This is a genomic window from Helicobacter ibis (assembly GCF_027859255.1).
GTDB lineage: Bacteria > Campylobacterota > Campylobacteria > Campylobacterales > Helicobacteraceae > Helicobacter_D > Helicobacter_D ibis.
Genome location: NZ_JAQHXR010000004.1, coordinates 12,858 through 70,528 on the forward strand (window position 1 = coordinate 12,858; position 57,671 = coordinate 70,528).

The 57,671-nt window shown below is 32.3% G+C and carries 57 protein-coding genes, 2 tRNA genes, 1 other RNA gene and 1 pseudogene (1 of these 61 only partly in view); 37 read left to right on the plus strand and 24 right to left on the minus strand.

Features of this window, described 5'->3' with window-relative positions; genetic code table 11:
* Window positions 1-139: 139 nt before the first annotated feature.
* The 11 genes from PF021_RS06725 (at window position 140) to PF021_RS06775 (ending at window position 10,002) form a co-directional block, all read left to right on the plus strand.
* Entirely contained in the window at window positions 140-1,945 is a 1,806-nt protein-coding gene (locus PF021_RS06725) for a DNA translocase FtsK (RefSeq protein ID WP_271021715.1), read from the plus strand.
* Window positions 1,946-2,011: 66 nt separating this feature from the next.
* On the plus strand, window positions 2,012-3,313 hold the full coding sequence (gene tig / locus PF021_RS06730; protein ID WP_271021716.1) for a trigger factor: 1,302 nt from the start codon (window positions 2,012-2,014) through the stop codon (window positions 3,311-3,313).
* Between the two features lies 1 nt (window position 3,314).
* The gene (gene clpP, locus PF021_RS06735; RefSeq protein WP_271021717.1) at window positions 3,315-3,905 is read left to right on the plus strand and encodes an ATP-dependent Clp endopeptidase proteolytic subunit ClpP; all 591 of its coding nucleotides are present in this window, start codon (window positions 3,315-3,317) and stop codon (window positions 3,903-3,905) included.
* Window positions 3,906-3,915: 10 nt separating this feature from the next.
* Window positions 3,916-4,998, plus strand: coding sequence for a GGDEF domain-containing protein (locus tag PF021_RS06740; RefSeq protein ID WP_271021718.1), 1,083 nt, complete (start codon window positions 3,916-3,918; stop codon window positions 4,996-4,998).
* Complete coding sequence (def, locus tag PF021_RS06745) at window positions 4,998-5,504, plus strand: peptide deformylase (RefSeq protein WP_271021720.1); 507 nt, start codon at window positions 4,998-5,000, stop codon at window positions 5,502-5,504. Before PF021_RS06740 ends, def begins: the two co-directional genes overlap by 1 nt.
* Window positions 5,505-5,512: 8 nt before the next feature.
* Window positions 5,513-7,036, plus strand: coding sequence for a YifB family Mg chelatase-like AAA ATPase (locus PF021_RS06750; protein ID WP_271021721.1), 1,524 nt, complete (start codon window positions 5,513-5,515; stop codon window positions 7,034-7,036).
* A 57-nt stretch (window positions 7,037-7,093) separates the two neighbouring features.
* Entirely contained in the window at window positions 7,094-7,351 is a 258-nt protein-coding gene (locus PF021_RS06755) for a ComEA family DNA-binding protein (protein ID WP_271021722.1), read from the plus strand.
* Between the two features lies 1 nt (window position 7,352).
* Window positions 7,353-8,378 carry a ketol-acid reductoisomerase gene (ilvC, locus tag PF021_RS06760; protein WP_271021724.1) on the plus strand — a complete coding sequence of 342 codons (1,026 nt, stop codon included), beginning with the start codon at window positions 7,353-7,355 and terminating at the stop codon, window positions 8,376-8,378.
* A gap of 79 nt (window positions 8,379-8,457) precedes the next feature.
* The gene (locus tag PF021_RS06765) at window positions 8,458-9,210 is read left to right on the plus strand and encodes a class I SAM-dependent methyltransferase (protein ID WP_271021725.1); all 753 of its coding nucleotides are present in this window, start codon (window positions 8,458-8,460) and stop codon (window positions 9,208-9,210) included.
* Window positions 9,211-9,346: 136 nt separating this feature from the next.
* Window positions 9,347-9,676: a hypothetical protein gene (locus tag PF021_RS06770; protein ID WP_271021726.1), complete on the plus strand. Its 330-nt coding sequence runs from the start codon at window positions 9,347-9,349 to the stop codon at window positions 9,674-9,676.
* Between the two features lie 71 nt (window positions 9,677-9,747).
* Entirely contained in the window at window positions 9,748-10,002 is a 255-nt protein-coding gene (locus PF021_RS06775) for a hypothetical protein (RefSeq protein ID WP_271021727.1), read from the plus strand.
* Here PF021_RS06775 and PF021_RS06780 read toward each other — a convergent pair.
* The 3 genes from PF021_RS06780 to ssrA form a co-directional block, all read right to left on the minus strand.
* Window positions 9,947-10,144, minus strand: a complete 198-nt coding sequence (locus PF021_RS06780) for a hypothetical protein (RefSeq protein ID WP_271021729.1) — start codon at window positions 10,142-10,144, stop codon at window positions 9,947-9,949. The genes PF021_RS06775 and PF021_RS06780 overlap by 56 nt on opposite strands.
* Window positions 10,145-11,398 (minus strand): Vi polysaccharide biosynthesis UDP-N-acetylglucosamine C-6 dehydrogenase TviB, encoded by a 1,254-nt coding sequence (tviB, locus tag PF021_RS06785; RefSeq protein ID WP_271021731.1) that lies wholly within the window; start codon window positions 11,396-11,398, stop codon window positions 10,145-10,147.
* An 85-nt stretch (window positions 11,399-11,483) separates the two neighbouring features.
* Window positions 11,484-11,853: a transfer-messenger RNA gene (ssrA, locus tag PF021_RS06790) on the minus strand.
* 64 nt (window positions 11,854-11,917) lie between these two features.
* Here ssrA and panB point away from each other — a divergent pair.
* Entirely contained in the window at window positions 11,918-12,724 is an 807-nt protein-coding gene (gene panB, locus PF021_RS06795; protein ID WP_407081420.1) for a 3-methyl-2-oxobutanoate hydroxymethyltransferase, read from the plus strand.
* Window positions 12,724-13,731 (plus strand): Holliday junction branch migration DNA helicase RuvB, encoded by a 1,008-nt coding sequence (ruvB, locus tag PF021_RS06800; RefSeq protein WP_271021734.1) that lies wholly within the window; start codon window positions 12,724-12,726, stop codon window positions 13,729-13,731. The genes panB and ruvB overlap by 1 nt, the downstream gene beginning before the upstream one ends.
* 1 nt (window position 13,732) lies before the next feature.
* On the opposite strand, the pseudogene PF021_RS06805 reads toward ruvB, so the two are convergent.
* The 5 genes and pseudogenes from PF021_RS06805 to flgL form a co-directional block, all read right to left on the minus strand.
* Window positions 13,733-14,071, minus strand: a pseudogene (locus PF021_RS06805) (DUF2972 domain-containing protein); the annotation flags it as partial.
* Between the two features lie 378 nt (window positions 14,072-14,449).
* Window positions 14,450-14,526: transfer RNA gene (locus PF021_RS06810), tRNA-Arg, on the minus strand.
* A gap of 18 nt (window positions 14,527-14,544) precedes the next feature.
* Window positions 14,545-14,622: transfer RNA gene (locus PF021_RS06815), tRNA-Met, on the minus strand.
* 51 nt (window positions 14,623-14,673) lie between these two features.
* Window positions 14,674-15,261 carry a hypothetical protein gene (locus tag PF021_RS06820; RefSeq protein WP_271021735.1) on the minus strand — a complete coding sequence of 196 codons (588 nt, stop codon included), beginning with the start codon at window positions 15,259-15,261 and terminating at the stop codon, window positions 14,674-14,676.
* 117 nt (window positions 15,262-15,378) lie between these two features.
* Window positions 15,379-18,003, minus strand: a complete 2,625-nt coding sequence (gene flgL / locus PF021_RS06825) for a flagellar hook-associated protein FlgL (protein WP_271021736.1) — start codon at window positions 18,001-18,003, stop codon at window positions 15,379-15,381.
* A 154-nt stretch (window positions 18,004-18,157) separates the two neighbouring features.
* Between flgL and aspS the strand changes: the two genes are divergently transcribed.
* The 17 genes from aspS to hemW all read left to right on the plus strand — a co-directional run bounded on the left by aspS (window position 18,158) and on the right by hemW (window position 37,114).
* The gene (aspS, locus tag PF021_RS06830) at window positions 18,158-19,909 is read left to right on the plus strand and encodes an aspartate--tRNA ligase (RefSeq protein ID WP_271021738.1); all 1,752 of its coding nucleotides are present in this window, start codon (window positions 18,158-18,160) and stop codon (window positions 19,907-19,909) included.
* 9 nt (window positions 19,910-19,918) lie between these two features.
* Window positions 19,919-20,491: an adenylate kinase gene (locus tag PF021_RS06835; protein ID WP_271021740.1), complete on the plus strand. Its 573-nt coding sequence runs from the start codon at window positions 19,919-19,921 to the stop codon at window positions 20,489-20,491.
* Window positions 20,492-20,500: 9 nt separating this feature from the next.
* Window positions 20,501-21,019, plus strand: coding sequence for an inorganic diphosphatase (gene ppa, locus PF021_RS06840; RefSeq protein ID WP_271021741.1), 519 nt, complete (start codon window positions 20,501-20,503; stop codon window positions 21,017-21,019).
* Window positions 21,020-21,131: 112 nt separating this feature from the next.
* Window positions 21,132-22,154 (plus strand): DctP family TRAP transporter solute-binding subunit, encoded by a 1,023-nt coding sequence (locus PF021_RS06845; protein WP_271021742.1) that lies wholly within the window; start codon window positions 21,132-21,134, stop codon window positions 22,152-22,154.
* A 14-nt stretch (window positions 22,155-22,168) separates the two neighbouring features.
* Entirely contained in the window at window positions 22,169-22,780 is a 612-nt protein-coding gene (locus tag PF021_RS06850; RefSeq protein WP_271021876.1) for a TRAP transporter small permease, read from the plus strand.
* 10 nt (window positions 22,781-22,790) lie between these two features.
* Window positions 22,791-24,065 carry a TRAP transporter large permease gene (locus tag PF021_RS06855; protein ID WP_271021743.1) on the plus strand — a complete coding sequence of 425 codons (1,275 nt, stop codon included), beginning with the start codon at window positions 22,791-22,793 and terminating at the stop codon, window positions 24,063-24,065.
* A gap of 2 nt (window positions 24,066-24,067) precedes the next feature.
* Entirely contained in the window at window positions 24,068-24,820 is a 753-nt protein-coding gene (locus PF021_RS06860; RefSeq protein WP_271021744.1) for a cytochrome c biogenesis CcdA family protein, read from the plus strand.
* Window positions 24,817-25,347 (plus strand): UDP-4-amino-4,6-dideoxy-N-acetyl-beta-L-altrosamine N-acetyltransferase, encoded by a 531-nt coding sequence (gene pseH, locus PF021_RS06865; RefSeq protein WP_271021745.1) that lies wholly within the window; start codon window positions 24,817-24,819, stop codon window positions 25,345-25,347. Before PF021_RS06860 ends, pseH (PF021_RS06865) begins: the two co-directional genes overlap by 4 nt.
* Window positions 25,347-26,036 carry a formyltransferase family protein gene (locus tag PF021_RS06870; protein WP_271021746.1) on the plus strand — a complete coding sequence of 230 codons (690 nt, stop codon included), beginning with the start codon at window positions 25,347-25,349 and terminating at the stop codon, window positions 26,034-26,036. The genes pseH (PF021_RS06865) and PF021_RS06870 overlap by 1 nt, the downstream gene beginning before the upstream one ends.
* Window positions 26,026-27,228 carry a UDP-4-amino-4,6-dideoxy-N-acetyl-beta-L-altrosamine N-acetyltransferase gene (pseH, locus tag PF021_RS06875; protein ID WP_271021747.1) on the plus strand — a complete coding sequence of 401 codons (1,203 nt, stop codon included), beginning with the start codon at window positions 26,026-26,028 and terminating at the stop codon, window positions 27,226-27,228. Before PF021_RS06870 ends, pseH (PF021_RS06875) begins: the two co-directional genes overlap by 11 nt.
* On the plus strand, window positions 27,225-27,857 hold the full coding sequence (locus tag PF021_RS06880; protein ID WP_271021748.1) for a formyltransferase family protein: 633 nt from the start codon (window positions 27,225-27,227) through the stop codon (window positions 27,855-27,857). Before pseH (PF021_RS06875) ends, PF021_RS06880 begins: the two co-directional genes overlap by 4 nt.
* 404 nt (window positions 27,858-28,261) lie before the next feature.
* On the plus strand, window positions 28,262-29,500 hold the full coding sequence (locus PF021_RS06885; RefSeq protein WP_271021749.1) for a TolC family protein: 1,239 nt from the start codon (window positions 28,262-28,264) through the stop codon (window positions 29,498-29,500).
* Complete coding sequence (locus tag PF021_RS06890) at window positions 29,497-30,219, plus strand: efflux RND transporter periplasmic adaptor subunit (protein WP_271021750.1); 723 nt, start codon at window positions 29,497-29,499, stop codon at window positions 30,217-30,219. Before PF021_RS06885 ends, PF021_RS06890 begins: the two co-directional genes overlap by 4 nt.
* Complete coding sequence (locus tag PF021_RS06895) at window positions 30,216-33,266, plus strand: efflux RND transporter permease subunit (RefSeq protein WP_271021751.1); 3,051 nt, start codon at window positions 30,216-30,218, stop codon at window positions 33,264-33,266. Before PF021_RS06890 ends, PF021_RS06895 begins: the two co-directional genes overlap by 4 nt.
* Window positions 33,267-33,352: 86 nt before the next feature.
* The gene (locus tag PF021_RS06900) at window positions 33,353-35,434 is read left to right on the plus strand and encodes a TonB-dependent receptor domain-containing protein (protein WP_271021752.1); all 2,082 of its coding nucleotides are present in this window, start codon (window positions 33,353-33,355) and stop codon (window positions 35,432-35,434) included.
* A gap of 11 nt (window positions 35,435-35,445) precedes the next feature.
* Window positions 35,446-36,003 carry a hypothetical protein gene (locus PF021_RS06905; protein WP_271021753.1) on the plus strand — a complete coding sequence of 186 codons (558 nt, stop codon included), beginning with the start codon at window positions 35,446-35,448 and terminating at the stop codon, window positions 36,001-36,003.
* Between the two features lie 40 nt (window positions 36,004-36,043).
* Window positions 36,044-37,114, plus strand: a complete 1,071-nt coding sequence (hemW, locus tag PF021_RS06910; protein WP_271021754.1) for a radical SAM family heme chaperone HemW — start codon at window positions 36,044-36,046, stop codon at window positions 37,112-37,114.
* Here hemW and ribD read toward each other — a convergent pair.
* Genes ribD through PF021_RS06960 form a run of 10 tightly spaced genes read right to left on the minus strand, consistent with a single transcriptional unit; the run spans window position 37,100 to window position 45,097 of the window.
* Window positions 37,100-38,128 carry a bifunctional diaminohydroxyphosphoribosylaminopyrimidine deaminase/5-amino-6-(5-phosphoribosylamino)uracil reductase RibD gene (gene ribD, locus PF021_RS06915; protein ID WP_271021755.1) on the minus strand — a complete coding sequence of 343 codons (1,029 nt, stop codon included), beginning with the start codon at window positions 38,126-38,128 and terminating at the stop codon, window positions 37,100-37,102. The genes hemW and ribD overlap by 15 nt on opposite strands.
* On the minus strand, window positions 38,122-38,553 hold the full coding sequence (locus tag PF021_RS06920) for a ribosome maturation factor RimP (RefSeq protein WP_271021756.1): 432 nt from the start codon (window positions 38,551-38,553) through the stop codon (window positions 38,122-38,124). Before PF021_RS06920 ends, ribD begins: the two co-directional genes overlap by 7 nt.
* Window positions 38,537-38,893, minus strand: coding sequence for a 30S ribosome-binding factor RbfA (gene rbfA, locus PF021_RS06925; RefSeq protein ID WP_271021757.1), 357 nt, complete (start codon window positions 38,891-38,893; stop codon window positions 38,537-38,539). Before rbfA ends, PF021_RS06920 begins: the two co-directional genes overlap by 17 nt.
* Window positions 38,890-41,466 (minus strand): translation initiation factor IF-2, encoded by a 2,577-nt coding sequence (gene infB / locus PF021_RS06930; protein ID WP_271021758.1) that lies wholly within the window; start codon window positions 41,464-41,466, stop codon window positions 38,890-38,892. Before infB ends, rbfA begins: the two co-directional genes overlap by 4 nt.
* Entirely contained in the window at window positions 41,459-41,704 is a 246-nt protein-coding gene (locus PF021_RS06935) for a DUF448 domain-containing protein (protein WP_271021759.1), read from the minus strand. The genes infB and PF021_RS06935 overlap by 8 nt, the downstream gene beginning before the upstream one ends.
* 27 nt (window positions 41,705-41,731) lie before the next feature.
* Complete coding sequence (gene thrB / locus PF021_RS06940; protein WP_271021760.1) at window positions 41,732-42,616, minus strand: homoserine kinase; 885 nt, start codon at window positions 42,614-42,616, stop codon at window positions 41,732-41,734.
* A gap of 9 nt (window positions 42,617-42,625) precedes the next feature.
* On the minus strand, window positions 42,626-43,168 hold the full coding sequence (locus tag PF021_RS06945; RefSeq protein WP_271021761.1) for a hypothetical protein: 543 nt from the start codon (window positions 43,166-43,168) through the stop codon (window positions 42,626-42,628).
* A complete protein-coding gene (locus PF021_RS06950; RefSeq protein WP_271021763.1) occupies window positions 43,165-43,698 on the minus strand; it encodes a hypothetical protein in 534 nt (177 codons plus the stop codon). The genes PF021_RS06945 and PF021_RS06950 overlap by 4 nt, the downstream gene beginning before the upstream one ends.
* A gap of 8 nt (window positions 43,699-43,706) precedes the next feature.
* On the minus strand, window positions 43,707-44,555 hold the full coding sequence (gene mqnP / locus PF021_RS06955; RefSeq protein ID WP_271021877.1) for a menaquinone biosynthesis prenyltransferase MqnP: 849 nt from the start codon (window positions 44,553-44,555) through the stop codon (window positions 43,707-43,709).
* Window positions 44,555-45,097, minus strand: coding sequence for a DUF502 domain-containing protein (locus tag PF021_RS06960; RefSeq protein ID WP_271021764.1), 543 nt, complete (start codon window positions 45,095-45,097; stop codon window positions 44,555-44,557). Before PF021_RS06960 ends, mqnP begins: the two co-directional genes overlap by 1 nt.
* A 108-nt stretch (window positions 45,098-45,205) precedes the next feature.
* Here PF021_RS06960 and PF021_RS06965 point away from each other — a divergent pair, with 108 nt between their 5' ends.
* From PF021_RS06965 to PF021_RS06985, 5 genes are all read left to right on the plus strand, one after another.
* On the plus strand, window positions 45,206-45,331 hold the full coding sequence (locus PF021_RS06965; protein WP_271021765.1) for a hypothetical protein: 126 nt from the start codon (window positions 45,206-45,208) through the stop codon (window positions 45,329-45,331).
* A 101-nt stretch (window positions 45,332-45,432) separates the two neighbouring features.
* Window positions 45,433-45,705, plus strand: a complete 273-nt coding sequence (locus PF021_RS06970) for a hypothetical protein (RefSeq protein WP_271021766.1) — start codon at window positions 45,433-45,435, stop codon at window positions 45,703-45,705.
* Entirely contained in the window at window positions 45,702-46,805 is a 1,104-nt protein-coding gene (locus PF021_RS06975; protein WP_271021767.1) for a CDP-glycerol glycerophosphotransferase family protein, read from the plus strand. Before PF021_RS06970 ends, PF021_RS06975 begins: the two co-directional genes overlap by 4 nt.
* 2 nt (window positions 46,806-46,807) lie before the next feature.
* The gene (locus PF021_RS06980; RefSeq protein ID WP_271021768.1) at window positions 46,808-48,268 is read left to right on the plus strand and encodes a sugar phosphate nucleotidyltransferase; all 1,461 of its coding nucleotides are present in this window, start codon (window positions 46,808-46,810) and stop codon (window positions 48,266-48,268) included.
* A complete protein-coding gene (locus PF021_RS06985; protein ID WP_271021769.1) occupies window positions 48,261-49,139 on the plus strand; it encodes a DMT family transporter in 879 nt (292 codons plus the stop codon). Before PF021_RS06980 ends, PF021_RS06985 begins: the two co-directional genes overlap by 8 nt.
* Here the strand turns inward: PF021_RS06985 and PF021_RS06990 are convergent.
* The 6 genes from PF021_RS06990 to PF021_RS07015 are packed head-to-tail and all read right to left on the minus strand — an operon-like array spanning window position 49,078 to window position 54,788.
* Window positions 49,078-50,355: a ComEC/Rec2 family competence protein gene (locus PF021_RS06990; protein ID WP_271021771.1), complete on the minus strand. Its 1,278-nt coding sequence runs from the start codon at window positions 50,353-50,355 to the stop codon at window positions 49,078-49,080. The genes PF021_RS06985 and PF021_RS06990 overlap by 62 nt on opposite strands.
* A 10-nt stretch (window positions 50,356-50,365) precedes the next feature.
* Window positions 50,366-51,184 carry a universal stress protein gene (locus tag PF021_RS06995; protein ID WP_271021772.1) on the minus strand — a complete coding sequence of 273 codons (819 nt, stop codon included), beginning with the start codon at window positions 51,182-51,184 and terminating at the stop codon, window positions 50,366-50,368.
* Between the two features lie 56 nt (window positions 51,185-51,240).
* Window positions 51,241-52,401, minus strand: a complete 1,161-nt coding sequence (locus PF021_RS07000) for an aspartate aminotransferase family protein (protein ID WP_271021774.1) — start codon at window positions 52,399-52,401, stop codon at window positions 51,241-51,243.
* A gap of 20 nt (window positions 52,402-52,421) precedes the next feature.
* Entirely contained in the window at window positions 52,422-53,051 is a 630-nt protein-coding gene (locus tag PF021_RS07005; RefSeq protein ID WP_271021775.1) for a protein-L-isoaspartate(D-aspartate) O-methyltransferase, read from the minus strand.
* Window positions 53,051-53,773, minus strand: a complete 723-nt coding sequence (locus PF021_RS07010) for a carbon-nitrogen hydrolase family protein (protein WP_271021776.1) — start codon at window positions 53,771-53,773, stop codon at window positions 53,051-53,053. The genes PF021_RS07005 and PF021_RS07010 overlap by 1 nt, the downstream gene beginning before the upstream one ends.
* Entirely contained in the window at window positions 53,763-54,788 is a 1,026-nt protein-coding gene (locus PF021_RS07015) for a ribonucleotide-diphosphate reductase subunit beta (RefSeq protein WP_271021777.1), read from the minus strand. The genes PF021_RS07010 and PF021_RS07015 overlap by 11 nt, the downstream gene beginning before the upstream one ends.
* Before the next feature lie 80 nt (window positions 54,789-54,868).
* On the opposite strand from PF021_RS07015, the gene PF021_RS07020 reads away from it, so the two are divergent.
* Window positions 54,869-56,989: a heavy metal translocating P-type ATPase gene (locus PF021_RS07020; protein ID WP_271021778.1), complete on the plus strand. Its 2,121-nt coding sequence runs from the start codon at window positions 54,869-54,871 to the stop codon at window positions 56,987-56,989.
* Window positions 56,986-57,671, plus strand: the 5' portion of a protein-coding gene (gene flgA, locus PF021_RS07025; protein ID WP_271021779.1) for a flagellar basal body P-ring formation chaperone FlgA. It continues 202 nt past the right edge of the window; the window shows 686 of its 888 coding nt (coding positions 1-686); its start codon is at window positions 56,986-56,988; the stop codon falls past the right edge of the window. Before PF021_RS07020 ends, flgA begins: the two co-directional genes overlap by 4 nt.

Here is a 57,671-nt window from a genome sequence, read left to right on the forward strand (position 1 = left end):
ATCTGTGGAATCTGTGGAATCTGTGGAATCTGTGGAATCTGTGGAATCTGTGGAATCTGTGGAATCTGTGGAATCTGTGGAATCTGTCCCAGTTTTCAATACTATACCAATGCCAGTGTATGGATATGTGCAACACAATATGGAAGAATTTCACAACACAAATAATATCTTAGCAGATAAGATTCAAAATATTGCCATACAAAAGACAATGCCAAATATCGCACAATCACAAGAAGCAATGGTGCAAAATATAGCACCACATATACAACAAAATATAGAACCCAAAGAACAAATGCATAATATAAACGCCCCTAGTGATACTAATGTGCAACTACCGCGAAGTGAGCAATTAGAATCCCAAATAACTAAAGAGCAAAATATTCAACAAGAAATTAGCCAAGATCTAAAAAGTGAAAATACACTTCAACTAATACAAGATTCTAGTGTGGAAAATATGCAAAATTATGAAACTAGACAAGAGAATATAGTTGAAAATTTTGTACCTCAAGTCTTGGAAGATTCTAGCAGTATAGAACAGCTTCCAAGAGAAAATCTGGAGTTTGTATTGCCTAAGTTAGGATTTTTACAAAAGGGCAATGATAGTGTAGAAGAGATAGATGAAAATGAGATTGATAGAAAAATCAATGAATTGCTTGTTAAATTAAAGATGTTTAAAATTGATGGAGATATTGTAAGAACATTTTCAGGTCCGATAGTAACGACATTTGAGTTTCGTCCTAGCCCAAATGTAAAGGTATCAAGAATCTTGAATTTACAAGATGACTTAGCTATGGCACTAAGGGCTAAGACAATAAGGATTCAAGCTCCAATACCAGGCAAAGATGTAGTTGGTATAGAAATACCAAATAGCACCATAGAGACTATATATCTGCGAGATGTATTAGAGAGTGAAGAATTTAGAGAATCTGAATCTCCATTAACCCTAGCACTCGGGAAAGATATAGTTGGAAAACCTTTTATAACAGATCTAAAAAAGCTACCACATTTACTAATTGCAGGGACTACAGGGAGTGGCAAGAGTGTAGGAATAAATGCGATGATATTATCTTTGCTATATAGAAATACACCAGATGAATTAAAGCTTATAATGATAGATCCTAAAATGCTAGAATTTAGCATATACAATGATATACCTCATTTGCTAACTCCAGTAATAACGCAGGCAAAAAAGGCAATCATGGCATTAGATAGCTCTGTAAAAGAAATGGAGAGGCGATATACCTTAATGAGTGAAGCAAGAACGAAAAATATAGAAGGTTATAATCAAAAAGCGCAAGTAGAAGGATTTGAGCCTTTTCCTTATATTGTAATTATTATTGATGAATTAGCAGATTTGATGATGACAGGTGGTAAGGACGCAGAAGTATCCATATCTCGTCTAGCACAAATGGCAAGAGCAAGTGGAATCCACCTAATAGTAGCTACACAGCGTCCTAGCGTAGATGTTGTAACAGGACTAATTAAGGCAAACTTGCCTTCAAGAATTAGCTATAAGGTTGGACAAAGAATAGATTCTAAAGTGATACTAGATACTTTTGGTGCTGAATCTTTACTTGGTAGAGGAGATATGCTTTTTACTCCTCCGGGTGGTGGATTAGTTCGTGTACATGCACCTTGGAGCTCTGAAGTAGAGATTGAAAAAATAGTTGAATTTATAAAGTCTCAAAGAGCACCACAATATGATGAAAGCTTCATGCCAAGTGAAGATGATAATATAAGCGTTAGTTTAGATGGTGAGACTGATGAGCTATATAATGAAGCAAAAAGAATAATACTAACAGATAGAAAAACATCTATAAGTTATCTGCAAAGAAGGCTTGGTATAGGATACAATAAAGCAGCAAACATAATAGAACAAATGGAAGCAAAGGGATTTTTAGGTCCTAGAAACTCAAAAGGCGATAGGGATATAATAGGTGATTAAGAGAATTTAAGTAAATTTTCATTATAATTAAAAATTTGATAAATTAATTTTGGAGCAGAGTGTAAAATGAATTCAAATCTAAAGGTAAATAAAATAAATAGTGCAAATGCCACAGCTACAGCTACAATACCCACTTCTGAACTTAATAGTAAAATGGATAAAGTTATAAAAGATGCTGGTAAAAATATGAATATTGCTGGTTTTAGAAAAGGAAAAGTTCCTGCTTCTGTAATTAAAGCTAGATATGGTAAGCAGTTAGAGAGTGAAGCACAAAGAGAGTGTGTGCAGGGTTTGATGAGAGATATTTTAAAGGAACTTGGCGTTGATGGCACTTCACTTATTGGCGATCCAAAGATTACAAAATTTGAAGAAAAAAATTCTGGTATTGATGTTGAGATAGAGTTAAGCTTGACACCTGAAATTAAACTTGGTGATTTAAATGAATATGTGCCTGAAGTAAAGATTCCTGAAGTTAGCAGTAAAGATGTGGAGAACAGACTGCAAGAGATTGCTGATGCAAGAGCACCACTAGTAAGTGTAGAAGATGGCAGAAGAAAACTAAAAGAAGGTGAATATGCTAAGATAAATTTTGAAGGCTTTGTTGATGATAAGCCATTTGATGGTGGTAAGGCTGAAAATTATTTATTAAAAATTGGTAGTGGCACATTTATAGCTGGGTTTGAAGATCAGCTAATAGGCATGAAAAAGGGAGAGGAGAAAGATGTGAATGTAACTTTCCCTAAAGATTATAAAGCAGATAACTTAGCTGGTAAAGATGCAGTATTTAAAGTTAAGCTTGTAGAGATTCAAACAAGGGGAAAGATAGAAATAGACGATAATTTTGCAAAAACAATGCTACCTGATGACAAAGAGGCAAGCGTAGAGAAGCTAAAAGAAAAAATCAAAGAACAACTAAAGATTGAAAAAAAGCAAGAGTTGTATAATGAGAGCTTAAAAGCTGAATTGATTGATAACTTAAATAGCAAAATCGAGTTTGATTTACCTAAGCTTGTTGTTGAGCAAGAAATGGATTTGATGATGAAAAATGTATTTATGACTATGCCTAAAGAAGAACAAGAAAAGTTGCTAAAAGATGTAGAGGCAATTAAGAAAAAAAGAGAAGAACAAAGAGCAGAAGCAGAGCAAAGTGTAAAGATCACATTTATAGTTGATGCAATTGCAAAGCAAAATAATATGACAATATCTGATAATGAAGCAATTAATACAATATATTATGAGGCAATGGCAATAGGTCAGGATCCAAGAGCTATGTTAGAGCATTACAAGAGAAATAATTTAATTCCTGCTGTAAAAATGGCTATGCTAGAAGACAGAATCCTTACTAGTCTATTAGATAGGAAAGCATAATATGAGCTATTATGTCCCTATAGTCATAGAAAAAACAGGTCGTGGAGAGCGTAGCTATGATATATATTCTAGGCTATTAAAGGATAGAATTATAATGCTAAGTGGCGAGATTAATGATGGCATTGCTTCATCTATTGTATCTCAACTACTATTTTTAGAAGCAGAAGATCCAGAAAAGGATATATATTTATATATTAACTCTCCCGGTGGAGTTATTACTAGTGGGTTTAGCATATATGATACTATGAATTATATAAAGCCAGATATATGCACTATATGCATAGGTCAGGCAGCAAGTATGGGTGCATTCTTGCTTAGTTGTGGTGCTAAGGGCAAGAGATACTCTTTGCCTCACTCTAGAATCATGATACATCAGCCACTTGGTGGGGCGAGAGGACAAGCGACTGATATAGAGATTCAAGCAAAAGAAATATTGCGATTGAAAGGTATTTTAAACGATATTTTAGCTAGTAACACAAAGCAACCACTCAAAAAAATAGAAAAAGATACTGAAAGAGATTTTTTTATGAGTGCTAATGAAGCTAAGGAATATGGAATAATAGATAGTGTATTGACAAAAAGTTTAAAGTAGGAGAGAGTTAGTGAAAGATGATTTTGGATCATTTGCAAATCTGCAAAGTTTTGAGACGCATGGAATTAAGGAAAATGCCGATTATTCATCGTTTGGCATGGAATCTGATATAGCTCCACAGCCTACAACTCTAAGCAGTGGTGATTCAGATTCACTAGAAGCTTATGGAATGAGTGTAATAAAATCAATGGTAGCAAATGGTGTCTCTCCTACTCCGTATAACTACAAAATATATTTTGAAAAAATGCTAGAAGATAAATCACAAGACTTTAGGGATAATGCAGCACAATTTATAGATATGGAGACTATTCCTACAGAAAAGCAAATAATACTAGAAGGGCGAATCTTAAAAACTCAAAACTTAATGGTAAATACGCTAAAGTTAATGGGTGCAGTTTATGAGAATATGAATCTTTTGCAAAAGCTATTAGAAAAGCATAAAAAAGAAGCAACAGATACAAATAATCCAAATGCTTTGCAAAATATAATGACCGTTTTATCAAAGGAATTAGAAAAGTTAGATGAGGTAACAAGAAAGCAACTCCAAGAAGTTAATACCTCATACAATCGTTCTTTAAGAGAGGTTGAGAGTATTAGTAGTGATATTATAAGTGATGCAAAGTATGGAGTGTATAATAAAAGCTATTTGGATTCGAGGGTTGCAGCTGAAGTTCAAGCAATCGCACTTGGAAATTATAAATCATCTTTATTAATGGTCAAAATTACAAAAAGCTTAGAGAAAAAAATCACAACAGAAAAAAATGTATTGTTGGTTAATAAGACTATAGCAAAGATTCTTCAAAAAATTTCCAACAAAAGCGATATCTTAGCGTATTATGGCACTGGTATATTTGGAATCTTGCTAAGTCATAATGATAAAGAATCTGCCAAAAGATACGCAAATAGATTACTAGAAAAAGTAATAACAACAAATATGTATTTTGGAGATGAGGAGATTTCGCTTAGTATTTGTAGTGGTATTGTTGAGATTAACTCTGGAGATGATCCAAAAGACATAATGAAAAATGCTGTCGAATCCTTAAAGAAAGCCGCAAACCATAATATATCATTTGTTGTGTTTGGGGAAAAATAATGCTTGAAGTAATAACCTATCCAAATACAATGTTAAGACAAATCTCAAAAAAAGTAGAAGTTTTCGATGAGGCATTGCATGAGTTATTGGATGGCATGTATGAGGTAATGCTCAAAAAAAATGGAGTTGGAATCTCTGCTATACAGGTTGCAAGACCAATTAGAGCGTTGCTAATTTGTATCCCAGATGAAGAGGGGATGCAGCATAAAGAAGACTTACTAGAGATAATAAACCCAGAGATAATACAAAATGAAGGTGAGATTTGCTTTAATGAAGGTTGCCTTAGTGTGCCGGAGTTTTATGAAGATGTCAAGCGTTCTAAAAATATAAAAGTATCATACCAAGACAGATATGGCAATCATAAAGAAATTGAAGCAAGTGATTATCTAGCAGTTGCCTTTCAACATGAGATCGATCATTTAAATGGAGTTTTGTTTATAGATAAATTACCTATACTAAAAAGAAAGAAGTTCGAAAAAGAGCTAAAAAGAAAGAAAAAACTCTAAGGGCTTAAATGAGCTTTCAATCTCTATATTGTGCTGCTTTTGATGGACTTAGTGCTAAAGAAGTCGAAGTAGAAGTTAGCTTTACAAAGGCATTGCCATCATTTCAGGTTACAGGATTAGCAGGAAATGCAATCCAAGAATCCAAACAAAGAGTGCAATCTGCACTGATGGCAAATGACTTTAAATTCCCACCACTAAAAATCACAATAAACCTTTCGCCTTCTGATTTACCAAAACAGGGTAGTTTTTATGATTTGCCCATTGCACTTTTAGTTGCAATGTATGGGAGAAATAATATAAAAGATTCCATAAATAATGAAAAGCCTAAAAAATACTTTGCATTTGGTGAGTTAGGATTAGATGGTAGAATTAAAGATACAAAAGCGATTTATCCTTTGATTTTTTCACTACTTAGTGATGAGAAAAATTTAGATTCCATCTTTTTCTTGCCTATGGAATCTAAGGATTTTTATTGTCAGATACCAAATTTAAAAGCATATTTTGTAGATACTCTAAGTGAGGCAATAGAGATTCTTCAAACTTCGCCTACAATAGTCAATATCATACAAGAGTTACCATTTTCATACATGGATATTTGTAGTGAGCGATATTATTATAGTGATAATTTTGAACTTGATTTTATAGATATAGTAGGACAGATACGAGCAAAAAGGGCTGCTTTAATTGCTGCATGTGGATTTCATAATATATTATTTGAGGGTAGTGCAGGTAGTGGTAAGAGTATGATAGCTACAAGAATGCCATATATATTGCCACCTCTTAGGAGAAATGAGATATTGCACAATGCTTCACATAATTTAATAATAACTCCAAATCGTCCATTTAGAAATCCCCACAATAGTGCTACTAAAGCTGCCATACTTGGCAGTGCTGTTGGACATTCTGTAAAGTTTGGTGAAATATCTCTAGCACATAATGGGGTTTTATTTTTTGATGAGTTACCACATTTTCCAAAGTCTATCTTAGAATCCCTAAGAGAACCGCTAGAAAATCACTACTTTGTAATTTCTCGTCTTTGCACAAAGGTTAAAACTCCTAGTGATTTTATGTTTATAGGAGCTATGAATCCTTGTCCATGTGGTAATTTGTTAAGTATTAGCAAAGAATGCAGATGTAGCAAAAGAGAGATAGATTCATATAGAGGCAAAATTTCAGAGCCTATTTGGGATAGGATTGATTTGTGTGTGCAAATGCAAGAAGGGGATAGCAATAAAGATAGAATCTCTTCAAAAGAGATTCAAAAGCAAATCTTAGATGCTTTCAAATTTCAGAAAAATAGAGGACAGAAGTGCTATAACTCTCGTCTAATTGGAGAATCTTTAGAGGAGTTTTGTAAATTAGATGATGAATGTATTTCTGTGCTAGATAAGGCAATAGCTCGTTTTGGAATCTCACTAAGGCAGAAAAATAAGATTCTAAAAGTCGCAAGGACGATAGCAGATTTAGCAGGTAGCGATAATATACATAAAGAACATTTAGCAGAATCTATCTCATATCGCAAAATCTCTTAAAATTTTTTGCTTTATGCTACAATATGCCCATATACTAAGTTATACAAAGGAGATTTTATGAAGTTTTTAGTTACTTTATTTTTGATGATTGGACTTGCCTTTGCATCTGTTAATCTAAATACAGCTTCTAAAGAAGAGTTAATGAAAATCGACGGAATAGGTGCTACAAAAGCTCAAGCTATAATTGATTATAGAGAGAAGACGCCTTTTAAGACAATAGAAGACTTAAAGAAAGTAAAAGGTTTTGGGGATAAGACATTTGAAAAAGTGAAAGATAAAATCAGTGTTGAGACATCACAAGAAGTAGGACAATAAAATGGCATTGAAGGTTTATTACGATAAGGATTGCGATTTATCATACATAAAAAGTAAGAAAGTTGCTGTAATTGGGTTTGGTTCTCAAGGACATGCACATGCGGAGAATCTTAGAGATTCTGGAGTAGAGGTTGTAATAGGATTATATAAAGGTGGTAGTAGTTGGAGTAAGGCAGAGGCTAAGAACTTTAAAGTCTTAGAAGTTAGCGAGGCTACAAAATATGCTGATGTAATTATGATACTAATCCCAGATGAACTTCAAGGAGATGTGTTTAAAAAAGATATAGAACCAAATTTATCTAAAGGCAAAGTTATTGCGTTTGGGCATGGGTTTAATATCCACTTTGGACAGATTAAAGCACCAAAGGGTGTTGGTGTAATTATGATAGCTCCAAAAGCACCGGGACACACGGTAAGAAGCGAGTTTGTAAAAGGTGGCGGAATCCCTGATTTAATAGCAGTTGAGCAAGATACTGATAAAAATGATGCAAAGATTCTTGCACTAAGTTATGCTTGTGCTATTGGTGGCGGTAGAAGCGGTATCATTGAGACTACTTTTAAAGATGAGACAGAGACAGATTTATTTGGAGAACAAGCTGTTCTATGTGGTGGCGTTAGCTCCCTAATTAAAGCTGGATTTGAGACTTTAGTAGAGGCTGGTTATCCAGAAGAGATGGCTTATTTTGAATGTTTGCATGAGTTAAAGCTTATTGTTGATTTGATTTATCAAGGTGGATTATCTGATATGAGATATTCTATATCAAATACAGCAGAATATGGCGATATGGTAAGTGGTCCTAGGGTAATAAATGAAGAATCCAAAAAAGCTATGAAAGAGATTCTAAAAGACATACAGGAGGGGAGGTTTGCAAAAGATTTTATTTTAGAGCGACAAGCTAACTATGCAAGAATGAATGCAGAGAGGAAGAATTTAGCAAACCATAGAATTGAAAAAGTTGGAAATGAACTTAGATCAATGATGCCTTGGATATCTCAATCTAAACTAATCAATAAAGAAAAAAACTAATATTTTAAATTGATTTTCACAAATTGCACTAACCTTTATGTTAGTGCATACAAATAACAAGTGGGTCTTGGGGGTTATTTTGATTGAAAACAAAGTCAATCATTATGGTAATTTATGTGTAGAAATGTATGAGATTTTACATGAAAATGCAATGGAAGACGAGCTTAAATTTTATCTCTCCTATGCGAAAAAAGATAGCAAAATTTTAGAGCCATTATGTGGTAGTGGTAGATTTCTTATTCCATTTATGCAGCTTGGATTTGATATTTGTGGAGTAGATGCTTCTAAAGAGATGCTACATAAATTATATCTTAAAGCTCCAAATGCAAAAGTAATAGAATCTGATATTTACGAGTTTAATTCTAAACAAAAGTTTGATTATATCTTTATTCCTTCTGGTTCAATTTCTTTATTTACAGATATTGTTTATTGCAAAAAGATATTAAATAAATTAAAACAAATGCTATCTTTGGGTGGTAAGTTGGTTTTTGCAGTTGATACTATATTGACTAAAAATTTAAATAACAATGAGTATAAAATAAGTGCTTCTGTCAAAACAAAAGAAGGATTTGATCTCATATTAAAAAATAAAAGTTTTTATGATGAAAGAAGTCATGTGCAATTTTATCCATCAATTTATGAGCTATATGATGGAGATGTATTGCTAAAGAGTGAATATATGGATTTTCGAATATATCTTTATGAGTATGGTGAGATGGATTTGTATTTACAGGATATTGGTTTTAGTGAGATTAATGCCTATTCATCATTTGACAAAAAAATAGCAATAAATAATAATAGTGAAATTTTTTTATATGAATGTTGTATTTAATGATTTTTATATGTGTTTAGAGCTGAGAATTTCATGAAATGTGATGTATTAATATATTGGGTTTGGTTATACTGGCAAGAAGGCTTTTAAGTTATGCGAAACTTTAAATTTAAAAACATTAATAGTAGATGATGGTTTGAATATTTTAGTGGATGATAGGTTTGTCAAACTACAATCTATCAAACAATGCAAATTAGCATTAATTTGTGTTTGCGACAAAGCAGATGTGCAAGAGAAAATAAAACAAAAATTATTAGATAATAATATAGATATTAATAAAATTAAAATAGCCAATTTCATTGGTATAAGAGATGGTGTTTTTAGTTTATTAAAAAAGCATTATTTAAATAGAGATTTTTTAGAAGAAATAAAGTCAGATGATTTTTATATGACACAATTTTTAAATATATTAAAAAAATTAAGCCTAAAATACATAAATACAAAAAAGAAAGAAAAAATAAGCTAATTAAGCTTAGAAATGATATAGATTCTTCTTTAAATACACAAAATGTGTTTTCCAAAATCAATGATACTGCGATGTTTAATTTTTATAATGATATCTTGCCATACCCATATTTTCACACCTTTATAAATCGTAACTTAGAAGATAAAAATTTCTATTTTAGAGAAAAGATAGATTTTCAAGCTCTAAAAAATAGAGATAAAAACACAAAGCTAGTTTTATGTTTTGGTGCTAGCACTATGTTGTCTCAAAATGTAGAGTTAGAATCTACAATTAGTGGTGTATTGTCAAATAAATTAAAATTATCTGCGGGGGGGGGGGCGTTTTAGCAGAATCTTTAAAAGATTCTGTTTGTTTTAAAATAGATGAGTTTAGCTTTATATGCAGTGGAAAATACTCCATAATCTCAAATGGTTGCATCGATGGTGAAGTATATTTATATTCTTTTGTTGTGTCTATTTGTATTTGCAATTATAACCTTCCATCTACTTGTTCTTTTGGCAAGATACCTTTTAGGTCATAAATTATAGTCTTGCCTTTATTGCTAAAGTCATATTTTTTAAACTCATCATGAGATACCGCTACGATCACTGCTTTATAATCTTCTAGTTTAAATTTATCCATATCTTTTAAAGTTAGATTATATTCATGTTTTACTTCTTTACTATCTGCCCATGGATCAAAAATATCTACACAACAATCAAACTCTTGTAATTCTTTTATAATATCAACTACTCTTGAATTTCTAATGTCTGGGCAATTTTCTTTAAATGTGATTCCTAAGATTGCAACTTTAGAACCTACAATTTGATGAGAGTTTTTAATCATTAGCTTTATGACTTTATTTGCAACCACAATCCCCATATTATCATTAATATGTCTTCCTGCTAGGATTACTTGTGAGTGATAGCCTAAAGATTCAGCCTTATGCGTTAGGTAGTATGGATCGACACTTATACAATGCCCCCCTACAAGTCCCGGGCGGAATGGCAAGAAGTTCCACTTTGTCCCTGCTGCTTCTAATACATCTAGTGTATCTATGCCCATTTTATCAAAGATTAGCGATAGTTCATTTACAAAGGCGATATTAATATCTCTTTGCGAGTTTTCTATAACTTTGGCTGCTTCGGCTACCTTTATGCTTGAGGCTTTATGTGTCCCTGCTGTAATTATGCTTGCATAAAGATTATTCACTTCTTCTGCAATTTCTGGTGTAGAACCGCTCGTTACTTTTTTGATGCTTGGTAGCCTATGTTCTTTATCTCCAGGATTAATCCTCTCTGGTGAATATCCACAGAAGAAATCCACATTAAACTTTAACCCACTCATTTCCTCTAAAATAGGCACACAATCTTCTTCTGTGCAACCTGGATAAACAGTGCTTTCATAAATTACTATATCACCTTTTTTGAGTACTTTTCCGACACTTGTTGATGCCTTCTTTAGTGGGGTTAAATCAGGTTTATTGTAGTTATCAATAGGAGTTGGAACGGTTACTATAAAAATTTGTGCCTTTTTTAAGTCCTCCAGATTTGTTGTATAGCTTAGTTTTTGGGCGCTTAATAGTTCTTCTTTATCTACTTCTAGAGTTCTATCATAGCCTTCTTTTAGCTCATTTATTCTAGCTTCATAAATATCAAATCCAATTACTTCATATTTCTTGCCAAATTCTACTGCTAGTGGTAATCCAACATATCCAAGTCCAATTACAGCTAAAGTTTTCATTAGTATTCCTTTTTGAGTTATTTATAGTTATTTTACTTTGTTTGGGATAAATAAATTATAAACGGAATTTTTATTTGAGAGAATCTGGTGGAGCTGTGGGGGATCGAACCCCAGTCCAAAAATCAAATCATCAATGATTGAATTACATGCTTTTCGTTGGTTTGTTATGCTTCTTTTTTATAAAACACCAAGAAATTTATAAAAAATGCAGTCCTAAAAACTTAGATTCTATATCGGACATATAAAATTGCATCTAGCAAACATGATATCTTTAGTAAATAGCTAGAATCTCTACTAAAAACAGCTCCTAAAGTCGATAAACTTACGCAACTTTAGCGTAAGCTGGAGCGTAATTTGTATTATTTGCGTTTATATTTAGCGGTCGATTTTACGACTTAACCATGTCGGCATGCAATCAGAGCAATTCAACTCCTGTCGATATCCAAGTCAGCCCCCAATTTATAGAGGGCTAAATTCTATTGCTATTTGTTAATTTTGTCAAGTTTTAGTAAAATCCAAATTAAAATAGAACAAGGATTCTTAGTGATAACTACAACACATATATTAAAGAAAAAAAGAAACGAAAAAATAACTATGATAACAGCATATGATGCACTTTTTGCCAAGATTTTTGATGGTGAAGTTGATATGATTTTGGTTGGTGATAGTTTGCATATGAGCTTCTTTGGTGAGAGCGATACTTTAGGGGTTAGTTTAGATTCTATGATATATCATACAAAAGCAGTGTGTAATGGTGCTAAAGAAAGCCTTGTAGTGTGTGATTTACCATTTGGAATCACACAAGATGAGAGTGAGGCAGTAAAAAGTGCAATTAGGGTTTATAAAGAAACAAAAGCACAAGCAGTAAAGCTAGAAGGTGGTGTTGAGGTAGCAAATATAGTAAAGGGCATCACTAATTTAGGAATCGCAGTTGTTGGGCATATAGGGCTAAAACCGCAGTTTGTTCGTGCTGATGGTGGATATAAAATTAAGGGAAAAAGTGATAAAGAAATAGAAAAGCTATTTTTAGATGCGAAGGCTTTGCAGGATTCTGGAGCATTTTGTATAGTGCTAGAGGGAGTTAAAAGTGAAGTAGCAAAGGAAATAACAAATTTGCTAGAAATTCCAACTATAGGTATAGGAAGCGGTGTAGATACTGATGGACAAGTGCTTGTATGGAGTGATGCATTTGGATTTTTTAATGAGTTTAAACCAAAATTTGTCCGAGAATATTTAAATGGTGCTAGTCTTGTTAAAGATGCATTAAAAAAATATGTAAGCGATGTAAAGAGTAAAAACTTTCCAAATGAAAGTGAAAGCTACTAATGGAAAGAATAGTAGAAATTGAAAAACTATCAATCCAAGGCGACGAAGATGTAAAGCTTCGTCCAACTAGTTGGGATAATTATATAGGACAAGAAAAGCTAAAGAAAAATCTTCAAGTATTCATAAATGCTGCTAAAAAAAGGGGAGAGTGCTTAGATCATATATTGCTCTTTGGTCCCCCTGGATTAGGGAAGACAACTTTAGCTCATATAATAAGCAATGAACTTAATGCACCAATTAAAGTTACAGCTGCACCAATGATAGAAAAAGCTGGAGATTTAGCAGCTATTTTGACAAATCTAAGTGAAGGAGAGATACTATTTATAGATGAGATTCATAGGCTTTCTCCTGCTATTGAAGAGATATTGTATCCAGCTATGGAGGATTTTAGGCTTGATATTATAATAGGCAGTGGTCCTGCTGCACAAACTGTTAAGATAGATTTGCCAAATTTTACCCTAATAGGGGCTACAACAAGAGCTGGAATGATAAGTAATCCTCTAAGAGATAGGTTTGGAATGCAATTTAGAATGCAGTTTTACGAACATAATGAATTATCAAAAATTGTGCAACTTGCATCACAAAAACTACAAAAAGAATGTGAAAATTCTGCTGCATTAGAAATAGCTAAGCGTTCAAGAGGGACACCTAGAATCGCACTTAGACTACTAAAGAGAGTGAGAGATTTTGCTGATGTTGCAAACGAGGAAGTTATAAATCAATCTCGCACAAAATATGCACTAGATGAACTTGGTGTAAATGAACATGGTTTTGATGAACTTGATTTAAGATTCTTAAAAATATTATGTGAGGCTAGAGGCAGGGCAATAGGGCTTAGCACCATTGCTGCTGCTATGAGTGAAGATGAAGGAACAATCGAAGATGTAATTGAGCCTTATTTGCTAACTCTAGGATACTTGGAGAGGACCGCTAGAGGTAGGATTGCGACAAATAAGACTTATGAGTTATTTTCATTTTCAAAAGAGAGAAGTATTTTTGATATATAGCTTATAGTTTTAGAAATTCATTATAGTATTTCCATGAATCCATTATATCGCTTCTATTTCTCTTTAGTAGAGATAGGTGATTATCTAGCACTTTTTTAAGTTTTTCTTTTGAATATTGATTTTCTTTAAAATACTCCAAGACTTCAGATACTTTTAGTTTTTTATTTATTACTTTTTGTTTTTCTTGTTGTGGTATTTTTATGCATTCTAATATGTAAGCTCGAGTGTGTTTAGATAAGTCTTTGCAGTTATTTTTAAAATACTCTATATCATAGCTTTTGTCGCATATTATTATTAGATTATCTGGGGAAGAGTTAGAGAAGCAATTTATTATATCTTGTGTGTTGTTCTCTAGGAAGCAAACTTGTGGTTATCGTTAGTAATACCCCCCCCCTCTTTGTTTGAATCTATACTATTTTCTATTCCCATTTTATTTCTTTCTAAATCGTTTGGGTGGATATGTATTTGTATTTGTTTTTAAGAGATGCTTTATTGATTCTATTGAATCTATTCTTAAGCATATAGATTTTGTGTTTTGGATTAGATTGAAAAATTTTTCTGCATTTTGATATTTGGGATATTTAATAGCTAACAAATTGATATAAAATCATCTAGTAGGTTATCATATATTTATTTTTATTTTATATTGGATTAATAATTTAAGTTTATCAAAGTTTGCTAGTTATTGTATTTTAGCTTGGATTATATTTATATGAAGTGGTACGCCCAAGAGGATTCGAACCTCTGACCTACGGCTTAGAAGGCCGTTGCTCTATCCAGCTGAGCTATGAGCGCATATTTGTAACATAGAAGTGGTACCAAAGGGGGGACTCGAACCCCCGACCTCCGGCTTATGAGACCAGCGCTCTAAACCACCTGAGCTACCTTGGCACTTCAAAAGGTGAGATTATATAGAATTTGTATTTAAAATAAAATTAAATTCTAGCCTATTGTGTCAATTTGTATATTGCCAACATGTATTGCATGGCTGAATTCTCTTAGGATTCTATGTGTTTTGGCCTCTTGGTTTTGATTCATTATATCATTATAGTTGCTAGATAATTGCTTGAAGTGTGGCTTTTTATAATTTCCTTCCAAATTATTTAGATTTTCTTGGAATTCCTTTGCTACTACTTCCCAGCCATTTTTGCTAATACCTAAGAATCCTATTGGATTTGTTTTTTCGTCTATTTTGTCTTTTTGTTCTTTTTCTTGTTGTTCTACTCTCTCAACGCTCCCACTTAGATTCCCTGCTCTTGTAAGAGTTTGTGCTACTGATATTTTTTCGTTATGAGACATACCTGCAGTTACCCTTTCAAATGCCAAATATTGCTCATCACTCATTATCTCTAAACTAACTAACCCATAAGTTACGCGTGGTTTTAATGCTAGGCTATCGTCATTTTCATTTATAGATTCTATCTTTTGTGTTTTGTTTGTTTGACTTATATTTTTGCCATCACTTAGTAGCTTGTTTGCTTCATTGATTACGCTACCAATTTGTGAGCTAAGCGACTGATTGACAACCATAAATAACCCTTTATATAAGTTTGTATTATTAGAAGCAAAAAGGATTCCAAAAGTGTGAATTTAGGTAGCTATTTTGTGTAGGATTAAAGTTACTTAGAATCTAAAATGGATTCTAAGTTAAATGTAATTTACTAAAGATAGTTGAGAGATTTTACCAATAGATGATAGCAATGATTGATAGTTCATGCTTAGGGTTGAAAATTGTAGATAGTTTTCTGCTAAGTCAGTGTCAATAGTATCTGATCTAAGTGTCATTGTTTGAGTTATTAGCACTTCTGTTCGTTCAATGGAGTATTTAAATGAGTTCCCTTGAGAACCATTTTTTGTATGTGCTTTATTTACATGATCTGCTAGATGATCAAATATTAATAGTGCATTTTGAATCCCAGGATTTCTCATTGAATCATTATATGAAGCATTGCCACCAGGTCTATAGATTCCTTCTTCTACTGCTTTTATTATCTCATCTATTTGCTCGAAGAAATTTACATGCGGATCATCTGCTACTAGAGCATTGTTTGCATTAAATGTTAAGGCTGGTTTCCCTGCATTTTGCACCCTTCCGTTTGCATCAAGAGAAAAATCACTACTTGTATTATCATACATTGTAAATTCCATTCTTGTAGCTGATCTTTGTAGGTCTTTTATTTGTAGTTGTCCATTTTGATCCAAACTTACGCTTAAATTTGCTTTAGAGTTATTAATCATATTCTCATAAGCTCTTTTGACTGCTGGATCGTTGAAGTTAGCCCCACCTGCACCATTATTTGTAATAGCATTTAGATCATTGGTTGATGTGTTTGATAGATTCATAACCATTCCAATAGTATTTGCTAATTGCTGATATGTTACTTCATCTGCTGGTGTTGCTTGTCCATTTACTTGTGGTGGATTACCATTAGGACCTAAGATTGGAATCTCTAGTCCACCAACTTGAACTCCATTCATTGTTTGTGGAGAATCTATAATTAGCACACTTCCGCTATCTCTAAATTCGATTCTTGCGTTAATTGGGATTCCGTTAATATCTTTTACTTCTAGGTTATATGTATGCCCATTTAGGCTACCACCTGCTACTTCTGATAGTTTTGTATCTAGTGTTGCATATTCATTTGAATCTCTTATTATTTGTGATACATTTGAGCTTAGAGTTGATCCTTCTTTTTCAAATGCTGCTCTATCATACTCCACACTATAATCATGTCTAAAACCATTTACCGGTTGACCAGCGGCATTATTTGCTGTGATTGTTAGGCTTAGACTACTCTCGCCAATATATGGTAGATCATCTTTGTCTGCTGGTTCTTTTTGTTTTACATTATTATCCTTAATAACTATCTTGCCTTCTGAAAATTCAACCTCCACATTTGCACCTGGTTGTGCATTATACATCTGTCCTATTGCGTCCATTAGATCTTGCACTGTGGTATCAGGTCCGATTGGAAAGTTTGTATTTAAGTTGGTGTTTGTTGGATTTTTATCAGCATCATTTGCACTAATACCGCTTAGATCAAGGCTTGTTACTCCTGCTGGGAAAATATCTGTTAGTTTTGTGTCTTTTTTGGCTATTTCGTTATTATGCGTTCTAAATGTAGTTGGAATTGTATGTAATCTATGATCATTGTAGTCTTCTACTGAAGCAATAGAATCATTAGAAAAACTTCCTAGATATGGGCTTTGAACATATGTATTAACCTTAGCACCACTGCTAAGCAATGCATCCATATCAGCTACACCAATGCCATCTGGATTATTTGGATCTCGATAGTTGCTTGAAACCATGTGGAATTCTATATTTGATCTACCGCCTGTTAGATCTTTAATCTCAATTTGACCCCATTCATTAAGCCTTACATCTACAACTTTATTTGTTGTTGTATTTCCAAATTCTTTTCCGATTCTATCTAGCAAATCTTGTACTTTTACAGCACTATCTTTATCTGTGTATGCTACATCCATTTGGAATTTTGATTTAAAAGGTGTGCCATCTGGTCTCCTGCCTGTTATGTAAAATACTTCTGGAGCGTCATTGCTTGGATCTCCATCATTATCTCCTACTAGATCTCTTAGAGTATCATCAGCTTTTATATATACTTCCTCTCCTTGACCTGTTGGATGGTTTGGATCCATTATTTCTGGATTTAGTTTGCTTTGATTATACTTTGGGACATTTGTTGTTATTACCCTATTTGTATCTCTATCAGAACCAAAGAATAGTTCATATCCTGTTATATTGTACGGAAGTGAATTGTTTGAGCCAAGAAGAGCGTTTAAAGAACCATTGTTGCCATTGTATGTGCCGTCTTTATTAAATGGTATGTTTGTTGTATTTGTTCCTCCAAATAGATACTCTCCACCTATCGATGTGTTTGCTATTGATAGGAAGTGATCTCTAATTGCTTTTAAGTCTTTTGCTATCGCAAGGCGTGATGTCTCACTATGAATGTCGTTTGCACCTTGTACTAGTTTGCTCTTAAAGTTATCCATAGACTTTGTTAGTTCTTGTAGTGCTGTGTCTGTATGGTTTGTAAAAGTTAATGCATTGTTTGCTATGTCTTTTGTTTGTCTTAGTGTTGTTAGATTGTAATCCAAATTAAGAGTTTTACTAAAAATAGATGAGCCTTGATAACCCATTTGAATCTTTAATCCACTCATTCTTTGCATTGTTAGATCAAGTTGCGACATTAGCCTATCTTGCTGATATTGAAGCTTTGAATATATGGAGTTTGTCCCTACTCTCATAGCTACCCCTTTAGAGTTAAATTTATAAATTTTAAGTGGGATTCAAGCAAAAAATATTCCATAAGTTTGTGGATATATGATTTATTGTTTATTTTATTTTTTTGAGTTAGAATCCTAGATTTTTATTAGTTTTAGAAACTTGTAGGAGCAGAATTTGAGAACACATTATTGTGCTAGTCTAAACGAGGCAAATATCGGAGAAGAAGTAAGCTTATGTGGGTGGTGTAATACTTATAGAGATCATGGTGGAATTATCTTTATAGATTTGCGTGATAGAAGCGGGTTAGTTCAGCTTGTATTTGATCCAAAAGACTTTGAAGATTCACATAAAATCGCTTCAGAAGTTAGGGATGAATATGTGTTAATAGCCAAAGGAAAAGTAAGAAGAAGAGGTGAGGGATTGGAAAATCCTAAACTAAAAACTGGAAAAATAGAAGTTCTAGTAAGCAAATTGATTATAGAAAATAAAAGTTTAACTCCTCCTATTGCAGTTGGTGATGAAAGTGTTGGTGAAGATGTGAGATTAAAATATCGTTATTTAGATTTAAGAAATCCAAGACTACAAGAGATTTTTATCACGCGTTCAAAAGTGGCACAAGCTACAAGAAATACTCTAAGTAATTTAGGATTCTTAGAAGTAGAAACTCCTATTTTAACTAAAGCCACACCTGAGGGAGCTAGAGATTATCTAGTGCCAAGTAGGGTTCATCATGGTGAGTTTTACGCACTTCCTCAAAGTCCGCAACTTTTTAAACAACTCTTAATGGTAAGTGGATTTGATAGATATTTTCAGATTGCAAAATGCTTCAGAGATGAAGATTTGAGGCTCGATAGACAGCCTGAATTTACTCAAATTGATATTGAAATGAGTTTTGTAGAGCAAAAAGATGTAATACAAGTAGCTGAAGAGGTTATAAAGTCTATATTTGGTGCTTGTGGTATAGAGGTAAATGCTCCATTCCCACATTATACATATAGCGATGTAATGGAGAGCTATGGTAGCGATAAGCCGGATTTACGCTATGAACTACCACTTATTGAAGTATCTGATTTATTCATAGATTCTTCTAATGAAATATTTGCTTCTATTGCAAAAGATTCTAAGAAAAATAGATTTAAAGCTTTGTGTGTTAATGGTGGAGATAACTTCTTTAGCCGAAAGACATTAGGAGAGGCAGAAGAATTTGTTAGAAAATTTGGTGCTAAAGGACTTGCATATATTCAAGTAAAAGAAGAAGGAGCTAAAGGACCACTTGTTAAATTTATAAGTGAAGATAAGTTAAAAGTATTACTAGATAGAGTTGGTGCTAGTGTGGGCGATATTATATTCTTTGGTGCTGGGGCTAAAAAAGTCGTATGGGATTATATGGGAAGACTCCGCCAAAAAATCGCTTCTGATATGGGAATGATTGATGAGAGTTTATATAAATTCTTGTGGGTTGTTGATTTTCCTATGTTTGAGAGAAATGATGATGGAAGCATCTCTGCATTGCACCACCCATTTACAATGCCAAAAAATATTGATGTAGAAGATATTGAAGAGATTAACTCTGTAGCGTATGATATTGTGCTAAATGGATTTGAAATTGGTGGAGGAAGTATTAGGATTCATAAGCAAGATATTCAAAGCAAAGTATTTGAGTTGCTTGGAATTAGTAAAGAAGAAGCAGAAGATAAGTTTAGCTTCCTATTAGAAGCATTGCAATTTGGAGCACCACCTCATGGCGGAATTGCGTTTGGACTAGATAGAATCATCATGCTTCTAACGAAGGCAAATTCTATTAGAGATGTAATTGCATTCCCTAAAACGCAAAGAGCGACTTGTCCGCTAACTTCTGCTCCAAGTGTTGCAGGAGAGGAGCAATTAAGGGAGCTACATATTAGAGTTAGAGAAACAAAAAAATAAGGAGAAAGAATGAAAAAATTATTTTTAGTTATTGGAGCACCCGGAAGTGGAAAGACAACTGATGCAGAGATTATTAGTAAAAATAATGCAGAATCTATGGTGCATTATTCCACAGGGGAGCTTCTAAGAGCAGAAGTTGCAAGTGGTAGTGAGCAAGGAAAGCTAATTGAGAGCTTTACAAGCAAGGGAAATTTAGTGCCTTTAGAAATTGTAGTTAAGACAATTGTAGATGCAATTTCTAATGCTCCAAAAGATGTGGTGCTAATTGATGGCTATCCAAGAAGTGTAGAACAAATGCTAGAGCTTGATAAAATCTTAGAATCTAAGAGTGATATTAGTCTTTCTTCTGTTATTGAAGTGGAGGTTAGCAAAGAGGTAGCATGCGATAGAGTGCTTGGTCGTGCTAGAGGTGCTGATGATAATGTAGAAGTGTTTAATAATAGAATGAATGTATTTTTAGAGCCATTAAAAGATATACAAGATTTTTATAACAAAAAGGGAATCTTACATAAAATTAATGGTGAAAGAACTATCGAAGAGATAGTAAGCGAAATGGAACGCTTTATTAAGAGTAAAATTTAAGGAGACAAAATGGATTTAAGTAAAATTGAAGTAGGTGAGAATCCTAGTAAGCTAAATGTTGTAATTGAAATTCCTTATGGAAGTAATATAAAGTATGAAATTGACAAAGATAGTGGTGCAGTTGTAGTAGATAGAGTGATGTATAGTGCTATGTTTTATCCTGCAAACTATGGCTTTGTGCCTAATACTCTAAGTGATGATGGCGATCCTGCTGATGTGCTTGTGATTAATGAATATCCGCTTCAAGCTGGAAGCGTTATAAAAGCTAGATTGATTGGTGTTTTAATCATGGAAGATGAAAGCGGAATGGACGAGAAGCTAATTGCTGTGCCTATTTCTAAGATTGATCCTAGATATGACAATATAAAAAGCCTAGAAGATTTGCCAAAAATCACACTTGATAGAATCAGAAATTTCTTTGAAACATACAAAATGCTAGAGCCTAATAAATGGGTGAAAGTAAAGGAATATAAAGATTTAGACGCTGCTAAAGAGATTTTAGATAGAGCAATTTCAAATTATAAATAGTTTCAAAAAGTAGCATTTAGATTCTATAGTTTTATTAAGTGAAATTAAAATTTAATATTTTAAGTTTTACTTTTTATAAAATTAAGAATCTAATAATTTTATGGAGGTATTTATGAAAAAGATTCTTGTATCTTTTGTAGGTGTTTTTTGTCTTGCATTCTTAGTTGGGTGTGGTGGAGATTCCAATAAGAGTGCTAGTGCTAATGGAGATAAGGTTTATGAGGTAAAGTTTGCACATGTTGTTAGTGCAAATACTCCTAAGGGCAAAGCAGCTGATTTTTTTGCCAAAAGAGTTGGAGAGCTAAGCAATGGTAAAATCGTTGTTCATGTGTTTCCTTCAGCACAACTTGTAGATGATGATAAGGTATTCCAAGAGCTAAAGAGAAACAATGTGCAACTAGCTGCTCCTAGTTTTTCAAAATTTGCCCCTTTTGCTAAGGAGTTTAATTTGTGGGATGTTCCCTTTATATTTAGAGATACAGAACATTTACATAAGGTAATGGATGGTGAAGTAGGTCAGATTCTAAAAGATGTGATAAATGCTAAAGGATATGTTGCATTAGATTATTGGGACGCGGGATTTAAGCAATTTAGCACAAATAAAAAGCCAATTATAGAGCCAGCAGATGCACAAGGGCAAAAAATGAGAATTATGAGTTCTAAAGTGCTAGAGGAACAAACAAAAGCCATTAAAGCAATCCCTCAAGTATTGCCATTTGGTGAAGTTTATTCAGCACTTCAAACAGGTGTAGTTGATGCAGCTGAAAATCCATTATCAAATCTTTATAATTCTAAATTCTATGAAGTGCAAAGTTCTATTACTATGTCAAATCATGGGTATTTAGGATATTTGGTTGTTGCAAGTGAAAAGTTTTGGCAAGAACTACCAGATGATTTAAAAGAAGTATTTAAAACTGCTATGAGTGAAGCTACCGAATATGAAAGAGAAGAGAGTGCTAAAGAAGAGCAAGTTTTATTAGATAGACTTAAAAATGATGATAAAACAGGCACAAAAGTATATGAGCTAACAGATGAGCAAAAGAAAGAATGGCAGGATTTGATGATTTCCATTTATCCTAAATTCTATGATTTAGTTGGCAAAGATTTGATTGAAAAGACTTTAAATACTAAATAGGGGGAGTTTTGGGTATTTTAGGTATTGTTAAAAAGCCCTTTTTATGGGTTCATAATAATCAAAAAGTTCAACAAATTTTCAAAATATTAGATGTGATTATTGCTTCAATTAATAAAAATGTTGCGGTAGTTGGGTTGGCAGTTGGAGTTGTAATAACTGCGATTAATGTATTTATGCGTTATGCTGCTGGGTTTTTCCCAGAGATAGGCTCTCTTACATGGGCAGAAGAGGTTGCTAGGTATTGTTTTTTGTGGTCAGCATTCTTTGGTGCTGCATATGGCTTTAGAAAGGGTGTTCATATATCAGTTACTATGCTAATAGAGAAGTTTCCACATTCTATTGCAAAGACATGCGTAATATGTAGCCATATTTTATGTGTAGTATTTTTGGGATTTATGTGTTATGCAAGTGTTATGGTTTGTTATTTAAATTATGAGATTGGCTATATGAGTGAAGCGTTGCATAGTGTGCCTTTGTGGGTGTTTTTATTATGTTTGCCTATTTCTTTTTTGGGTGCGACATATAGAAGTGCGGAAAAAATATATGAAGTCTCTTTCTTGCCTTCAGATAGGGTTGTAAAAAGTGCTGAAGCTGAAATTATAAGAGATTCTGTAATAAAAGATTAAAGAGTTAAAGATGAGTGTTGCATTTTTATTGATTTTGTTATTTGGTCTTTTATTACTTGGAGTGCCGGTTGCTATATCGCTTGGAGTTAGTGCTGTTGCTACGATGCTACTTTTTAGCTCTTATGATATTTTTGGAGTGCCAGAGATTATGCTAAATGGGTTAAAGCCTGCATTAATGGCTATCCCTATGTTTATACTAGCTGGCTCTTTAATGAGTAAGGGAAGTAGTGCACATAGAATCGTTGAGTTTGCCAAGAGTATTGTAGGGCATTTGCCCGGTGGGCTTCCTATGAGTGCGATTTTAGCTTGTATTATTTTTGCTGCTGTTAGCGGTAGCTCACCTGCCACGGTTGTTGCAATTGGTTCTGTTATGTTTTTGGCATTAAAGGAGGCTGGTTATCCTACTAGCTATTCTGTTGGTGCTATTACTTCTGCTGGTAGTCTTGGGATTTTGATTCCGCCTTCTGTTGTCATGATTGTATATGGAGTAACTGCTGAAGTATCCATTGAAAAGCTCTTTATCGCAGGAGTGATTCCTGGATTGCTAGTTGGAGGAATGATGATGTTGTATGCTTATTTTGGAGCGAAACGACTCGGATTTACCGCTACAAAACCTGCTAGTTTAAAAGAGAGGATAAAGAAGTTTAAAGAAGCATTTTGGGCATTATTAATTGTAGTAGTTGTAATTAGTGGTATTTATGCTGGTGTATTTACTGCTACTGAAGCTGCTGGGATTAGTGCCGTGTATGCGTTTATAGTATCTGTATTTATTTATAAAGATATTAAGTTTAAAGACTTGTATGGAGTATTTTTAGATGCAGCAATTACTACTGCTATGATTTTTTTTATCATTGGCTTTGCTGTCGTTTTTGCTCACTTTTTAACAAGCGAGAGGATTCCGCATATAATTGCTGAATATTTAGTTAGCATAAATATGACATGGTGGATGTTTTTAATATTGGTAAATTTAGTGCTGTTTGTTATGGGACAGTTTATGGAGCCTAGCTCTGTTGTCATGATTATGACGCCATTATTGCTACCTATTGCTGTGTCTTTAGGGATTGATCCTATACATTTTGGGATTGTTATGATTGTAAATATGGAGTTTGGTATGCTAACTCCTCCTGTTGGGCTTAATTTGTTTGTTGCAAGTTCTTTAACTGGACTTAGTTTAAAAGAGGTAGTAGTATCGGTCCTACCTTGGTTGTGTGTGTTATTGGTTGGGCTTATACTTATAACATATATACCAGCAATTTCGCTATGGCTACCTAGTATGATAGGATAATTATGGAAGAATCTTTGGTTGGGCTATTTGGTGAAGCTCCAATTTTAATTAGTCTTGTTGCAGGGATTTTGACTTTTCTTAGTCCCTGCGTTTTACCGCTTATACCTATATATCTTTCTTATGTTTCTAATATTTCTATTAATGAGCTAAAAGATTCTGAAGTTCTATCTTTTAAGTCGCGTTTGTTTGTGCTTAGGAATTCCATATTTTTTATATTTGGCATGGGGATTGTATTTGTTCTTTTGGGTGCTGTTAGTGCTAGAATCTTAAGTGGTGGAATCTTGCTTAGCAGTTATGTCTCATATGTTGCTGGTGGTATTTTAATAATTTTTGGATTATGTGTTATGAATGTTATTAAAATACCATCTATACAAAGACAAAAGACTTTTGATTTTACAAAATTACAGAAATTTTCGTTTGCAAAGGATATTTTAACTCCATTCTTACTTGGCGCTAGTTTTAGCTTTGGTTGGACACCTTGTGTTGGTCCGATATTAGCTGGTATTATATCATTGGCTTCTTTTGAGGGTGAGAGAGGTATTTGGCTTATGGTGGTTTATACTTTAGGGTTTAGTATTCCGTTTTTGCTGTGTTCTATTTTTATAGGATATGCCTTTAATGCATTAAATAAAATTAAGAGATATTTTAGAGTGATTGAATTTATAGTTGGTAGTTTGTTAATAATCATAGGAATCTTGGTAGCTAGTGGCGGAATGAGTAAGATTTCTCTGTATTTAGTAGAGATTTATAAATGATAGAGCTAAAAAACTTTACAAAGCTAAGTTGTGAAGAATCTATAATGGTGCTATCATGGCGTAATAGTCCAAAAGTAGCTCCTTTTATGTATAATGCTCTAATAAGCCCCAAGGAGCATTTGGAGTTTTTAGAGAGTTTAAAAACTACTTGTAATAAAGAATATTTCTTAGTGTATAAGGGTGCAATTCCAATAGGAGTTATAGATTTTATAAATATACAAATTGGCAATTCTTGTGAGTTTGGAATCTATGCTAATCCGAATCTTAAAGGTTATGGAGTGATATTAATGGAGACTTTGTTGGATTATGCTTTTAATACTCTAAAAGTAAAAGAATTAAAAGCACAAGTGCAGAGTGAAAATATAAAAGCTATAAATTTGTATAGTAAATTTGGATTTAAAAATGTTTGTAAAAAAATAATAAATAATAAAAAGATGAATCTAATAAAGCTAGATTCCGTGTTTTATAGTGGGGGGGGGGGTAATAATCTCCTAGTAGCTCCATTTTCTAGTTCTTTGGTTGCGTAATGAAAGTTATAGTAATCGCAACTCTAAAGAAATGGAATATAAAAAACTTCTACAAGCTACAAGATTCTTGCAAAAATTACAAATTACATTTAATTACACAACCGCAAGATTTAACATTGCAAAATCTTCATAAGATAAATCCTAAATATATTTTCTTTCCTCATTGGTCAGAGAAAATAGAATCTGAAATTTATAAAAACTTTTCTTGTGTTGTATTTCATATGAGTGATTTGCCTTATGGTAGAGGTGGCAGTCCATTGCAAAACCTAATAATTATGGGAATAAAACACACAAAAATATCTGCACTAAAGGTTAATGATATTTTAGATGGTGGGGATATTTATCTAAAAAGCAAATTGGATATTTCTAAAGGTAGTGCTAAAGAAATCTATAAAAAAGCTTCTAAGATTATATTTTTCCACATGATTCCATATATTTTAAAAAATAATCCAAAACCTAAAAAGCAAGTTGGAGATGTGGAGATATTTAAAAGACGAAAAAGAGAAGAGAGCAATATTCTAACTATTAATAATAAAAATTTAGATTCTATATATGACTTTATTAGAATGCTTGATGCACCTACTTATCCAAGAGCTTTCATTGAGCTTGGTAACTTTAAAATAGAATTTTATAAAGCTAAAAGAAATAGAAAAACAATATCTGGGAGATTTAAAATTTATGAGAAATAAAACCATATTAATTGTAGTAGCACACCCTGATGATGAGGTGCTAGGTTGTTTTGGCACTATCGCTAGAATGATAAAAGAAGGACATAGGGCTTATACTTTGGTTCTTGGAGAGGGCAAAAGTAGTAGAGCAGTTAAGAGGAGTGATATTACACAAGAATCTTATGATATCTTAGATGATGAGTTTTATAAGGCAAATAAAAGCATTGGCATAAGTGAAGTTTTTAGAGAAAGATTCCCTGATAATGCCTTTGATAGTGTGCCTTTATTAGAGATTATAAAAAGTATTGAAAAAATAAAGCAAAAAACAAAACCAGATATTATCTTTACGCATTATGAATCTGATTTAAATATTGACCATAAAATCACATTTCAAGCAGTTCTTACGGCAACTAGACCAATGAGAGATGAGTGTGTTAGAGAAATATATAGCTTTGAAGTTTTATCATCAACAGAGTGGAAGTATCCACATAGCTTTTCTCCAAATGTGTTTTTTGACATTAGTGATACTTTAGAGTTAAAAATAAATGCTATGAATCTTTATAAGTCAGAATTATGTGAATATCCTCATCCAAGAAGTCTAACGGGAATAGAGCTAAATGCGAAATATCGTGGTTTGCAAGTTGGGTTATCAAGTGTAGAATCTTTTATGCTTATTAGATTGGTTAATCATTGCAAAATAGAGTTTAAGTCTTTTAGCGAGCTAGATATTAATGAAATTGCAATTATATTTGCTTGGAGGAATGATGCAAGAGTATGTGAATTTATGAAGACAAAGAATTTCTCGTGGGAGATTCATAATAAATTTATAGAAAGTCTAAAAGATAGAAAAGATAAAGAATATTTTTTGGTTTATAGCGGTGATGTTGCAATTGGAGTTGTGTATTTTGTTGATATAAATTCGGATTCTTGTGAGTTTGGAATCTATGCTAATCCAAATCTTAAAGGCTATGGGAAGATTCTTATGCAACACTTATTAGATTATGCAAAAAATACTCTAAAAGTTAAAACCTTGTATTCTAGTGTATATACGAAAAATAAAAGAGCATTAAAATTATATGAGAGCTTTGGCTTTGAAATACAAGAAAATAAAGAAATGTCTTTTGTTAAGCTTGATTTATCTGCGGGGGGGGGGGGACTATTAAGCTTTAGTAGGTTTAATCTCTCTTATAGGTCTTTTAGGGGGGTTGCATGAAAGTTGCAATCCTAACCTCTAAAAGTCAGTGGTTTGTCCCATATGCTAGAGAGTTAGCAGAAAATCTTAAATGTCCTTTGTATTTCTCTCATAAATATTTTGTGGAATCTTATGAGATTGTCTTTATCCTCTCTTATCATTCTATAATTCCTAAAGAGTTTTTAGATACAAATAAACATAATATTGTGATCCATGCTTCTTCTTTGCCAAAGGGCAAGGGCTGGTCGCCGATGTTTTGGCAGGTTTTAGAGGGTAAGAGTGAGATAACTTTTAGCCTATTTGAAGCAGATTGTGGCATAGATAGTGGGGATATTTATCTGCAAGATATGCTAAGGCTTAAAGGTGGTGAACTCTATGATGAATTGCGAGAGCTTCAAGCTAGAATGTGTCAAAAAATGTGCTTAGAGTTTTTAGACAAATATCCGAATATAGAATCTAAAAAGCAAGTTGGAGAGGAGAGCTTTTATCAAAAACGCACAAAAGATTCAAGTGAGCTAGATATAACAAAGAGTTTGGAATCTCAATTTAATCTTTTGCGAATTGTAAGCAATGAGGAGTTCCCTGCATTTTTCTATAAAGATGGCAAGAAGTTTATTATAAAAATTTATGATTCTAGCTGTGGGAGTTAAAATAGTCTTAGTTGATTAATAAGTATATAATCGATAAAGAAAGACTATAGATTTTGCAAATGAGAAATGAACCAATAAGTTTTGTGATGTGATTTTGGGTAGTGTTAATTTTGAAATTAGAGAAGAGGTTGTGGAGTTTGGATTTTATGCGAATACATTTCGAGGTTGCTGGGGTTGGTAGGATTTTATAGTAGATTTCTATTTTTTATGAATTTTTTGGTTAAGTAAATAAGTTTTAGAGCTAGAGGGTATTAAATAAAACAAATCAGTGGCAAACTTGTGTATGAATTTGTGTTTTGTTATCTATGATGAATTGAACAAAATATTTAAGATAAGGCCGGATAAGATCTATAGTGTTAATTAAGCATATTTTAGCAATAATCAAAGAAACATTTTGGAAATACATGTTTAGAATATTGATACTTTTTTGTTTTATTGTTAATTGCTTTGCTGAATCTAGTCTGTATGAACTTATACAAAATGCAAAAAATAATCCCCTAATACAAGCAAAAATCGCCCAACATCAAGCACTAAAGCAAGAAAAAAATGCACTATATTCTAACTATCTCCCAAAAATAGCTGCTGGTTATAACTATCAAAATACCACAAATGCTGATTTATTCTATCCTAAAGAGGCAGAGGGATTCTTTGTTGAGGGTTCATTTGATTTATTTGATGGATTTAAAAGAGAAGGAAAAATAAAAATTCAAGATTCAAAAGTAGAATCTTCTTATTTTGATTATTTAGACACGCAAGAGAAGGTATTTTTAGAAATAATAACCAAGTATTATTCATTGCTTATTGCAAAAAGTAAGCAAGAAGCATTAATGAATCAACAATTAGAGTTGCAAGAAAATCTAAAAAAACAAGATATTTTATATGATGCTGGATTGATACAACAAGATAGCTTAGAGGCAATAAGGTCGCAATTTTTGCAAAATTCTTATAACTTAGAAAATATAAAGGTGGAGATAAGCATATATAAGGAGAATTTGAGCCTTCTTAGTGGGATAGAGATTGTTGATATAAATAAGGATTCTAAGCTAAAGGAAGTTGAAGCAAATAATAAGCTACCAAATTATTTGCTATCACAGAGACATTATGTAAGGGGCGTTGAATCTTCTAAGAATCTATACACATATCTGCCTACAATAACTATTTTTAATAAATACACAAATTATAACTATGGCACACGCAACATACCTACACTGCCATTTAGCTTTGATATACAAGATCCAAAGTATCAAAATGTATTTGGTATTAGTGTTAGTTTTACTATTTTTGATTCTTTTGCTACTTCTTTTGCTAAAGAGAGTGCTAGATTAAACGCACTAGCAGCAAATACAGAGTATGCATATAATGTAGATAAAAATAATAAAGATAGAATAATTTCCAAAAATGCCCTCCATTCAGCCAAAGAAAAGATAAAATGGGCAACTTCAGCACTAAAATCAGCACAAATATCTCATAGCTATGCAAGAGAAAAATTCAATGCTCAACTAATAGACTATACAGAGTATTTAAGCTCCCTAACATCATTGTTTAATGCACAATTTTTTTTTGATGAATCTTATTTTTCCTATGAGATACAAAAGGCGAAATTCTTGTATGTAAATGGGGAAAATTTAGAGGAGTATTTGTGAGATATGTTGTTGTTTTTGTTATGTTTTTTGGCGTAGCGTTATGTGAGGGGATTTATGCTACATTCCATATACAACCGATAAAAAAGGCAACTTTAAGTCTATCTAGTAGTGGAATTATAAAAGAGATATTTGTAGATGTAGGAAGCCATGTAAAAAAGGGAGATAAATTATTGGCTTTAAAAAATGATGACTTAAAAGCTAGTGTAGAAGTGTCATTGGCACTTTTGGAGGGGGCTAGGATACAACATAGCTTTTTAAAAGATCAATTTTTGCGTTATGAAAAATCAAAAGAAGCAATAGATAAAAATACCTTTGAAAAAATCGCAACCCAATATAAAACAAGTCTATATGAGCTAAAAAAAGCAGAATCTAATTATAAGCTACAAAAAGAATTATTAGAAAAATCAATCCTTTATGCTCCATTTAGTGGTGTGATTTCAGAAAAATTTGTAGAAGTTGGCGATGGCATTGGTGCTATATCTAGTAAGCTATTTATTTTAGAATCTAAAGAAAAAAAGGCTTTAATAGAATTTGATTCTAAGTATTTTACACAAGTAAAAGTTGGCAATAAATTAGAAAATAATATAAGCAAAAATCCAATTACTATAAATAAAATATATCCAAGTATAAATGATAAAACAAAAAAGGCAATAGCCGAAGGGGAGTTTTTAGAATCTATACCTAGTGGTATTTTTGGAGATGGATTTATACAACCATGAAATTAGCTATTTCTCGTCCGATTTTGGTGTTTAGCTTTGCATTAATATTAGTGTTTTTTGGGATTAATGCTCTAAAAAACTTGAGCGTATCTTTATATCCAAATGTAGATGTGCCAATAATTACTATAACAACAATATATAAAGGTGCAAATGCAGAAATAGTAGAAAGCAAAGTAACAGAAAAGATAGAAGAAGCAATAAGTGGAATTGATGAGCTAAAAAAGATAACATCGACTAGTAGCGATAATGTGAGCATTGTTGTTGCAGAATTTGAACTTACTAAAGAGATAGAAATTGCCGCAAATGATGTAAGGGATAAAATCTCAAGACTAAGTTTGGATAATGATATAGACTCTCCAATAATAGAAAAATATAATGTAGGAGGAGCACCTGTTGTATCTTTGTTTATATCTCCTAAACATAAAATCACAAACACCAAAGAATTGTTAGCATTAAATACTTATGCTGATTTGAATATTAAGCCACTTTTGCAGAGGATAAAGGGTGTAGGAAGTGTGAATATGGTTGGCTTTTTGGAAAGAGAGATAAAAATAAAGCCAAACAATAACGCACTTAGCAAATACAACCTAACATATACAGATATAGCACAAGCGATAAATGCCCAAAATATCCAACTAGATGGCGGTAAAATAATCTCTAAAGATAAAGAGTGGAAGATTCTAAGTAAGAGTGATAAAGATAAAGTAGAAGAATTAGCAAATATAGTTGTCGCAAATGGCATAAAGCTGGGAGATATTGCTGTAATTTTGGATTCAACAAAGGAGAGGAGAAGTTTCTCAAGTTTAGCAGATGGCGAGATTCAAAGTGAAGGGATTTTATTAGAGCTACAAAAAATATCTGGTGCAAATGAAATTGAAATTAAAGAGGGATTATTAGAGAACCTTCCATTTTTGCGGAGTATAAGTAGTGATTATGATCTAACAATCGTTAGAGATACGACAAATTATATACAAGATACCATAAATTCTGTTTCATTTGATTTGTTCTTAGGTGCATTCTTGGCCGTTTTCATAGTGTTTGTATTTTTACGGAATCTTTCTGTAACGCTAATAGCGGCACTTAGTTTGCCCATCTCAATTATGGGTGCGTTTGCTTGTCTTTATTTCTTTGGTATGACATTAAATTTAGCTACCATGATTGCAATTACTCTTGCAATAGGTATTATTATTGATGATGCTATTGTTGTAATTGAAAATATATATAAAAAAATAGAACAAGGAATGGAAAGAAGGGAAGCAGCATATGAAGGTGTTAAGCAGATATCTTTTGCGTTAATTGCTATATCGTGTATGCTATTATCTGTATTTATACCAATTGCAAATATGAGTGGAGTTACTGGGAGATTCTTTGTGTCTTTTGGTCTTAGTCTATCAGCTTCAATTATTATTTCGTATTTTGTTGTTATATCATTAATCCCAATGCTATCAGCAAGAATCATAACTACACAAAAAAGCAGATTCTACGCAAATACAGAAAAGTATTTTACCAATATTGAAGAGTTTTATAGCAGAATCTTGCAGGTTGTATTAAGAAATAATTGGCGTGTTATTTTGCTTGTGTTTTTAGCTTTTGTTAGCTCTTTATTGTTAATTTCTAGGCTTGGAGTTGAGTTTTTACCCTCTGAAGATAAAGCAGAGTTTGATATAAGATTAGTAAGTAAGCCCGGAATTTCAATGGAAAAAATGCAAGAAGAATCTTTGGAGATTCAAGCTTATTTGGATAGGTTGCCTGAAGTTGAGTATAGCATTTTAAATATAGGATTCACACAAGAGAGGAAGGTATATGAAGGGAAAATCTATGTAAAACTAACACCATATAATAAAAGAGATAGAGGTTTGCAAGAGATAATGGAATCTCTAAGAGAAGTATATAAGCCATATTCTAGCAAGCTTGATATGGATATTACGCTAATTGAGATTCCACAAATTAGTCTTGGCGAAGATGATTCACCTTTTCAGATGGCACTTTATTCATTTAGTGATGAAAAATTACAAGAAAGCCTAAATAGACTAGAATCTCTTATGCAAAGTAGTGGTAAATATAGTGATATACACACTGACATAAAGCCCAAAACACCGCAAATAAGGCTTGATATAAAGCAGAGTGTTGCTAATGAATATGGCTTTAGTGCAAAAGAAATTGCACTAGCAGTTAGCAATGCTTTTAGCGGGGAGTATGCTATATCTTATTTTAAAGAAAATGGAAAAGAATATGACATAGTTCTTCTAAGCACACAAAAGTCAAATATAAATGATATAAGAAGATTGATTTTAAGGAATAAAAGAGGAGATATAGTGTTTTTAGAAGGCTTAGTTGATATACAAGAAATAGATTCTATTACTTCTATAAAGCATTATGATAGACAGAAAAGTATTATGGTGTATTCTAATTTGGGTAATGGAATAAGTCTTGGAGAGGCTACAAGTTATGTTGAAAACAATACAGATTCATGGCTATTAGATGGGGTTAGATATAAAATTGAAGGATATGCAAAGTATATGCAAGAGACAAATGAAGCATTTATCGTTGCTATGAGTATGGCATTTATCCTTATATATTTAATTTTAGCAGCACTTTATGAATCTTTATTGCAACCATTAATTATAATAACAACCTTGCCACTTAGCTTTAGTGGAGCATTTTTCGCACTTTTTATAAGTGGTGAATCTATCAGTCTTTTTAGTGTTATGGGGCTTATGCTTTTAATGGGATTGGTTGGAAAAAATGCTACGCTTATAATTGATGTAGCAAACGAAAAGATAGAATCTGGCATTGAGATTGCACAGGCTATTTGTGAGGCTGGCAAAGAAAGGTTGCGACCAATACTGATGACTACCATTGCTATGGTTTTTGGAATGTTGCCTTTAGCATTAGCAAGTGGAGCTGGAAGTGGTATTAAATCTCCAATGGGAATTGCTATGATAGGAGGACTTGTATTTTCAATGATTCTTAGTTTATTAATCGTCCCTGCCCTTTTTAGAGTATCTTATAATTTAGATAGAAAACTTAGAAATTGGTATAAATAATTTCAATTTTAAGATTAACTTTCATTTTTATATATTTTTAAACAAATAGTAAATAAAATCCATTCTTATTATTAGAATTAAAAGGAATGGAAATGAAAAAACTTGTTGTCTGTGTTTCATTAGCTGGTATTTTATCTGCCAATGTTTATGCAAATGAGTATAGATTAGATACTTCAGTAATTAGTGCTACTGGATTTGAGCAAGATGTAAAAGATGCACCTGCTAGTATATCTATAATCACAAAAGAAGACTTGGAAAATAGACCAGTGGCTGATATTGCAGATGCCATAAAAGATGTTCCAGGGGTTGATGTTAGTGTATCTAAACTTGGAACTTACTCGTTTAATATTAGGGGTTATGGTTCAAACTATGTGCTTGTTTTAGTTGATGGCAAGAGGCAAAATTCAGTTAGAGGATTCCAAGGCAATGGATTTGGAGAAGCTGATAATGCATATTTGCCACCACTAGCTATGATTGAGAGAATAGAGATTATAAAGGGTCCTGCTTCTACTTTGTATGGTGGAGATGCTGTAGGTGGTGTGGTAAATATAATCACAAAGAAGAATCCAAGTGAAGTAACAGGGACAATTTCATTTGATACAAAGTTTCAACAGCACCCAGATTTATATGGGAATTATAAAGGTATAAATTCTTATTTGGCATTTCCATTGCTAAAAGATACACTATCTCTTTCACTAAGAGGTCAATATAAAACAAGGGAAAAGAGCAATCTAAAATGGCCTACACAGACAGATCTAAGCAATCCAAACACAGCATATCCTAGTCATTCTCCCGGTGCATTTGATATGGGTAATATAGGCACAAGACTTAATTGGACTATAAATGAACAAAATAATATGTATTTTGATGCGGAGCATTATTTTCAAAAAACAGCTACAAACAATACTTCAGGTAAAAGTGTAGCGGTAAATAAAAAGTATAGAAAGAATAATTTACTATTAAATCACGATGGATATTATCACTTTGGGACGCTAAATACATATCTGCAATCACAAACAACAAGCGAGGTCGGTAGTAGCTCTATTGCAGGTAATGGTGCTGTAAGTAAAGGTGCAAGATTGGATAGTGAAGTCTATATCGCTGAAAGCAAGGCAATAATCCCAATTAGTATGGGGAATCTTGGTGGCATGTCTTTAAGTGCTGGAGCACAATTTATGTATGAAAATTTCGTAACTTTTGCTTCTAGTGCTGGAGCTTTGCAAGGTAAAGATCAAGATCAAACAACAATTTCTCCATATGCTGAAGCAGAATATTACATAACAGATTCTCTTATTTTAACTGGTGGTTTGAGATATGCAAAGAGTGATTTATTTGATGGGGAATTCATACCTAGAGGATATTTGGTATATCATCTAACTGATAATATAACCTTAAAAGGTGGGGTAGCAAAGGGCTATAAAACACCAGAAGCAAAAGTGCTAACTAGTGGAGAATATAGTTTAGGCTACTATGGGAATCCAAATTTAAAGCCAGAATCTAGTATTAACTATGAATTGGGAACTATATTTGATTTTAATCATTATGGAAATGTAAGTATTACAGCGTTTCAAACCGAGTTTAGAGATGAGATATCAAGTGAAATGTATGATTATCAAGCTATGTTGCCAAATGGTGCAGAATGTTCTGTAGATACTGGTTGTTATTATTCTGTAAATAGAGGTAGAAATGAGGCTTTAGGAGTTGAGGTTGCACTAACTAGTGGAGAGTATAAAGGCTTTAGTGCAAATGTTTCTTATACATTTTTGGATAAAAAATATAAAGATGGGATAAAAAATGTCCTTGGTGGAGATAGGGTTGAGAATGCTCCTAGACACACAGCAATTTTGAAATTAAATTACACTAGTGGTAAGCTTAGCTCATATATTAAAGCAACAGGTAGATATGATACTTTAGCTAAATCTAAAGGTGGTGGGAATCGACCTATACTGGGATTAGATAAGTATAAAGATTTTTATGTTGTTGATTTGGGTATGAGTTATAAGTTATCAAAGTCTTCAAGCATTAGTTTGGCCATTAATAATTTGTTTGATAGAGATTTCTTTGTTCCACATGAGTATTTAAATAATGGCAATGTAGCATATGTAAATAGTTATAAAGACTACTATGAAGGCAGAAATATGTGGATTAACTATAAGTTTGAATTTTAATATCAATTAAAATGAAAAAGTTAATCAGCAATAAGTCTTGGATGAAGATTCATCTATATGTTAGCTTATTTTTTATACCAATGGCACTAATATATGCAATCACTGGTGTTGGATATATATTTGACTATCGTCAAAATGCAGGTGCAGAGATAAATAAGGTAGCTATCAATTCAGAAATTAACGCAGAAAAGATTCAAGAAATCATGCTAAATACACTTAAAGAGAACAATCTAGCAATACCTAGCAATACTGAAGTTAGGTTTGCTAAAGGTGCTCATAGCATGGGGAATTTAAAATATCAAGTGGTGCTATTAAAGAATAAAGACAATGAAGGCTATACGCTACAAACGATAGATAGAAACTTATATGGTGTGGTGTTGCTACTACACAAGGCAGCTGGCAAGTATTATTTTGATATTTTAGCCATAGCATTTTCTGTTGCATTAGTTTTATTATATATTTCTGGATTGTTTATAACTGCATTTTGCAAAAAAGACAGAAAAGGTTCTATGATTGCTGTATTGCTTGGATTCTTGGTTACTGCTTTAGCTATATATTTTAGTATTTGATTTTAGGTATTTGGATATAATTTGCATTTTTGGAGATTCTTTGGAAATTGCACTTTATATTCATATACCATTTTGCGATAGTAAATGTGGCTATTGTGCCTTTAATTCAAAAATAAATAAAAATCATCTAAAAGAATCTTATATGAGATTCTTGCGAGATACTCTAAGATCTAAACTACAACAAGAAAACTACAAAATTACATCTGTTTATATTGGTGGTGGGACGCCTAGTGTTGTTGATTATAATTTATACAATGGAATCTTTGAGACTTTTAATCCATATCTTATAGAAAATAGTGAGATAAACATAGAGGCAAATCCAAATTCATGCACTAAAGAGTGGATATTTCACCTAAAAAATCTTGGAGTAAATAGGCTTAGCCTTGGTGTGCAGAGTTTTTATAAAGAAAAGTTAGAGTTTTTGGAGAGAGATCATAGTAGAGATTCTATTTTTCATGCTTTAGACTTTGCTACTAGTGCAGGATTAAGCAATATTAGTATTGATTTAATTTATGGCACTCCACTTTGTGTTAGAGAAACTTTAGAAGATGAAGTGAAAATAGCCTCCAAACTACATATTAATCACATTTCAGCATATCAGTTAAGCATAGATTCTGGAAGTAGGTTTTTTACTCAAAACAAAAAAGAGTTTATAGGGGAGTTTTGCGGATTTGATAGTATGGGACATTTTGTTAGAAGTCTCTTAGAGAAATCAGGCTTTAAACAATATGAAGTTAGCAACTATGGGAGGGTTATTAATGATTCATATTATAAAAGTCAGCATAATTTAGCATATTGGCGTGGTGCTGATTATTTAGGGGTTGGTGCTGGTGCTGTATCATGTCTAAAAGGCACTAGATATTATGAGGAATCCAAAATAGAATCATTTATAAAAGGCACACCTCCAAGAGTGGAAAATCTAAGCATAGAAGATATAGCCTTAGAGAGGTTATTTTTGGGATTTCGCTCTTTAGTTGGGGTTGATTGTAAGTTTTTAGATTCTAAAAAGTGTGAATTGCTATTGCAAGAAAATAAAGTTTATAAAAATGGTAACAAAATTATTGCAAGTGATTATTTTTTGGGAGATGAGTTAGCATTATTTTTTAGCTAACCATATTAATAAATCCCCATCAAGTTCTGATGTATGTAGAATCTTTAGATTCAAGTTTAGTGTATGTATTAGCGTGTTTTGTGAGATTGTAGGGCTTAAAAACAATAAAATCATATCAACCATATCTATTAGAGACTCTAGCATACTAATGCCACCTTCTATCATAATAAACCCACTTGGCTTTGGTGGCGTATTTGTGATTGTAATTTCTCTATTTATGTGAAATAATGGTGCATTTTGTGGGAGATTTTTATTTCTTGTTAGAATTGTTATGTTTGGTGCTTTTTTATTATCTAAAGTAGCATATCTGCAATCTAGTGTTGGGTTATCTAGCATTATGGTTTTACCAGAGATTAGCAGGTTATCTACTTTGGTTCTTATGTTGTGCATAAATATTTGCGAAGATTCATTGCTTATTCTGCCCCCATCTATGCTACCATTTAGTCTGCTTGCATACTTAAATAACACAAAAGAATCCTTACTCTGTAATGATATAAATGGCAATAGCAACTCTTTAGCTTTTAGCGCTACTTTTTGCATTTTTTGTTGTTTGTATGCATATATAACTTCTATCCCATTTTGTTCTAATAGCTCTCCACCGCCTTGTGCATTTTTGTTTATATCTTCACTTCCTATTATGATTTTTTTAACTTTTAGCTCTTTTAGTAGATTTGCACATGAAGGAGTTTTGCCCACATGTGTGCAAGGAGAGAGTGTAACATACATTGTTATATCATTAAAGATTGATTTTGCATTTTTAAGCAGATATTTGTGAATTTCAGCAGAATCTGTAATGTTTTCTATCTTATTATCGTTGGTTAGTTTTATATAAGATTCTTTTAAGGCTAATACCTCTGCATGAGGTGTGCCTACTTCTTTGTGTGCTTGTATGCTTAGTATTTGCCCATTTTTATCTATGACTAGAGCACCTACGGCTGGATTTGGGATAGTTATACACTGATATTCCCATGCTCTATTTATCGCTAAATTTAAATAAAAGCTATCATCTACCATATGAAAAATGTTTGTGCTTTTTTTATGTCTTGAATCTCTATTTTTGTTCCATCTTCTATAACTAAAGATTCTGCTTCTACTTTTATTAGTTTGCCTTTATATTCGTGCTTATTAATTGTCTTTATTTTTACCATTTCGCCTATTGCACCTTTGAAGTGCACCATTGTCTTTAGCACTCTTTCAATCCCCGGTGAGCTAACTTCTAAGAAATAATTGTCATAATTTTCTAATTCAACATCTAAAAGTGGTGATAGCACAAGACTTACTTCTTTGCAGTCATCTAGCGTTACTTGTGGTGATTTTGTAATATAGATTCTTAGTATTTTGCTATCATTTTCTTTTAGAATGTCAATTCCATACAATTCACACTCTAGTGACTTTATGAGATTTTCTATTTTTGCTTCTAATTCATTGCTTATCATCATTTTCACTCTTTATTTGTTGAAATATAGATTCTAATTTGTTTTGTTGTTCTAGTGTGTTATCAAATATAAACTTAAAATCCGGACACCTAAACCAGCCAGTCTCTTCAAGACAATACTCTTTTATGATCCCATTTGCTTTTTTTAGTTGTTGCAGTATTTCTATTTGTTCTTTTTCGTCATAGTCTGCACTTAAGAAGACTTGTGCATTATACTTGCCTTTAGAGCATTGCACATCTACTACATTTAGAGAGCTTAGCCTTGTATCATTTAGTTGCGATAGTGCTATCCCTACTATTTCTTTTAGTAGAGATTCTGTGCGTTGGAGTTTTATGCTTTTCAATCTAACTCTCTTTGTTTATGCACTTCTTTGAATGTCTCAAATACATCGCCTATTTGTATATCATTGAAACTCTCTAGCATAATTCCGCATTCAAAGCCTTTTTGAACTTCTCTTGCGTCATCTTTGAATCTCTTTAGCGATGCTATATTGCCAGTGTGTATTACAACACCATTTCTAATTAGCCTAACTTTTATACCTCTTTGGATTACTCCATCAGTTACAAAGCACCCAGCAATAACGCCAACTTTAGCTATGCTAAATGTCTCTCTTACTTCTGCTTGACCGGTGTTTTCTTCTTCTAGCACAGGAGATAGTAATCCGCCAAGCAATGCCTTAATATCATCGATTAATGAATAAATAATCGAATATGTCTTAATTTCAATGCCCAATTCTTTGGCTTTATTTTTCACGCTTCCAGTTGGACGAACATTGAATCCTAAAATCACACAATTACTACTAGCACCAGCTAGCGTAACATCACTCTCTGTGATTCCTCCTACACCTTTATGAATCACATTTACTTGCACTTCTTCGTTTTGAAGCTTGTCTAAACTTCCTTTTATTGCCTCTAAACTTCCTTGTGTATCAGCTTTTATAATAACAGGTAGGCTTTTTAGCTGACCTTTTGCAACCATTGAGCTTAGTTCATCAAAAGATACTTTAGTTGAGTGCGATAGTTCTTTTTGTCGCAAGTGAGCTGCTCTTTTTTGTGCATAATCCCTTGCTATTGTATCGTTTTCCACTGCTAGAAGTATAGAACCAGCAGGAGGCACTTCGCTAAGACCAGTTATTACTCCAACACCAGAAGGAGTTATTTTGCTTATATTTTCTCCAAGATTGTTTGTAATTGCTCTAACCCTACCAAATGCAGTATCTGCAATAATGCTATCTCCAACATTTAAAGTTCCATTTTGCACGATTATTGTTGCTACTGGTCCTTTGCCTTTTTCTAGACTACTTTCAATGACTACTGCTCTTGCTTGCTTGTTTGGATTTGCTTTTAGCTCTATTATCTCTGCTTGAAGCAAGATAGTTTCTAATAAGTCATCAATACCCATACCAGTTTTAGCAGAAATATGCACAAACTCATATTCTCCACCCCATTCTAAAGGTGTGAATCCTAACTCTGCGGCTTCTGCTTTTACCTTATCGGGATTTGCATCTGGCTTATCCATTTTATTTACTGCTATTATAATAGGTGCTTTTGCAGCTTTTGCATGGTTTAGTGCTTCTATGGTTTGTGGTTTTATGCCATCATCTGCTGCTATTACTATTATTGCTATATCTGTTACAGAAGCACCTCTAGCCCTCATTTCGCTAAATGCTTCGTGTCCGGGAGTGTCAATAAAGGTGATTTCTTTGTCATTTTTTGTGATTGTATATGCACCTATGTGCTGTGTGATTCCACCAGCTTCACCATGTGCTACTTTTGTGTTTCTTATATAATCAAGCAGTGAAGTTTTACCATGATCTACATGTCCCATTATTGTAACGACAGGTGCTCTTGTAATTAGGTGCTCTTCTTTATCATTATCATCATGTAGCTGTGTATAATCAAGCTCATCAGCAGTATTTATAAGCTCGATTTCAACACCAAACTCTTCTGCTAGAATCTCTATTGCATCTTTTTCTAGGAAGTCATTTTTGGTTATCATCATTCCAAGGTTGAAGAGTATTTTTATTACCTCTCCTATGCTTCTGCCTACTTTTTCTGCAAATTCATATGCGCGAATCTCTTCTGGGATTTTTACCACACCGCTTACTGCTTCTTGGATTTTTTGCACTTTTGGTGCTTTTTTTCTGCTAGAACGCCTTGTGCTACCTTGCTCCATGAAAGGATTGTGCCGTTGCACCCTTATTCTATCGGTTGTTGCTTTCTTTTCATTTTCATCTTCATCTATATCTACTTCATCTTGAACGCTTAGATCAAAGAGTATAACGCCTTCTTCTTCATCGTCATCAGTTGAATTAAATTCTCTATTATCTAGCAAGTCCATTTTGTAATCATTGCTATGTTTTTTGGCGTGATTTACATGCTTGTCTTTTTTCTTTTTTTTGTCTTTTTTGTAAGAATCTTCTGTGTCTATGTTGCCAAGTAGGTCTTGTAGAGTTTTTGTTGGGTTTTCTTTTTTTGTATCGTTATTTGTGCTTGGCTTTTCTTGTTCTCTTTTTTTGACGATTCTTAAGCCAGTTCTTTTTATTTGGTTTTCTTTCTCTTTTGTTTCTTTTACTTCTTCTTTCTTAGCTGGAATAGATGGTTTTTTTTCTTTTTCTTTCTCTTTTGTTTCTTTTACTTCTTCTTTTGGCTTTTCTTGTTTTACTTCTTCTTTTTTAGCCTTTTTTTCTTTTTTGGGCTTTGTGCTTTCTTTTTCTTTTGTCTCTTTTTTAGCCTTTTTTTTGCCTTCTGGTAGTTTGCCTGATATTATGTAGTTATACAACTCTTCTGCTTCAGTTGCACTAACAGCACTTGACGCCGTCTTTGCTTCTAGTCCTAATTCCTGTGCTTTTTGCAGTATTTCTTTGCTTGTCTTCCCAAGCTCTTTTGCTATTTGACTAATACGGATTTTATCCATATATTAACAACTCCTTTAATTCTTGGTTTATTTGGTCTTTGTATTTTTTGTCAATTTTGCAAACCCTAAGCAAAATATCTGAAGTATTTTTAGATTCTTTACAAGTGTGGCATATGTAAAAACTTCTACCAAAACCGCTAAACTTTATCAGTTTTGAATTTATATATTGAAGGCGAATTAGCTCACATTGTAACAATCTATTTCTGCACTTTATACACATTCTAGTAGGGTTTGACATAAAATCTCCATTATATCACTTTAGAACTTAAAATTCTTCAAAGGATACGCCATTGTTATCAAATGGAAGTGTTAGAATCTTTATGTTTTTGAATTTATTTTCTAACACGGCATGTAGTCTATCTGCATCATCGCTATAACATAAATTAAAAAATGTAGAACCGCTTCCTGATAGTGTGCTCATCAAAGCACCATTATTTAGTGCAGTCTTTTGTAAATCAAATAAGATTGGCACTTGCTTCATTCTGTAAAATTGGTGGAATCTATCCATACTTGCTTCTCTTAATAAATCCCACCTTTCTTCAAAAAAGGCACTAGCAAGATATGTCGAATGCGATATGTTGAAAATAGCATCTTTTTGCGAGTATCTCTTTGGCAGTGTTTGTCTTGAATGGTGTGTTGAGATTGATTGTTGTGGGATTGCAATTACGGCTTTTATTGTATTTGGTAATTTTTTGTTTATAAATCTTACTTGTCTATGCATTAGCATACATACATTAAATCCTCCAACAAGTGCTGGAGTGATATTATCTGGGTGAGATTCGTAATATAGTGCTATATTTAGAATCTCTTCTTTATTTATTGCTTTTTTGGCAATTTTAAAGGCCGCACTAATAGCACCGACTATAACTGCAGAACTGCTACCTAGCCCTCTTGAGATAGGAATAGAATTTTCAAATGTGAATTTGAAGTTTTGTTTTTCAATTTTTAGCCTTCTTAGCTGTTCGTTAAATATTTTGACAAATGCGTTATCAACTCTTATTTTGGTGTTTTTTGTGCCTTCGCCTTCTACATGTATGCTTTGAATCTTGGCTGGTTTTATTGTTATTTTATTATAAAGCCCTAAAGCTAATCCTAAAGTATCAAAGCCAGGTCCTAGATTCGCACTTGTTGCTGGTATTTTAAACTGCATTTCTTTCACCTAATTTAAATTTGCAAATTTTAATGTAAATTCTACCTCACCTTTTCCGATTCTTAGCTCTTTTGCTATTGAATCTACACTCCAACCATCTTTAAACATAGAAATAATTCTGCCCTCATCAATGTTAGTAGGATTCGTAGGTGTGTAGGCAAATTCTTTTATTCTATCTTCAAGTCCAAATATCTTATTTTCAAGCATATCTTTAGAGTTTTCAAGTTGGTTTTGCAATAAATCAATTTGGCTTCTTAGTGGCATTACTGATGAGTGAAGGTTTGAATCTATTAGATTTTTCATCTCTAATCTCATGTCTTGGTATATTTGTTGTTTTATATTTGATTTAAATTGCTCTACATTCATTTCTGTATTTTTTATTTTTTTTTGTAGGCGATATACTTCTTTGTTTAGTTCTTCTATTGATTTTTCATATCTTTTGGTTCTTTTGGTACTTTCATTTTCTTTTATGTATAAATATATAATTAATAATATTAGAATAGCTCCAGCACCCACTGCTACCCATAACATTAGGTTTTCTTCATTTATCATACATTCGCCTTTTTGTCTGATTTTATCATTCTTATTAATGCTCTTTCTTTGCTTGCTACATAGCTATCCCACTCCATTTCGTCTCTAGCGTGTATTTGCTCTATGAATGCTAGTTCTTTGTTGTATTTAAAATACATAGGAACGATTCTTGTTGGGAATGTTGGTAACTCAACTCTTCCATAATATAGCGTATTTTCTAATAGATTTGAATCTTCTAGTGCAAAACACCCATGTCCTATTGTAGATATATTTGATGAATACTCTAGTGGTATGTATGTTTTTGGATTTTTTTCTATTTTGTTTTCTAGAATCTCTAGCTTTCTGTATATTTCTACTAATAATTCTAAGACAATTGTATTTTCGCTATCAAAATTACCCTTTTTAGCACGCATGATTCTTAGCCATTCACCTATTGGGTCTTCATCGCTTTGTGTTAGTTTGTTGAATTCTTTGGCACATTCTTCGCTTTTTATATGGGCTTGTTCGTATTGTATGTTTAGTGTTGTATTTATAAGACGACTTTTTTCCATGCAAATCCTTAAAGAATCAAATCAATTATGCAGAATATTAAAAATACAATACCCAAATAACCATTAACAACAAAAAACGCCTTTGGTATATTATTAAAGTCTTTTCTCACCAAATAATGCTCATAAGTTAATGCAATCATAGATATTAAAAGTCCAATATACATATATAATCCTAAGTTTGCATTATAAATAAAAAGACCCCAAAATATTATTGTAAAGACATGGAAGATTCGTGAAATTAAAATTGCTTTTTGAGCCCCAAATATGCTAGGTATTGAATATAAACCTTCTTTCTTATCATGTGCTATATCTTGTAGAGAATATAATAAATCAAAACCAGCTACCCAAAATAGCACACCAAGACATAAATACACACTCCAAAGTGGCACATATCCTAAAACCGCAATCACCCCAGCAATAGGTGCTAATCCTAGTGATAATCCTAGCATTAAATGTGCCATTGATGTAAATCTCTTCATTAAAGAATAACTAGCAAGGACTATTAAAATAGGAAAAGAAATATAAAAACACAGAGGATTTATAAAATATCCTATAAGCACAAAAATTATCGCATTAACCAAGATAAAAATTAGCATTCCATTAGGTGAGATTCTGCCATCTACACTTGGTCTATTTTGTGTGCGTGGATTTGTTATATCAAATTTCCTATCAGCATATCTATTAAATGCCATAGCAAAATTTCTGGCACTTAATGTGGCTATAATCCCAAATATAAGCAGTTTGAATCCAAACCAACCATTTTGTGCAGTGATCATAGCAATGAAAATAAATGGTAGTGAAAAAATGCTATGCTCAAACATTACAAGCTCTTTAAAGTCTTTTATTTTTTGTAGCATCACTTTACGCCTAGAGAGATGATTTTCTTAAATCCATCACTTACAGATAGGTTGGACATTCTTATATTTTCTTTGCTTATTTTGGCGATGAATCCTGAAGTTGGGTTTGGCGTTGTTGGTATAAATACCCAAAAAAACTCACCTTCATCTTTTGTTATAAATCCCATTAACTCCATTGTGCCTACATTTACATATGCTACCCCAAGATACCCTTCTTTGCCCTTGCCAGAGAAGATATTTAACACTTCTTTGATGCCTGAATATATACTCTTTACCAATGGAATCTTAGCAATTATCATCTCTGTTATACTAATTAGCAAAAATTCCTTATTCTTGTCTAGCAAATGTCCTATGTAGTATAAAAGACAAATGCTAAGTATAAAAATCACTATGGTGATAAAAAGATTCGAGTTTGTAATGCCAAATACGGAGTGGAAAATTGCCTCAAAAAAGTCATAGACAAATGAAAAAATCCAAAACAATAGTAAAAAAGGTAGTATTGCAATGATGCCTTTACTAACTTTAGAGATAAAGTTATTCACCAAAAATCCTTGAAAAAAATCTTAAAAAGTATGCGTGATTTTATCTTTTTTTGGTTAAAAAACAAAATTTGGTTAGAATTTATGATCTTAAAATATTAGGGGATATTCATGGATATTTTATATGCACCATCATTTAGGCTTGAGACAGATACTATTCATGCAAATTGCATGGTTAGTTATGATATTGTAAATATTGAGATTCTAAATTCTCTGCGGGGGGGGGGCAAAATATAGCTAAAAGCAATAATATATTATATCTTCCAAGCACAAAAACTCCACAAAAATATAATGAGATAGTATGCGATTCTTTACACTATGTAAAACAAATAGATTCTTTGCCTGAAGCTAGTGAGTGTGATTTTTTGATAACTGATAGTTCTGCTAGATTGCTTGCTTTTACTTGTGCGTTTTTAAAACCAGCAATTTTCTTCTATCCGGGATATGATAATGTGTCTTTAAGTGATGATAAATTGGATTTACTATTACCAAAAATAGCGTATGTTGCACATTCTATTAGTGAGTTAGATTCTGTGGTGCAAACTCTTAGTGAAACATTTGAAGACAGAAGACAAAATATATTAGAGTTTTTAGATGGAGATTTAGTATGATTGATTTGGTGCAAGAACAAATAAACAAATTTATAAGTATTACAAAAAAGGAGTTAGAATCTAAGCTAAGTAATGATAGGGAAAATATAGTAATAGTCTCATATTATCCAACTTATAGATCTCAATATGGTGAGCTAATAGAAAGGTTAATGGAGAGATATAATGTAATTGTTGTGTATTCTATGAAATGTAATGATGAGTTTGAAAAGAAGGGTCATCATAGCATGTTTATACCTTGGAGAATTGTTGAGAATAATCAGACATATTATCTAAATATGGATATACCTAACATTGATCTAATAATTACTGCAGATGAGGTTGGGTATTTAGAAGGCAAGATAGATAAGACATTTTTAAGTAAGACTGCAAAGAGAATCTATCTACCACATAGGCTAAATGGTGCTTGTGGGAACTTGGAGTATCATACAGGGGTTTTAGTGCCTAGCAAGAGAGCATTAGAAGGATTTAAAGAAAAAGATTCAAATAAGCTTATAAAATGCGGTTATCCACAGCTTGATTATGCTATTAAAAATTATACTTTTAAAGATACTAATACAATATGCTATGCACCTACATTAAGGTATGTAGAATATGATAGAAAAGCTAATGTAAATATATTTGCAGGATTAGAGATTCTAATAATTGAATGGTTGCTTAAAAACACAACTTTTAATATTGTGTATAGAGCTCACCCACTAGCATTTTCTAATAATCATTCATATTATAAAACTATACTAAGCAGATTTAGAGACGAAAAAAGATTTAGCTTCAATAATTCTATTGGATATGATTTTTTTAATAATATATCATTTATGATTACTGATTGGAGTTCTACTAGTAGGCTTTTTTCTTATACTACATTACGTCCTTGTTTATTTTTTATGCCATATCCTATGAATGATAGCGAATTAGCAAATGGAGAGTATGTATTTAGTGATTTAAGAGCAAGTAGTTTAGAATCCCTAAAAAAGTTAATGGACAATATAGACTATAAAAAAGAAGAAGCAAGATATAAACAAATGAGAGAAGATGAAGTCTATAACATAGGTAAGTCTTGTGAAGCTATTTTAGATTATATAGGCGATATTTTAGGGGGATAATTTTGAGAGCTATAATTCTAGCAGCAGGGCTTGGTAGCAGACTAAGACCTATGACTTTGCATACGCCAAAGCCACTTTTATTGGTTTATGGTAAGAGTATTTTAGAGCACAATATTGAGCTTTTATTAGACAATGGCTTTGATGATATAGTTGTTGTATGTGGGTATAAGCATGAATCTTTTGATGAGCTACAAAAGAAGCTTTGCTTTACAAAAATAGTTTTTGAAGACTATGAAGGTAAAAATAGTGCTGCCTCATTAAAGTTTGCAAAAGATTTCATACAAAAGGGAACTTTAGTTTTAAATGGTGATTTGTATTTAACTAAGTCTCCTTTAAATCATGCACGATTTGGCGTTACGCAAATATTGGCTCAAGTAATCAAAGATAAATGCTGGGGTTATGCTACTAGTAGCGATTGTGTGCTTTTAGATATTGATATTGATTGTGCAAATTCACTAGGAGATGGTGTAGCATTTTTTGATAATGAATCTGATATGCCTTATATCTTGGAATCTCTAGCTAAATGTAGTGATGATGAGTATTGGGAGGCTTTATTTTTAGAGCTATTTAGATACACTAGAGTATATGTGTTTGATAATGGAGAATTTTATGTAGAAATAGATAGCTTTAAAGATGCCTTGCAACAAAATATGCTAACCCCACAAGAAGTAGCACAAGCATGTTCTGATAATGGAGAGGCTACTAGGTTAGCTGGAATTACAAATATAAATTACAAAATAAGATTCTTAGGCAAAGATAAAGTAATTAGAATTGCAAATAAAGATATAGATAGAATAATAAATAGAAAAAAAGAAAGACAAATTTTTGAGATTATAGAAAAATATAACATCACTCCAAAATGCGAGTTCTATGAAAGTGGGATTCGTTTGAGTGATTTTTTGCAGAGTTATCATCATCTAAAATGTAATGAGCTAAATGATAATGTCTTGGAGAAAATAATAAGCCAAATGCATATATTGCATAAAATCAAACATGAAGATTATAGTTATATACCAAAATTATCGCTTGTAAATGAAATTAAAAAATATGAACAAGAAGCTAAAGTAATTCTAATTTCAAAAATAGAAAAGAGATTTCTGCTTAATATAGCAAAAGAGCTAGATACCGCTCCTAGTGTGTTGTGTCATAGGGATTTGCAATTGCCAAATATCTTATATGATGGGGATAATGTTTGTTTTATTGATTTTGAATATGCCGAATTTACTTCTATTGCATTAGAACTTGGGAATTTTACATCAGAATTGCTTATGTGTGAGAGCGAGATTAACAAAGTATGTCAAATGTATGGTGATATAAAGTATGATAGCGTGATAAAGGGGCAAGCAATAGCAAATTATATATGGGCATTGTGGGGATTTATTTATGATGATTATCCTTTAGCTAGAGATTATTTAGTAAGATTCCATGCAAATTTAAAATATCTCATGGAAAACAATGCTTAAAGGTCATTTGTTAGCGTTTTTATCGGTATTTATTTGGTCTAGTTTGTATATCCAAACAAGTCTATTATTAGAATCTTTTAATCCATTTACATTGCTTGTTTTGCAGTGTTTTATTGGATATTTGTTTTTGCTTATTGTTTATCCTAAATTTTGCAAGATTCTTAGTCTTAAAGAAGAGCTATTATTTTTACTTGCTTCATTGCTTGGAATTGTGTTTTATAATTTGTTTTTGAATTTGAGCATGGAAATATCAAGCCCTTCAAATGTGAGCATTATAATTGCCACTTCGCCCTTATGGACATGTATATGTGCATTCTTCTTACGCATAGAAAAACCTTACTTATTATTTTTTGTTGGATTTTTTATTTCGATTTTTGGCGTAGTGTTGCTAAATTTTGAATCTTTTTTGAGTTTTAATTTAAAGGGTGATATTTTAGCTTTATTATCTAGCGTATCTTGGGGATTGTATGCTATTTTGATTGCTAAATTATTGCATTATAATATTATCTTTTGTGTGCGGAAGATTCTATTTTATGGGCTTTTGTTAATTTTGCCATTGTCTTTTGTGTTTGATTTTAATTTTGCATTTTATAAAAGTTTGGATTTTATAAATTCGATAAACTTATTGTTTGTAGGCATTTTTTCGACTGGGATTTGTTTTGTTTTGTGGTTTTATGCTACAAAGTTAATAGGTGCAGTATCAGCAAATATTTATGTGTATTTAACTCCAGTGATTACGATTGTTGTTGCATTTTTTGTGCTTGATTATAAGCTTAGTTTGTTGCAGATTTTTGGTGTTATTTTTGTGCTTATTGGAGTGTTTGTATCTGAGAGAAAACCGCATAACAAAAAAACAAAAGATTCAAAATAAAAAGCATAAAAAATGCACTTTTGAACTTTATAGCTAGTAGGCTTAAGAGATTCGTAGCTAAAAATAGCACATAACTTTTTGTAAGTGTGATTGTGTTTATATCTATTGCCAACCATGCTAAAAGATACGAATCTAAAATCCCTCCATAGCCACATAAATGCAAGAATAAAACCAATGGATAATACACTACAAAAAGTAAGGTAAAAATTGGTGATAGTATTGATAGATATGAAAATTCATTAAAGAAATAATAAGAAATAATAGCCATGTTTATAAATATAAAAATATTAAATAAAGCGATATATAGAATCTTATTTATAATCCCACTCTTTAAGTTTATATATTTGCAAAATAAACAAATATACAACACTCCCATACATGAAAAATAAAATCCCAATGAAAATATAAGGCTAGGAAATAATGCTAAGAGTATAGCAACGCACCAAAATAGAGTTTCTAACTTTAAGATATTTATCCCTCTTATAAACATCAAAAACCCAAATCCATACAATGCAATAGCCCTAAGATATGAAGGGGATTGTGTTAAGAATAGATAATATATGACAAGTATGCTAAGTGCTAGGAAGCCTAAATCATAAAATTTATTTCTATATGGAAAATATCTTTTATGCAATGGAACATAAAATAGACCAAGCATAAAAAAACTAATTGCACTTAAGATTCCAGCATGATAACCAGATATGGCAAATATATGTGATATTCCATAGCCCTGCACTAGAGAACGCCACTCTTTTGGTAGGGATTCTGCTAAGAATAGTGATAGATAGTATTCTTGCATTATTTGTGTGTTATGTTGGCTTATTATGAGTTCTTTTATTTTGTTGTTTATTGGTTTTTCTTTTAGTAGGATTATATTAAAGCTAGGTGCATAAAATCCACGCAAGAATCCCAAAAAAGAGACTTTATTAAATATAACACGCAAGTTTATTAATCTACCTTGTATATTTTGTAAGTCTTCTTTTGAAGTTGTATAAAAGTTTCCAAAATCACTTTTTAACTTTAATACAAAATATTCATTATTATTCTTGTGTTTTGTATATTGAAGCAAGACTTGTGCTTGTATTAGTGGTGTTTTTTGTGCTTTTAACTCTAGGAAAATATAGTATTTATAAGAAAGTGTGAGTGCTAATATGATTAATAAGAATAAAAAGAAAAACACCCTCTCTTTATTGTTTGTAAATAAAGGGGCGTTCATTATTGCTTATTTATACTTTCCAAATAAGAACATCACTTTGAGAATTCTCTAAAACATCAATTGCAAAAAAGCTAACTTTACCACTTGTAGGTAGTGCTATTAATGATGCATTCTTGCTTTCTGCAACACTTAGCAGTCTAGTATAAGACAAAATCCCACTATCTAGCACAACTTCATTTTTATCTTTAAAGTTTTTTAAAAATTTTCTTGATTGTTCTTTTGCCTTTTGTTCTGATTTTTGATTATATTTTTCTATCTCATCATCATTAGCACCATAATGTCCAAGTCTCATTTCAAATGGTCTATTGATCATGTGATAAAAAATTATTTTTGCATTTGGGAAAATCTTTTTTGTTGTTTTTGCGACTTTTATAGACAAATCTGAAAAGTCAGTTGGTGAAAAAATATTTACATAATCAGATAGAGATTCATTTTTTGCTACTAGTATTGGTGTGTTTGATTTTTTTATGATTTGTTTTGTTGTTGAGCCAAGTAGTATTTCTGATATGTTGTGATTTTCTCCTGTTGCACCTATACATAAAAGTCTGCATCCTCTCTCATCAGCATGTTCGCAAAGATTCTTAATAGATCCTACATAGCAAAATTGCTGTATTTCAACTTCTGGGTTTGGAAATTTATCTTCAATAAATTTTGCTAGAGCATTTTTACCGGCTTTTTTATCTTTTTTTGGATCGTGGAATATAGAGTATTCTACTATATGCACGACATCTAAAGTATATTGTAATTTTTTTGCTAAATAGATTGCTTTAGTTAATGCAACCAAACTTTTGTCTGAAAAGTCCGTAGCCACCACGATTCTGTCTTTCATATAACCCCCCCATTATAAATATCATTTCATTTTATAATAAAAAAATAAAATGTAATTTAAATTATGGATTTTTTTAATCTTTTAAAACCTTCGTTTATTTCATCTTTTGATATTGTAAGAGGAGGAAGGAATCTTGCGGTATTTTTGCCACTTTTTAAGATTAGCACCCTATTTTTATGAGCTTTGTGTATTAGTGTCTTTAGGGTATTTTCATCTTTCATTCTAAGGCCCAGCATAAGCCCGATTCCTACTTTTTGTGTAAAAATATCGCAATATTCTTTTTGGAATTTTTCTAGCTTTTTGTTGAAGTATTTTATTGTTTTATCTAGTTTGTGATTTTCTTTTAGATTGCTTAGTATATCAAGTGTTGTTAGTGCAGCGCTTGTTGATAGGAAGTTGCCACCAAATGTGCTTCCATGATCTCCAAATGAGAAAATATCTTTTAGTGTGCTTAATGTAGCACCTATTGGCACACCACCACCTAAGCCTTTTGCGGTGGTTATTATATCTGGTGTTATATCATATAATGTTGAGGCAAACAATTCTCCACTTCTATAAATTCCACTTTGCACTTCATCTAGTATTAGTAATATATTTTTCTTTTTTAGATATTTTGCTATGGATTGCACTTTGTGTTTATCTAGTGGAGAGATTCCACCTTCACCTTGTATTAGCTCTAGCATTACTGCACATGTTTTATCAGTTATTTTATTTCTTATATCATCTAAGTCTTTTGCATAGACAAATCCATCTGGAAATGGATTAAAAAATTTGTGCATTTTTTCTTGTGCTGTTGCTTTTAGTGTTGTAATCGTGCGTCCGTGAAACGACGAATCAAGTGTGATTATTTCATATCTATTAGATGAATTCCCAAATTTTCTAGCAATTTTAATAGCACATTCATTAGCTTCAGCACCAGAGTTTGAGAAAAAAACCCTCATATCATATCCGCTTAGTTTGACTAACTTTTTTGCCAGTTTTGCTTGTGGTTCTATTGCGTATAGATTAGAAGTATGAATTAGATTCTTGCTTTGAATCTCAATTGTTTTGGATAATTTTTTGTTCCCATGTCCTACACTGCATACACCTATGCCTGAAGTAAAGTCAATATAATCTAAGCCACTTTTGTCAAATAAAGTAGCATTTTTACCTCTAACAAAATAGGTATAATTTCTAGCATAAGTATGCATTACATATTTTAAGTCCATGTTTTCCATAATATCCCCCCTAAATTAAATTATTCTAAACCATTTTTTACTGGGACAAAAGCACAAGATTCAAGCTCTTCTTTATTTTCTAAGCACCCATTTTTCTTAGTCCATCTTGTGATTATTTGTTTGTTGTTTGTTTGTATTGGTGCAACTAGGATTCCACCTTCATTTAGTTGGCTTATTATTGCATTTGGTATTTCCATAGGAGAGGCAGAAAATAATATCCTATCAAATGGTGCATAAGCACTCCAGCCATTTTGTCCATCATCTAGCTTTGTGTGTATATTGCTTATATTGCACAGCTTTATTCTTTCTCTTGCTTCTAGCAGTAGTTTATCAATTCTTTCTATGCTAAATACTCTTCTTATTATTTTGCTTAAAATTGCAGCTTGGTATCCACTGCCACAGCCTATCTCTAGCACACTATCAGCACCATTGCATTTTAAATATTCAGTCATTTTAGCAACCGTTAGAGGAGAGCTTATCCATTGATCTGCTGCCATAGGTAATGCATCTAGGCTATATGCCATGTAAGAAAATCCACTAGGTACAAAAATTTCTCTATTTACACTTAAAATAGCATTTTCAACTTCTTTGCTTATGGAGAATCTTCTGTGTATTTCTTTTACCATATTGGCTGTCTTTACAGATTGCATTATAATCCTATGTCAATGAATTTTCTTGCTTTTGCTACTTCATTGAAGTTTGCTTTTAGATTTATTATTTCTTTTGTGTCATCTCTAGTTTCATATCCAAGTGGAGTTATGATTCCACTTCCTTTTGCCATGCTATCATTTGCACCATTACTTGCTATTACGAAGCTTTGCGTTGTGATTGCTAGTGCTTTTGTTAGGGTCTCAAAGTTGTCTTTTCTTTCTTTGCTCCATTGGGCAGGGACAAGTATCAAATCGCAACCCTTTAATCTCTCCCAAAGTTCTATAAATCTAAGTTCAAAACAATTTATAGCACCACATTTTAAGCCATCTATGTTAAATGGTGTAATTTCTTCTATGTCGCCTGCTTTAAAGTGCAAATGTTCATTGCCTAGTGGAAATAATTTATTTTTGCTCTGCTTGTGCAATAGTTCTTTGTTATGAAATACCTTTAGATTGTTGTAAAAGCCATCTTTATATTTTTCTATCATTGTAGTTACTATTGTTTTTTCTTGTGATAGATCAAGTAATGCTTGTGTTGCAACTTTAGCAAACTCTGATGCTTCTTCCATTTTTTGATAGGCAAAATTAGTCAAACATACTTCAGGCAAGAGTATAATTGAATCTAAATCGCAGTTTATTATTAGCTCTCTTATGTGGTTTAGATTGTCCTCAAAATTTTGCTTTGTTTTTGCTTGTAATGCGTATAGTTGCTTAGAAATCATCAAAATTTATACTCCCCTTTGCATAGTTTGTAACATTGCCTTCAAAGAAATTGGTCTTTTGGTCATTAAATGAGCTAAAAGATTCCACCCATTTTATAGGGTGTTTTGCGTTGTATATTGGTGACATTCCTATTTTTTTTAGTCTATCATCTGCAAGATAGCATATATATTCTTCTATTATCTCGCTAGTTAGCCCCAAAATCTTGCCTTGAGTTATATAAATTCCCCATGCAGTTTCTATTTTCACCGCTTCTTTGAACATTTCTATAACTTCTTCTTCTAGTGATTTTGTGAAAAGATGAGGCATTTCTTTTTTTAGAGATTTGATCATATTTTGGAATAATAATAAGTGTGTTACTTCATCTCTTTGTATGAATCTTATCATTTGAGCACTTCCTAGCATTTTACCACTTCGTGCAAGAGTGTAGAAGTATGCAAAACCAGAATAAAAATAAATGCCTTCTAAAATTTGATTTGCAAACATAGCCTTTAGCAATGCTTCTTCTGTCGGATTTTTGGCAAGCTCTTCATAAACATTTGCAATATAATCATTTTTACTTCTTAGGTGCATATCTGTTCGCCACATTTCATAGATTTCATCTGTGTTAGCAGAAATTGATTCAACCATTACTGCATAGCTTTGTGAATGCAATGCCTCTTCAAATGCTTGACGCACTAGAATTAGATTTATCTCTGGGCTTGTTACATATGGATTTACATTATCAATTAGATTATTAGTTTGAAGAGAATCCATAAATATAAGTTGCGCTAAAGCCCTATCATAGCCTATTTTTTCCTCTGGTGTTAGTCCATCTGTATAGTCTCTTTTATCTTGCGTCATATTGACTTCTTCTGGGAACCATGAGTTTGCAAGCATTACTTTCCATAGGTTATACGCCCATTGATATTTTATTTTATTAAGCTCAAAAATACTTGTTGGATTTCCGCCAAAAATTTTTCTGTCATTTACGCCTTCAGTGGAGTTTGGATTATATATTTTCTTTCTATTTATCATTAAAAACCCTTAAGAAATTAAAAAGCAAGTATAAAGCATTATTTCATAAAAAATACTGAAAAATAACTTTGGAGATTTATATGGAAGTAGCTAGATTAAGTATCGGTGGAATGCATTGTTCAGCGTGTTCTTCTACTATTGAAAAAAATCTTTTAAAGTTAGAATCTATAAAAAATGTAAAAATAAATGTAGTAAGTGGAAAAGCAAAAATATCTCATGAAAATTCTATTAATACACAAGAAATAATCAATCTTATAAATTCTTATGGATTTAGTGCTTTAGTGGATAATTCAAAAGAATTAGAAATAAAATACATTAATGATTTAAAGAAGAGATTCTTCGTTGCTGTGCCTTGTTTTTTGGTTATTTTTATTTTGCATATGAGTGGTTGGCATAGTTCAATGTCTGCATTTTTGCAATTATTATTTGCTTCATTTGTGCAATTTTATTGTGCATATCCATTTTATAAAGCATCTTTAAGTGTATTTAAAACGAAAAGTGCTGATATGAATGTGCTTATTGCACTTGGGACTTCTGTTGCTTATTTTTATTCTTTATACTTATTTTTCTATGATTTTGGCGATGGATATTATTTTGAGGGTTCAAGCTCGATTATTTGTTTTGTTCTATTTGGAGAATATATAAAGTCAAAAGCAAAAAAAAATGCAAATGATGAACTAGGACTTCTAACGCAAATTCTGCCACAAAAGGCAAGAATCTTAAAGGATAATAATCAAACTTTTATTGATATAAGTGATATTAAAAAAGGCGATAAATGTCTTGTAATAGGTGGCGAGAAAATTCCACTTGATGGCGTTATTCTTAGCGGTGAAGCAGAAGTTAGTAGCACTCATATAAATGGTGAGGAAATGCCAAGGAATCTAAAGGTAGGAGATTTGGTTGTTGCAGGCAGTGTCGTATATCATGGAGAAATAATGGTTGAATCTACAAAAGATTCTAGTGAGTTTTTTGTTTATGAAATGTTAGATCTCTTGGAATTATCGCATGTAAAAAAGCCAAAAATAGGAATCCTGGTTGATAAAATTGCATCTATTTTTGTTCCTTTGGTTTTGTTAATTAGTGTGGTAGCTTTTATGTTTTGGGTTAGTATTGGATATTCTCCTATTTTTGCATTATCAATTGCAGCTTGTATTTTGGTTGTATCTTGTCCTTGCGCATTGGGTCTTGCTGTTCCATTAGCTATAGTATGTGCGTCAATTAGAGCTAAGAGAGATGATATTTTGATAAAAACACCAGAAATATATGAAAAGACAAAAGATATAAAATATATAGCATTTGATAAAACAGGCACTCTAACTAGGGGTGAAATAATGGTAAAGGACTTTTTTATACTTGAATCTTCTTGTGATCAATTAGAGATTCTAAAGATTGCAAAAGCAATGCAAGAAAATAATCCGCACCCAATAGCTAAGGCTATTTTAAACTTTACAAATAACTATGAATCTTGCACACTTGATAAGAAAGAATATTTTGTAGCAAAAGGCATTAAAGCTAGCGTTAGAGGCGAAGAATATTATTTTGGTGCGTTAGATTGGGTTTGTTCTCAAGTTAATTGCGAGTTTAGCGGCGCTAGGAATAATGCAGTTGCATTTGGTAATAGCTCCAAGATTATTGCCGTATTTTATCTAAGTGATAGCATTAGAGATGAGGCTTATGATGTTGTAAAGTGGCTAAAGAGAGAGAATATCACGCCAGTTATTCTAAGTGGGGATAATGAAGAATCAGTTAGAAATGTCGCAAAAGAGTTGAAAATAGACGAATTCTACTTTAATCTTACTCCTGCTAAAAAGGTAGAAAAAATAATAGAGTTAAATAAAAGCGGAGGAGTGTGCTTTGTAGGTGATGGGATAAATGATGCACTGGCGTTAAAGGAAGCAAGTTTTGGAATATCCTTTGTAGGTGCGACTGAATTAGCAAAAGAAGTTGGAGATGTATTGCTTTTAAAGAATAGTCTTAAAGGCATTGTATCTGTGTTTAAAATCTCAAAGCAAACACTAAAAAACATACAACAAAATTTATTTTTTGCCTACATATATAATATTGTGTTAATCCCTGTTGCGTTTGGGATTCTTTATCCATTTGGAATCTTGCTTACGCCAACTTTAGCAGGAATGGCTATGGCATTTAGTTCCATTAGTGTAGTTAGCAATGCACTTAGAATCTTAAGGTTTAATTTATGAGAATCTTTATTTTTTTGGCTTTGTTTATTAATTATGTCTTTGGGCTTGATTATGTCGTCTTAGAAGAGGAATATGGATTTAGGGATAATAAAGTGTATTCTAGTCATCTATTTAAGGATATAGAAAAAGACTTTATGCTATTTGAGATACCAAAGAATTCACATATATTTCGAGTAAAAAGCTCACAACTTATAAATAAATTTGAAGAAGAGGGGATTCAAGCTGGTGCTAAGGGTCCTATTGTTGTCTTTAAAAAAGAGAGTAGTGGTGATATTGAAGGGATTAAGAGATATATAGCTTCTTTATTCTTGCAAGAATATAGACAAAATAATATACAAATAAAAGAAATCATACTAGAGCAGATGACGCCTTTCGACTTTGAGGGAGATTGGATTAAAGAAATTGACTTTGGCAAAAGATTATTAAAGAGAAATGAGGGGACATTTGATGTGCTAATGCAAGAGGGAGATGAGAGAAGAAAGAAAATATTCTTTAAGTATTATGTTGATGCGACTTTAGATGTTGTGCAGACTGTTTCTCCAATTAGCGGTGGTGAGACGATATCATACAATAATGCAAAAATAGTAACAATACCATTTGAAAAAGTTTCAAGCTCACTTATGCAATCTTCACAATTAGGAAATATCGCTGCTAGATCTTATACTCCAAGTGATGTGATAGT

Coding starts and splice junctions, on each gene's coding strand:
- PF021_RS06920 (WP_271021756.1), bottom strand. CDS start 38,553: ATGATGATAAGCAATGAATTAGAAGCAAAAATAGAAAATCTCATAAAG.
- PF021_RS06985 (WP_271021769.1), top strand. CDS start 48,261: ATGCTTAAAGGTCATTTGTTAGCGTTTTTATCGGTATTTATTTGGTCT.
- PF021_RS06870 (WP_271021746.1), top strand. CDS start 25,347: ATGAAAGTTATAGTAATCGCAACTCTAAAGAAATGGAATATAAAAAAC.
- PF021_RS06855 (WP_271021743.1), top strand. CDS start 22,791: ATGAGTGTTGCATTTTTATTGATTTTGTTATTTGGTCTTTTATTACTT.
- PF021_RS07015 (WP_271021777.1), bottom strand. CDS start 54,788: ATGATAAATAGAAAGAAAATATATAATCCAAACTCCACTGAAGGCGTA.
- PF021_RS06835 (WP_271021740.1), top strand. CDS start 19,919: ATGAAAAAATTATTTTTAGTTATTGGAGCACCCGGAAGTGGAAAGACA.
- PF021_RS06995 (WP_271021772.1), bottom strand. CDS start 51,184: ATGAAAGACAGAATCGTGGTGGCTACGGACTTTTCAGACAAAAGTTTG.
- PF021_RS07010 (WP_271021776.1), bottom strand. CDS start 53,773: ATGATTTCTAAGCAACTATACGCATTACAAGCAAAAACAAAGCAAAAT.
- ruvB (WP_271021734.1), top strand. CDS start 12,724: ATGGAAAGAATAGTAGAAATTGAAAAACTATCAATCCAAGGCGACGAA.
- PF021_RS06755 (WP_271021722.1), top strand. CDS start 7,094: ATGAAGTTTTTAGTTACTTTATTTTTGATGATTGGACTTGCCTTTGCA.
- PF021_RS06895 (WP_271021751.1), top strand. CDS start 30,216: ATGAAATTAGCTATTTCTCGTCCGATTTTGGTGTTTAGCTTTGCATTA.
- clpP (WP_271021717.1), top strand. CDS start 3,315: ATGAGCTATTATGTCCCTATAGTCATAGAAAAAACAGGTCGTGGAGAG.
- PF021_RS06725 (WP_271021715.1), top strand. CDS start 140: ATGGAAGAATTTCACAACACAAATAATATCTTAGCAGATAAGATTCAA.
- PF021_RS06945 (WP_271021761.1), bottom strand. CDS start 43,168: ATGATAAATGAAGAAAACCTAATGTTATGGGTAGCAGTGGGTGCTGGA.
- infB (WP_271021758.1), bottom strand. CDS start 41,466: ATGGATAAAATCCGTATTAGTCAAATAGCAAAAGAGCTTGGGAAGACA.
- PF021_RS06880 (WP_271021748.1), top strand. CDS start 27,225: ATGAAAGTTGCAATCCTAACCTCTAAAAGTCAGTGGTTTGTCCCATAT.
- PF021_RS06750 (WP_271021721.1), top strand. CDS start 5,513: ATGAGCTTTCAATCTCTATATTGTGCTGCTTTTGATGGACTTAGTGCT.
- PF021_RS06900 (WP_271021752.1), top strand. CDS start 33,353: ATGGAAATGAAAAAACTTGTTGTCTGTGTTTCATTAGCTGGTATTTTA.
- PF021_RS07000 (WP_271021774.1), bottom strand. CDS start 52,401: ATGGAAAACATGGACTTAAAATATGTAATGCATACTTATGCTAGAAAT.
- tig (WP_271021716.1), top strand. CDS start 2,012: ATGAATTCAAATCTAAAGGTAAATAAAATAAATAGTGCAAATGCCACA.
- PF021_RS06975 (WP_271021767.1), top strand. CDS start 45,702: ATGATTGATTTGGTGCAAGAACAAATAAACAAATTTATAAGTATTACA.
- PF021_RS06885 (WP_271021749.1), top strand. CDS start 28,262: ATGTTTAGAATATTGATACTTTTTTGTTTTATTGTTAATTGCTTTGCT.
- pseH (WP_271021747.1), top strand. CDS start 26,026: ATGAGAAATAAAACCATATTAATTGTAGTAGCACACCCTGATGATGAG.
- mqnP (WP_271021877.1), bottom strand. CDS start 44,555: ATGCTACAAAAAATAAAAGACTTTAAAGAGCTTGTAATGTTTGAGCAT.
- PF021_RS07020 (WP_271021778.1), top strand. CDS start 54,869: ATGGAAGTAGCTAGATTAAGTATCGGTGGAATGCATTGTTCAGCGTGT.
- pseH (WP_271021745.1), top strand. CDS start 24,817: ATGATAGAGCTAAAAAACTTTACAAAGCTAAGTTGTGAAGAATCTATA.
- ppa (WP_271021741.1), top strand. CDS start 20,501: ATGGATTTAAGTAAAATTGAAGTAGGTGAGAATCCTAGTAAGCTAAAT.
- PF021_RS06990 (WP_271021771.1), bottom strand. CDS start 50,355: ATGAACGCCCCTTTATTTACAAACAATAAAGAGAGGGTGTTTTTCTTT.
- flgL (WP_271021736.1), bottom strand. CDS start 18,003: ATGAGAGTAGGGACAAACTCCATATATTCAAAGCTTCAATATCAGCAA.
- tviB (WP_271021731.1), bottom strand. CDS start 11,398: ATGAAAACTTTAGCTGTAATTGGACTTGGATATGTTGGATTACCACTA.
- PF021_RS06775 (WP_271021727.1), top strand. CDS start 9,748: ATGTTTAATTTTTATAATGATATCTTGCCATACCCATATTTTCACACC.
- PF021_RS06860 (WP_271021744.1), top strand. CDS start 24,068: ATGGAAGAATCTTTGGTTGGGCTATTTGGTGAAGCTCCAATTTTAATT.
- PF021_RS06935 (WP_271021759.1), bottom strand. CDS start 41,704: ATGTCAAACCCTACTAGAATGTGTATAAAGTGCAGAAATAGATTGTTA.
- ribD (WP_271021755.1), bottom strand. CDS start 38,128: ATGGTAGATGATAGCTTTTATTTAAATTTAGCGATAAATAGAGCATGG.
- ilvC (WP_271021724.1), top strand. CDS start 7,353: ATGGCATTGAAGGTTTATTACGATAAGGATTGCGATTTATCATACATA.
- def (WP_271021720.1), top strand. CDS start 4,998: ATGCTTGAAGTAATAACCTATCCAAATACAATGTTAAGACAAATCTCA.
- PF021_RS06845 (WP_271021742.1), top strand. CDS start 21,132: ATGAAAAAGATTCTTGTATCTTTTGTAGGTGTTTTTTGTCTTGCATTC.
- PF021_RS06950 (WP_271021763.1), bottom strand. CDS start 43,698: ATGGAAAAAAGTCGTCTTATAAATACAACACTAAACATACAATACGAA.
- PF021_RS07005 (WP_271021775.1), bottom strand. CDS start 53,051: ATGCAATCTGTAAAGACAGCCAATATGGTAAAAGAAATACACAGAAGA.
- thrB (WP_271021760.1), bottom strand. CDS start 42,616: ATGCAGTTTAAAATACCAGCAACAAGTGCGAATCTAGGACCTGGCTTT.
- PF021_RS06965 (WP_271021765.1), top strand. CDS start 45,206: ATGGATATTTTATATGCACCATCATTTAGGCTTGAGACAGATACTATT.
- PF021_RS06820 (WP_271021735.1), bottom strand. CDS start 15,261: ATGGTTGTCAATCAGTCGCTTAGCTCACAAATTGGTAGCGTAATCAAT.
- PF021_RS06905 (WP_271021753.1), top strand. CDS start 35,446: ATGAAAAAGTTAATCAGCAATAAGTCTTGGATGAAGATTCATCTATAT.